The organism is Neisseria sp. GT4A_CT1 (assembly GCF_000227275.1).
GTDB lineage: Bacteria > Pseudomonadota > Gammaproteobacteria > Burkholderiales > Neisseriaceae > Neisseria.
Genome location: NZ_JH164964.1, coordinates 364,611 through 407,479 on the forward strand (window position 1 = coordinate 364,611; position 42,869 = coordinate 407,479).

The 42,869-nt window shown below is 52.3% G+C and carries 39 protein-coding genes and 3 pseudogenes; 20 read left to right on the forward strand and 22 right to left on the reverse strand.

The features are described from left to right. The 4 genes and pseudogenes from HMPREF1028_RS01635 to HMPREF1028_RS01650 form a co-directional block, all read right to left on the reverse strand. Positions 1-207 (reverse strand): annotated as a pseudogene (locus HMPREF1028_RS01635) (1-acyl-sn-glycerol-3-phosphate acyltransferase); the annotation flags it as partial. 83 nt (positions 208-290) lie between these two features. Continuing rightward, a complete protein-coding gene (gmhB, locus tag HMPREF1028_RS01640; protein ID WP_003761702.1) occupies positions 291-869 on the reverse strand; it encodes a D-glycero-beta-D-manno-heptose 1,7-bisphosphate 7-phosphatase in 579 nt (192 codons plus the stop codon). Continuing rightward, positions 866-1,330 carry a hypothetical protein gene (locus HMPREF1028_RS01645; protein WP_009311070.1) on the reverse strand — a complete coding sequence of 155 codons (465 nt, stop codon included), beginning with the start codon at positions 1,328-1,330 and terminating at the stop codon, positions 866-868. Before HMPREF1028_RS01645 ends, gmhB begins: the two co-directional genes overlap by 4 nt. Before the next feature lie 104 nt (positions 1,331-1,434). Then, on the reverse strand, positions 1,435-2,676 hold the full coding sequence (locus HMPREF1028_RS01650) for an aromatic amino acid transporter (protein WP_009311071.1): 1,242 nt from the start codon (positions 2,674-2,676) through the stop codon (positions 1,435-1,437). 380 nt (positions 2,677-3,056) lie between these two features. On the opposite strand from HMPREF1028_RS01650, the gene HMPREF1028_RS01655 reads away from it, so the two are divergent. Together HMPREF1028_RS01655 and HMPREF1028_RS01660 are read left to right on the forward strand one after the other, a co-directional pair. Beyond that, complete coding sequence (locus HMPREF1028_RS01655; protein ID WP_009311072.1) at positions 3,057-3,731, forward strand: carbonic anhydrase; 675 nt, start codon at positions 3,057-3,059, stop codon at positions 3,729-3,731. 118 nt (positions 3,732-3,849) lie between these two features. After that, complete coding sequence (locus HMPREF1028_RS01660; protein ID WP_009311073.1) at positions 3,850-5,415, forward strand: SulP family inorganic anion transporter; 1,566 nt, start codon at positions 3,850-3,852, stop codon at positions 5,413-5,415. Positions 5,416-6,017: 602 nt separating this feature from the next. Here HMPREF1028_RS01660 and HMPREF1028_RS01665 read toward each other — a convergent pair. After that, the gene (locus HMPREF1028_RS01665; RefSeq protein ID WP_036528869.1) at positions 6,018-7,076 is read right to left on the reverse strand and encodes an AI-2E family transporter; all 1,059 of its coding nucleotides are present in this window, start codon (positions 7,074-7,076) and stop codon (positions 6,018-6,020) included. A gap of 255 nt (positions 7,077-7,331) precedes the next feature. Between HMPREF1028_RS01665 and HMPREF1028_RS01670 the strand changes: the two genes are divergently transcribed. After that, on the forward strand, positions 7,332-7,616 hold the full coding sequence (locus HMPREF1028_RS01670) for a hypothetical protein (RefSeq protein ID WP_009311075.1): 285 nt from the start codon (positions 7,332-7,334) through the stop codon (positions 7,614-7,616). Between the two features lie 273 nt (positions 7,617-7,889). On the opposite strand, the gene ribF is transcribed toward HMPREF1028_RS01670, so the two are convergent. Continuing rightward, positions 7,890-8,843, reverse strand: a complete 954-nt coding sequence (gene ribF / locus HMPREF1028_RS01675) for a bifunctional riboflavin kinase/FAD synthetase (RefSeq protein WP_009311076.1) — start codon at positions 8,841-8,843, stop codon at positions 7,890-7,892. An 88-nt stretch (positions 8,844-8,931) separates the two neighbouring features. Continuing rightward, complete coding sequence (locus tag HMPREF1028_RS01680) at positions 8,932-9,912, reverse strand: hypothetical protein (protein ID WP_009311077.1); 981 nt, start codon at positions 9,910-9,912, stop codon at positions 8,932-8,934. Between the two features lie 354 nt (positions 9,913-10,266). On the opposite strand from HMPREF1028_RS01680, the gene HMPREF1028_RS01685 reads away from it, so the two are divergent. The 4 genes and pseudogenes from HMPREF1028_RS01685 to HMPREF1028_RS15275 form a co-directional block, all read left to right on the forward strand. Further along, positions 10,267-11,589 carry a peptidoglycan DD-metalloendopeptidase family protein gene (locus tag HMPREF1028_RS01685; RefSeq protein WP_036528877.1) on the forward strand — a complete coding sequence of 441 codons (1,323 nt, stop codon included), beginning with the start codon at positions 10,267-10,269 and terminating at the stop codon, positions 11,587-11,589. 347 nt (positions 11,590-11,936) lie between these two features. Then, the gene (gene rpmB, locus HMPREF1028_RS01690) at positions 11,937-12,170 is read left to right on the forward strand and encodes a 50S ribosomal protein L28 (RefSeq protein WP_002216391.1); all 234 of its coding nucleotides are present in this window, start codon (positions 11,937-11,939) and stop codon (positions 12,168-12,170) included. Positions 12,171-12,198: 28 nt separating this feature from the next. Then, the gene (gene rpmG, locus HMPREF1028_RS01695) at positions 12,199-12,354 is read left to right on the forward strand and encodes a 50S ribosomal protein L33 (RefSeq protein ID WP_003684373.1); all 156 of its coding nucleotides are present in this window, start codon (positions 12,199-12,201) and stop codon (positions 12,352-12,354) included. 68 nt (positions 12,355-12,422) lie between these two features. After that, a pseudogene (locus HMPREF1028_RS15275) lies at positions 12,423-12,488 on the forward strand (transposase); the annotation flags it as partial. Between the two features lie 158 nt (positions 12,489-12,646). Here the strand turns inward: HMPREF1028_RS15275 and HMPREF1028_RS13140 are convergent. Both HMPREF1028_RS13140 and HMPREF1028_RS01705 read right to left on the reverse strand, forming a co-directional pair. Next, complete coding sequence (locus HMPREF1028_RS13140) at positions 12,647-13,165, reverse strand: DUF4189 domain-containing protein (RefSeq protein WP_009311079.1); 519 nt, start codon at positions 13,163-13,165, stop codon at positions 12,647-12,649. A 78-nt stretch (positions 13,166-13,243) separates the two neighbouring features. Beyond that, positions 13,244-14,344 carry a histone deacetylase family protein gene (locus HMPREF1028_RS01705; RefSeq protein ID WP_009311080.1) on the reverse strand — a complete coding sequence of 367 codons (1,101 nt, stop codon included), beginning with the start codon at positions 14,342-14,344 and terminating at the stop codon, positions 13,244-13,246. Positions 14,345-14,575: 231 nt separating this feature from the next. On the opposite strand from HMPREF1028_RS01705, the gene yajC reads away from it, so the two are divergent. The 4 genes from yajC to HMPREF1028_RS01725 all read left to right on the forward strand — a co-directional run bounded on the left by yajC (position 14,576) and on the right by HMPREF1028_RS01725 (position 18,578). Beyond that, positions 14,576-14,845: a preprotein translocase subunit YajC gene (gene yajC / locus HMPREF1028_RS01710; protein WP_009311081.1), complete on the forward strand. Its 270-nt coding sequence runs from the start codon at positions 14,576-14,578 to the stop codon at positions 14,843-14,845. Positions 14,846-14,920: 75 nt separating this feature from the next. Next, positions 14,921-16,774: a protein translocase subunit SecD gene (gene secD / locus HMPREF1028_RS01715; RefSeq protein WP_003765737.1), complete on the forward strand. Its 1,854-nt coding sequence runs from the start codon at positions 14,921-14,923 to the stop codon at positions 16,772-16,774. Between the two features lie 3 nt (positions 16,775-16,777). After that, positions 16,778-17,713 (forward strand): protein translocase subunit SecF, encoded by a 936-nt coding sequence (gene secF / locus HMPREF1028_RS01720; protein ID WP_003765733.1) that lies wholly within the window; start codon positions 16,778-16,780, stop codon positions 17,711-17,713. Between the two features lie 307 nt (positions 17,714-18,020). Then, a complete protein-coding gene (locus HMPREF1028_RS01725) occupies positions 18,021-18,578 on the forward strand; it encodes a nitroreductase family protein (protein ID WP_003760879.1) in 558 nt (185 codons plus the stop codon). Positions 18,579-18,707: 129 nt separating this feature from the next. On the opposite strand, the gene HMPREF1028_RS01730 is transcribed toward HMPREF1028_RS01725, so the two are convergent. The 4 genes from HMPREF1028_RS01730 to yjgA form a co-directional block, all read right to left on the reverse strand. Continuing rightward, positions 18,708-19,589 (reverse strand): carbohydrate kinase, encoded by an 882-nt coding sequence (locus tag HMPREF1028_RS01730; RefSeq protein WP_009311082.1) that lies wholly within the window; start codon positions 19,587-19,589, stop codon positions 18,708-18,710. Between the two features lie 409 nt (positions 19,590-19,998). Continuing rightward, the gene (recJ, locus tag HMPREF1028_RS01735; RefSeq protein ID WP_009311083.1) at positions 19,999-21,699 is read right to left on the reverse strand and encodes a single-stranded-DNA-specific exonuclease RecJ; all 1,701 of its coding nucleotides are present in this window, start codon (positions 21,697-21,699) and stop codon (positions 19,999-20,001) included. A gap of 69 nt (positions 21,700-21,768) precedes the next feature. Then, the gene (locus HMPREF1028_RS01740) at positions 21,769-22,479 is read right to left on the reverse strand and encodes a hypothetical protein (protein ID WP_009311084.1); all 711 of its coding nucleotides are present in this window, start codon (positions 22,477-22,479) and stop codon (positions 21,769-21,771) included. Positions 22,480-22,642: 163 nt separating this feature from the next. Continuing rightward, on the reverse strand, positions 22,643-23,173 hold the full coding sequence (gene yjgA / locus HMPREF1028_RS01745; RefSeq protein ID WP_009311085.1) for a ribosome biogenesis factor YjgA: 531 nt from the start codon (positions 23,171-23,173) through the stop codon (positions 22,643-22,645). 173 nt (positions 23,174-23,346) lie between these two features. Here yjgA and pmbA point away from each other — a divergent pair, with 173 nt between their 5' ends. From pmbA to accD, 7 genes are all read left to right on the forward strand, one after another. Next, positions 23,347-24,678 (forward strand): metalloprotease PmbA, encoded by a 1,332-nt coding sequence (pmbA, locus tag HMPREF1028_RS01750; protein ID WP_009311086.1) that lies wholly within the window; start codon positions 23,347-23,349, stop codon positions 24,676-24,678. Between the two features lie 203 nt (positions 24,679-24,881). Next, the gene (rpsO, locus tag HMPREF1028_RS01755) at positions 24,882-25,151 is read left to right on the forward strand and encodes a 30S ribosomal protein S15 (protein WP_003760895.1); all 270 of its coding nucleotides are present in this window, start codon (positions 24,882-24,884) and stop codon (positions 25,149-25,151) included. 147 nt (positions 25,152-25,298) lie between these two features. After that, positions 25,299-25,700 (forward strand): ankyrin repeat domain-containing protein, encoded by a 402-nt coding sequence (locus HMPREF1028_RS01760; RefSeq protein ID WP_009311087.1) that lies wholly within the window; start codon positions 25,299-25,301, stop codon positions 25,698-25,700. A gap of 74 nt (positions 25,701-25,774) precedes the next feature. Beyond that, positions 25,775-26,308 carry a glutathione peroxidase gene (locus HMPREF1028_RS01765; RefSeq protein ID WP_009311088.1) on the forward strand — a complete coding sequence of 178 codons (534 nt, stop codon included), beginning with the start codon at positions 25,775-25,777 and terminating at the stop codon, positions 26,306-26,308. Positions 26,309-26,548: 240 nt separating this feature from the next. Continuing rightward, entirely contained in the window at positions 26,549-27,019 is a 471-nt protein-coding gene (locus tag HMPREF1028_RS01770; RefSeq protein WP_009311089.1) for an FxsA family protein, read from the forward strand. A 211-nt stretch (positions 27,020-27,230) separates the two neighbouring features. Beyond that, positions 27,231-28,016, forward strand: coding sequence for a tryptophan synthase subunit alpha (trpA, locus tag HMPREF1028_RS01775; protein WP_036528880.1), 786 nt, complete (start codon positions 27,231-27,233; stop codon positions 28,014-28,016). Between the two features lie 59 nt (positions 28,017-28,075). Then, entirely contained in the window at positions 28,076-28,951 is an 876-nt protein-coding gene (gene accD, locus HMPREF1028_RS01780; RefSeq protein WP_009311091.1) for an acetyl-CoA carboxylase, carboxyltransferase subunit beta, read from the forward strand. 582 nt (positions 28,952-29,533) lie between these two features. Here accD and HMPREF1028_RS01785 read toward each other — a convergent pair. The 4 genes from HMPREF1028_RS01785 to HMPREF1028_RS01800 form a co-directional block, all read right to left on the reverse strand. Then, positions 29,534-31,378 carry a lytic transglycosylase domain-containing protein gene (locus HMPREF1028_RS01785; protein ID WP_009311092.1) on the reverse strand — a complete coding sequence of 615 codons (1,845 nt, stop codon included), beginning with the start codon at positions 31,376-31,378 and terminating at the stop codon, positions 29,534-29,536. 170 nt (positions 31,379-31,548) lie between these two features. Beyond that, positions 31,549-32,109: an adenine phosphoribosyltransferase gene (locus tag HMPREF1028_RS01790; protein WP_009311093.1), complete on the reverse strand. Its 561-nt coding sequence runs from the start codon at positions 32,107-32,109 to the stop codon at positions 31,549-31,551. Positions 32,110-32,486: 377 nt separating this feature from the next. Beyond that, the gene (rbsK, locus tag HMPREF1028_RS01795) at positions 32,487-33,389 is read right to left on the reverse strand and encodes a ribokinase (RefSeq protein WP_009311094.1); all 903 of its coding nucleotides are present in this window, start codon (positions 33,387-33,389) and stop codon (positions 32,487-32,489) included. 231 nt (positions 33,390-33,620) lie between these two features. Continuing rightward, positions 33,621-34,451: a carbon-nitrogen hydrolase family protein gene (locus HMPREF1028_RS01800; protein ID WP_009311095.1), complete on the reverse strand. Its 831-nt coding sequence runs from the start codon at positions 34,449-34,451 to the stop codon at positions 33,621-33,623. Positions 34,452-34,970: 519 nt separating this feature from the next. Between HMPREF1028_RS01800 and HMPREF1028_RS13150 the strand changes: the two genes are divergently transcribed. Then, positions 34,971-35,129, forward strand: a complete 159-nt coding sequence (locus tag HMPREF1028_RS13150) for a DUF1328 domain-containing protein (RefSeq protein ID WP_003744611.1) — start codon at positions 34,971-34,973, stop codon at positions 35,127-35,129. Positions 35,130-35,233: 104 nt separating this feature from the next. Here HMPREF1028_RS13150 and gcvP read toward each other — a convergent pair whose 3' ends face one another. Then, positions 35,234-38,086: an aminomethyl-transferring glycine dehydrogenase gene (gcvP, locus tag HMPREF1028_RS01810; RefSeq protein ID WP_009311096.1), complete on the reverse strand. Its 2,853-nt coding sequence runs from the start codon at positions 38,084-38,086 to the stop codon at positions 35,234-35,236. 124 nt (positions 38,087-38,210) lie between these two features. Next, a complete protein-coding gene (locus HMPREF1028_RS01815) occupies positions 38,211-38,990 on the reverse strand; it encodes a FadR/GntR family transcriptional regulator (RefSeq protein ID WP_009311097.1) in 780 nt (259 codons plus the stop codon). Positions 38,991-39,372: 382 nt separating this feature from the next. Between HMPREF1028_RS01815 and HMPREF1028_RS01820 the strand changes: the two genes are divergently transcribed. After that, positions 39,373-41,016, forward strand: a complete 1,644-nt coding sequence (locus HMPREF1028_RS01820; protein WP_009311098.1) for a lactate permease LctP family transporter — start codon at positions 39,373-39,375, stop codon at positions 41,014-41,016. A gap of 259 nt (positions 41,017-41,275) precedes the next feature. Here the strand turns inward: HMPREF1028_RS01820 and HMPREF1028_RS01825 are convergent, their stop codons facing one another. The 3 genes and pseudogenes from HMPREF1028_RS01825 to HMPREF1028_RS01835 form a co-directional block, all read right to left on the reverse strand. Then, positions 41,276-41,800, reverse strand: coding sequence for an RDD family protein (locus HMPREF1028_RS01825; protein WP_009311099.1), 525 nt, complete (start codon positions 41,798-41,800; stop codon positions 41,276-41,278). Positions 41,801-41,897: 97 nt separating this feature from the next. Further along, positions 41,898-42,317, reverse strand: coding sequence for a hypothetical protein (locus HMPREF1028_RS01830; RefSeq protein ID WP_009311100.1), 420 nt, complete (start codon positions 42,315-42,317; stop codon positions 41,898-41,900). A gap of 222 nt (positions 42,318-42,539) precedes the next feature. Next, a pseudogene (locus tag HMPREF1028_RS01835) lies at positions 42,540-42,869 on the reverse strand (DNA polymerase III subunit delta); the annotation flags it as partial.

Sequence of the window (42,869 nt, forward strand, 5' to 3'; positions counted from 1 at the left end):
GGGGCGGTCGGGGATGTTTTCGGCACCGATGAGGCGGTATTTGAGTCCGATGATGTGTTTGAGCGACCAGTTGAGGATGCGTACCCAGATTTGCGCCATTTTGTGCGCGCCGCCTTGGACGGGCAGGGCGAGGAGCATGAAGGGGAAAAGTAAAATCAGGCTGGTGCTGAGGATGAACCAGTAGGTCAGGTTGCGGATGAGGAGCATGTTTTTACCTGTCGGATGGGTCGTCTGAAATCTTGTTTGTGCTTGAAACGGGGCGAAACAGAGTTTCAGACGACCTCGTGTATTTACGGGTTTGCCTGTCCGTCTGCACGGTCTTGTGCGGCTTCGTGCATGATGTATTGGGAGAAGGCGAGCAGGCTGTCGAAGATTTGGGTGTTTTCGGGTAATTCTTTTTCCTGTTGCGACAGGGTTTTCTTGCCTTTGCCGGTCATGACGAGCGCGGTTTTGCCTCCGGCTTCGTGCATGGCTTGCAGGTCGCGCAGGCTGTCGCCGACCAGCCAGGTTTCGGCGGGGTCGGCTTTGAAGCGTTCGAGGATGTCGTAAATCATGCCGGGTTTGGGTTTGCGGCAGTCGCAGTTGTCGGCGGCGGTGTGCGGGCAAAACCAGATGCCGTCGATTTCGCCGCCCGCCTGACGGACGAGGCGGTGCATTTTGGCGTGCATTTCGGTCAGGTCTTGGACGGTGAAGTATTTGCGGCCGATGCCGGATTGGTTGGTGGCGACGGCGATGTTGTAGCCTGCCTGCGTCAGGAAGGCGATGGCGTCCATGCTGCCTTCGATGGGTATCCATTCGTCTACGGATTTGACGAAGTCGTCGCGGTCTTGGTTGATGACGCCGTCGCGGTCGAGGATGATGAGTTTCACGGTTGCTCTCCGACTGTGGATGCCAAATTGTTTTTCCATTGTTCAAACGCTGCTTGGAAGACGGGTTTGAGGCGTTTGTAGATTTCGGGGGTGTTGGGGACGTGGTAGAAGCTGCCGAGCGACGGGGTGTCGAGGGTGCGAACGTAGTCTTCTAAAAATGCGCCGTAGCCGTCTTCTTCATTGTCGTAGTAATAGGAGGTGAATTTCTGCCCTTGTTCGGTGAAGTCGTCGGGCGTGAGCGCGCCGTCCATGTGTTTGAGCAGGAAGCGGCGGCCGCTGGTTCTGCCTTTGAGCATATTGGCGAAATCTTCCGCGCTTTCGGGGGCGGTTTGCCAAACGGGATTCGCCAGCCCTGCCTGCGCCGCCCATATCCAGTACATGCCGATATGCGTGGCGGCGTTTTCGGACGGCAGGCCTTCGGGATATTCTTCGTCTAGGTGGAAGCGGATGTTGTCGTACATGGACGGTCGTGTGCTGTGATTCGGAGGGTGTTTATTGTAACGGAAAACGGGAGAGGTCGTCTGAAATCTGTTTTCAGACGACCTCCGGGGTGTCGATTTGCTTGTCAGCCTTTGAACACGGGGACGAGTTCGAGCTGGCTCAATACCTGCGCGGCGATGTTGATGACGCCGAAGAGGAAAACCCAAACCATCAGTCCGAATCCGCCGTAAATCTTGTAGTTTTTGCCTGCGCCGAATTTTTTGCGCGAACGGTAGAGTAGCATGGCGGGGATGATGCCGGTCCAAATGGTTGCCGCCAGACCGACGTAGCCTATGGCGGTAACGAAGCCTGTTGGATACAACAGACAGAAAATCAGGGGCGGCAGGAAGGTGAGGGCGGCGGTTTTGGTGCGGCCGGACACGCTGTCGTTCCATTTGAAGATGTCGGCGATGTAGTCAAAGAGGCCGAGCGTTACGCCGAGGAAGGAGGTGGCAATCGCCATGTAGGAGAAGAGGGTCAACACTTTGTCCATGCTGCCGGTTTGGGCGAACTTGGACAGGGTTTCGATGAGGACGGAGACTTGCCCTTCGGCGGCAATCACGGGGGCGAACTCGCTGCGCGGCAAGTTGCCTTGGATGGCGATTTGCCACAGGACGTAAATCACAAGCGCAATCAGCGTTCCTGCCCAGAGGGATTTGGCCACTTTGGGCGCGTCGCCTTTGAAGTATTTGAGCAGGCTGGAAACGTTGCCGTGGAAGCCGAAGGAGGCGAGGCAGACGGGCAGGGCGGTGGCGACGTAAATCCAATAGCTCGTGCCTGCGGGGGCTTGGGTGTCGAAGAGGACGGGCAGTTTGGCATCGGCAATCAGCCCGCCGGTTGCCCAGATGAAAGTCAGCACCATGCCGCCGATGAGAACGCTGGTGAAGCGGTCGACCAATCGTGCCGATGCCCACACGCAAAAGGCGAGGATGCCGAAGAAGACAAGTTGTCCGACGGTCAGAGGGATTTTTACACCGAACGCGCTGCCCAGCCCTTTGGCAGTTAAGTCGCCGCCGACGAAGATGTAGGCGTAGGTGAGCAGGTATAAAACGAAGGCGACAGCGATGCCGTTGATGGCGTTCCAAGTCGGGCCGAGCAGGTCTTTGACCATGGTGTCGAAGCTGGCGCCGTGTGGATAGTGGGTGTTGACTTCAAGGATCATCAGGCCGCTGGAGAGCATGGAAAACCAAGTGTAAAGCAACACAATCAGCGAGCCTGTGAACCAGACGCCGGAGGTGGCGGTCGGGTTGGCAAGCATGCCTGCACCGATGACCGTACCGGCGATAATCATGGCGCCGCCGAAAAGCGACGGGGTTTTGACGGACATGGAATTCTCCTCGGAAAAACAGTCCGCCATTATGCCGTAAAGTGTAAGGATTGGTAAGGAGGTCGTCTGAAAATTGCAGGGGCATGATAGGCAGTAGGGAACTTTTCGGGCAGGGCGGCGGCGTGTGGATGAGGACGATTTAATTTTTTGAAAGATAGGGAGAAACGGCGGTTTCTCCTTTTTTGTTTGGTTGGGTTGAAAAAGGGTTTTCAGACGACCTTTTGCTTGAAAATGCCGAATTTACATATTTATACGGCATTTTATGGCTAATTTTTCTCTAATTTTGCCTTCCTAGAATGCGCAACCCTTACAGAGGCCGCATCCGAAACAGGGTGCGGTAACAAAAAAACAGACGACACATCAAGCAGAAAGGAAGCCGCATGAGCCAATCATATGAAGTCATTTTTGAAAATAACCGCAAATGGCAGGAAACGAAGAGGCAGCAATGCCCCGATTACTTCAAAGACCTCGCCGACGGACAAAATCCCGAATACCTCTACATCGGCTGCTCCGACAGCCGCGTCGCGGCGGAAGAACTGATGGGATTTGAGCCGGGCGATGTGTTCGTGCACCGCAACGTCGCCAACCTTGTGCACGGTTTGGACATGAATGCCGCTTCCGCTATCGAATACGCCGTCTCGCATTTGAAAGTCAAACACATCATCATCTGCGGCCACTACAACTGCGGCGGCATCAAAGCGGCGATGCTGCCCGAAGATTTCGGCACGATGAATCCGTGGTTGAGCAATATCCGCGACGTGTACCGCCTGCATCAGGAAGAACTGGACGCGATTGAGGACGGACACCTGCGCTACGACCGCCTGGTCGAATTGAACGTGCAGGAGCAGTGCCTCAACGTCATCAAAATGGCATGCGTGCAGGAACGTTACCTGCTCGACGGCTATCCGATCGTGCACGGCTGGGTCTTCGACCTGCGCACTGGCCGCCTCATCGATTTGAACATCGACTTCAAAAACATCCTCGCCGACATCCAGAAAATCTACGACCTTACCGATTCCGAATGGGTGGTCAACGCGCGCAAGAAAGCGGGTTGATGGCTTGGAGGTCGTCTGAAAAGCAGTTTGAACAAGCGTCCTGATTTTTCAGACGACCTTGATTTGCCCCAAACCTCTCAAATACAAAAACATACACACATCAGGAGTACCCCTCACCATGAAACCCCATCAGAAAAAACAACCTTTGGGCAGCCTGTTTAAGTCCAATTTCGCTTCCGGACTGGTCGTCTTCCTCGTCGCCCTGCCGTTGTGCCTCGGCATCGCGCTTGCTTCCGGCGCGCCGCCGTTGTCCGGCGTATTGGCGGGCATCGTCGGCGGCATCGTCATCGGTTCACTCAGCACCTCGCATATCAGCGTTTCCGGCCCTGCCGCAGGCTTGGCGGCGATTATCCTTGCCGCGATTACCGAACTCGGTTCGTTCGAGCTGTTTCTGTGCGCGGGCTTAATCGCCGGTGCCATCCAGCTTTTGCTCGGCTTCATCCGCGCCGGCAGCCTTGCCGAATACATCCCCGTGTCCGTTATCGAAGGCATGTTGGCGGGCATCGGCGTGATTATCATCATGAAACAGATTCCGTTTGCCTTGGGCAGCAGCGGCAGCCTCGCCGACCCCGCCGCCCTGTTCGCCGACATTCATGCTGGCTCCCTTTTGGTAGCGGGCGTGTCGATGGCGATCCTAATCGTATGGGACAAAATTCCCGCGCTGAAAAACATCAAAGCCCTGCCCGCCGCGCTGGTTGCCGTGGGCGCGGGGATACTGATGAACCAATGGTTCGTTGCAAGCGGTAGCAGCCTTGCCATTCCCGCCGGACAACTCGTCCAACTGCCCGTCCCCGACACATGGCGCGAAGCCGCAGCTATGCTCACGCTGCCCAACTTTTCAGGTTTCGGCAACAGCTACGTCTGGATGACCGGCATCACCATCGCCATCGTCGCCTCGATTGAAACCCTGCTCTGCATCGAAGCCGCCGACCGCCTCGACACCCGCCGCCGCATTACCGACACCAACCGCGAATTGCGCGCGCAGGGCGCAGGCAACATCGTCAGCTCGCTCATCGGCGGCCTGCCCATCACCTCCGTCGTCGTGCGTTCGTCCGCCAACGCCAATGCAGGCGCGACGCACAAACTGTCTGCCGTTATCCACGGCGTCTTGTTGTTGGTGTGCGTTTTGGCGATTCCCTTTATCCTCAACATGATCCCCCTGTCCACCCTCGCCGCCGTTTTGCTGCTGGTGGGCTACAAACTGGCGAAACCCGCCACTCTCCTGCATTTCTGGCATAAAGGGCTGTACCAGTTCATCCCCTTTGCCGCCACCCTCGTCACCGTCGTCGCGCTCGACCTGCTCAAAGGCGTCGGCATCGGGCTCGCCATCAGCATTATCTTCATCCTTCAGGGCAACATGAAACGCGCCTACTACCTCAGCCGCGAAGAACTCGCCGAAGCCGACGAAATCAGCTTGGAACTGGCGGAAGAAGTCTCGTTCCTGAACAAAGCCGCCATCAAGAAAACCCTGAAAAACATCCGTCCGGGTTCGAAAGTAACCATCAACGCCGAACGCTCGTCCTACATCGCCGGCGACGTATTGGAACTGATTGAAGACTTCGCCAACGTCTTCGCTAAAGAAAACGACATAGACGTCGTGCTCAAAGGCTTCAAATCCGACTACGACCACGAAGGCCGTGACCACCACAGCCATGTGCGGGTAGGGCACAGCGCGAGTATTTAGAAGTCGGGTTGGAATGAGTAGGAAAAGAAAGAGGCCGTCTGAAAAAACCTGTTTGGGGATTTTCAGACGACCTCTTTAGCAGATGCAAATGGAAAATACCGGCTTCGTCATTCCCGCGCAGGCGGGAATCTAGGTTTTGGAAGCTATGGAAATCTTTAAAAATTGCAGCGGCCTTTTGGAGTCTGGATTCCCGCCTGCGCGGGAATGACGGAGGCTGATGAATCGGCTGTTTTGTCCGACAGAAAAGAAACATAACGAAATATTTAAGAAACAGCAGGATTCGCGGGCAAAGCCCACGCTACACCGTCGGGCAACGCCTAAAGTTGGAGAAAACCCATAGCGGAATTTTTTGTGTTGATTTGTGGGATAACAATCGTAGCGTGGGCTTTGCCCACGAGAATTCGCCCCTCTCCCGTTCGGCGGGAGAGGGTTGGGGAGAGGATGGTTCTTGCCCTTTATGCTGTATATCCGCAAACCACCTCCATCCTAACCTTCCCCCGCCGGACGGGGGAAGGGATCAGGTTGCTGTAACTGAAAAAGGTCGTCTGAAAAACCTATTTCGAGCTTTTCAGACGACCTTTCATCTATATTTCAAACACTATCTAAATCAGCTTTTGCTGCTTCAACTCATTCTTCAGATACGCATAATAAACCGGTGCGACGATGATGCCGCCGACGCCGAAAATCCGTTCGAACACGACCATCGCCACCAGCAGTTCCCATGCGCTTGATTCGATTTCCGAACCGATGATTTTCGCGTTCAGGAAGTATTCGAGCTTGTGGATGACGACCAGAAACACCAGCGAGGCGACCGCTACATATAAAGACGCGCCGAGGCTCAAGATGATAATGATGGTGTTGGAAATCAGGTTGCCCGCGACGGGAATCAGCCCGACGATGAAGGCGATCACCAACACGGTTATTTTAAACGGCAACTCGACGCCGAAAAGCGGCAGGATCAGATAGAGGTACACGCCCGTCAGCGCGGTATCGATCAGCGAGATTTTGACCTGCGCCAGAAACACGCGCTCGAAGCTGGTTTCGAAGTTCACAATCCGCCACACCAGTTCTGCCTTGAAGGGCGGCATTTTGCGGCGGTTTTTGCGCATGTTGAGGCGGTGGAAACTGAGCATCGCGCCGATGATGATGCCGATAAGGATATACACGAACGAGGTGAAGCTGTTTTTGCTGATGCGCGTCAGCGCGGCGCTGTATTCTTCAATCAATTTGACCGCATAGGCTTTGATTTCGGCGGTATTGTTGGGCAGCATGTTCAAAACCGACTGCGGCAGGCTGCTGCTGTTTTTCGTGTCTTCCAGAATCGCCGCCAGCTTGGTCAGCATCACGGTGATGTGCCCGCCGTGAATCAGGTGGTAAATCCCCAGCGACATCAATAGGATAACCGTCAATACGATGCCTATGGTCAGCGTGGTCGAAATCAAGTTGATATTGTGCGCGTTGAGCGATTTGTGCAGAAACGTATTACGCGCGAGCGTACGGCGGCGCAGCCAGAGAATCAGGCCGTTGGTCTTGGTGATGAAGACGTAGGTCAGTATCACGGCGAGCAAAAGCGGCAAAAAGTGGAAATACAGCACCGCAAGCAGGGCAAGCCCCATCAGGATGTAGGATGCATTGCGGAATCGGGGGTGTTCGAAAATCATCGGATGTAATGCCATGAAATATATAAATTTAAACAATCAAGCTATGAGGTGCGATTAATAAAGCAGGACAAGGGGGTTAACCCTCCTTTTGAAACTTTATTTCAATTTCGCTCGAGCTGACTTCGGTTTACAAACAAACCGTTACAATAAAAACTCAATCGCACCAAGTGGTTATGCGGTTGTCTTTACGCAAATTGCCATTTGGCATTTGACGGAATGATTTTATCAGACAAATTTCCCGAAAGGATATTACACATGAAAACATTGTCTAAATTGACCTCTCTCGTTCTTGTTTCTGCCGGTTTGATCGCTGCTCCTGTGGCTATGGCCCAACCTGCTTCCGGCAAAGCCGCTAAAGCAGAACACGTTCACAAAAAAGCCAACAAAGCTAAAAAACAAGCCAACGACCTGAAAACCGACAAAGCTGCTGAAACTGCTGCACCGGAAGCCGAAGCTGCCAGCCCGCTGACCGGTCAAGGTAAAACTACTACCGAAACTGCACCTGCTGCCGCCCAAGAACAGGCTCCTGCTGCTAAATAAGTAGGATATAGTGGACTGAATTAAAAGAGGGATTCTGTTCCCCGCGCACCGTTTTGATGGTTGTCGTCCTTTTTGAATTTAGGCCATTAGAAATCTCGCAGGCTGATGTCTGCATATTGTGAAAAAGGTCGTCTGAAAAGATTTCAGACGACCTTTTTCATTTTTATCCGACAATGGCCGCAGATGCTTTTATAGTGGATTAAAATAAAAATGAGACAAGGCGGCAACGCCCGCCGTGTACGGGTAGTACATAAGGGCGTTGGCAACGCCGTATCATTGCAATTTTAATCCACTATAATCCGTTTCCTGCCATTGTTTCGCCTCTTTTATATCTTGTTCGATTTGCCGTTTCAATGCTTCGATATTGCTGAATTTTTGTTCGTCACGCAGTTTGTGCAGGAAACGTACTTTCAAACGTTGTCCATAAAGATTGCCTTCAAAATCAAACAAATGGACTTCAAGTTTTTGCGAATTGTTGCTGCTGACGGTCGGGTTGAGTCCGAAGCTGGCAACGCCGCGCCGTGTGCCGAATGTACCGTCCGCTTCGATGACGAATACGCCGCGCAGGGGATAGCGGTGGGGCGGAAGTTGGATGTTGGCGGTAGGGGCGTTGATGGTTCTGCCGAGTTTTTTGCCGTGTTTGACTTTGCCGCTCAAAACGTAATCGTGGCCCAAAAGTTTTTTGGCGTACGCCAAATTGCCGTCTGTCAAGGCTTCGCGCACGGCTGTGCTGCTGGTGCGGATGTCTTCGACGATGACGGAAGGCGTGCGTTCGGTTTGTATATCGCTTTGCTGCTTCAATAAGTCGAAACAGCCTTCGCGTCCGGCGCCGAAGCGGAAATCGTCGCCGATAAGCAGGTAGCGTGTGTGGAGTGTTTGGCGCAACAGTTTGTCGATGAAATCCTGTGCGCTCATATCGGCAAATTCTTGGTTGAAACGCAGCACCCATACGGCGTCGATACAGCCGGTATCGCTCAACAAATCCAGCTTGGTACGCAAAGGGGCGATGCGGCATGGGGGCGTAAAGCCTGCTTTTAGGGAGAAGAATTCTTTGGGTTGCGGCTCGAAAATGACGACGATAACGGGAAGGTTGCGCGAATCGGCTTCGTTTTTGAGTTTTTGCAGGATGTGTTTGTGACCGAGGTGTACGCCGTCGAAATTACCGATCGTGACGGCCGCTCCTTGCGGAAAATCAGGTGCATTGTGCTGACCGAGTCGGATTTTCATGGGCGGTGTGTGCAAATAGTGGAATGGTCGCGTATTGTAAACGTTATTGGTGTTTCTATAAACAGGGCGGCGAGGCGGGGCGGGCGCATTACCATCTGCCGGTAAATGTTTTTTTCGGGTGCCAGAATTTCCATTTTGAAAACGGCGTGATGCGTAAAGTTCCGCCGTTTTCACCGTCGGTGCTGATAGACAGATTTTTCAGACGACCTTGCGAGACTGCCTGCCAAAGCGGGGCAAACCAGCGGGTTTCCCAGCTTTCTAAAATTTCTTGGTATGTCTGAATATCGCCTGTTTGCTCCGTAACAGCCAAGTCGTCCAGAAAAATGACAGGGTTGGCGGGATGAATGCTCGATTCAGCAACCGCATCCAGCCAAGCCTGAAAATCATAAGGTGCATCCAAGCGGGGGTCGTCTGAAAATTGCGCCCAAATGCTGTCGGAAGCGACGAAGTCCGCAGATCGCAGCCCCGTTAAATCCTGCCACAGCCAAAGACCGTTGATTGTAGGGGTGTCGTTTTGAGTGCGGACGGCGTTGAGCGGGTGTTGGTGCAGCCACATTTGAATTTCAGTCTGCATTCCCAACCATTGTAAGGCGTCTTTTCCATCAGCTTGGTCCGCCGAACCGATTTGTCCGTAGATATCCAATACCGGCGCAATCCCCCAATCGCTTTCCGATGGCAAAGTAATCAGCCACAAATCGGGACGGACAGGCAGAAAATGCCAACCCTCTTTGCTGTAAAACTCAGACAGTTCCAAACATAATCGAGCGGCTTCTTCTTTTGTGATTTGCAGATGTTCGCCGCTGACTACGCTGACTTGGTGCAACCCCATTTGCTGCCATATCGGGCTGGCAAACGCTGCCGCCTGATGCGGTGGAATCCCCGCCATCTCTTTGACTTGGGCCAACAAGCTTCCCTTCCATAAATGCCGGCGATAAAAATCAGACGGCTTCATTTCTTGTTTATGTAATAACCCATATCGCAAGATTTGGTTAAAAGCAGGAAGCTGGAGAGGAGGGAGTGTCTCATCTTTTTGACGGTTGAGAGAGGGGAGAGCAAGCGTCAGATTCATGGCGGTGGTCAGAACGGAAAAAGCTTATTTTACGCGAGAAAATACAACATACTCAAAATAACCAATGTCATTATCAGGTCGGATGATGGATGACGTTTTTGAGTTGGAAGTGTGCATATGTTATAATCAAGTTCTCGTAAATTTCAGAAAAAAGGGGTGTAAATCAAAAGAATAGCCCCGATAATCATGCTCGGTTCTGAGTAAATTTGATTGTTTATTTTATTCACTTGGTATATATATTGTCTGGGAGAGACCGTAAACACGGTTGATAAGATAAACAATTAAACTCAATAATTTCAAATGACATAAGAAATGCGGTGGTAGAGTGATTATTACCGCATTGAAGGATAATGCGTGACTAAAACAACTCGATTTTCATTCATGCGCCGTTTCTGGCACAACAAACCCGTACGTTGGTCGTTGTTGGGCATCCTGCTGCCTGTGTCAGGAGTAATGACTGCCTATGCGGTCACTGAGCCGGTTTCCAATCCTCAAGGCATTGCGTTGGAGCGGATTTCTGAGGAATTGCCCGCCGTTTATGTTGAAACCAACAATTTCCAGTCCAGCTATTGGGCGCAGGAAGTTGTCCAACAGGGCGACTCCCTTGCCGACGTTTTGGCGCGTATGGGTGTGGCGCAGACCGACATCAAACAGATCATGGCGAAAAACAGCGCAGATCAAAATATGCAGCATTTGCGCGCCAACCAATCCGTCAACATCCGTGTCGATTCATCAGGTCAGGTAACGGACGTACAATTCTTTACCGATGAAGAATTGGAACGAAACCTTGTCGCGTTGGAAAAAGTCAAAGGCAAATGGCAGCTGTCTACTTCTGAAGTAGATATGAAAGTCATGCCCACTTTGCGCTCTATCGTTGTACGGACTTCCGCACGCGGCGCGATGGCGCAGGCCGAAATACCTGTCGAAATCCGCGAGTCACTCAGCGAAATTTTCTCTGACGTGCTGAGCTTGGAGGATTTGCAGGAAGGCGATGTCGTGCGTCTTCTGTACAACAATATGTATTTCCGCGGCCAGCAAATGGGTACCGGCGATATTCTGGCGGCTGAAATCGTCAAAGGCGGGAAAACTTATCAGGCTTATTATTACAGCCAAGGCAAAGGCGACGAAGAGAGCGGCAGCTATTATGACCAAAACGGTAAATCCCTCCAGCAAAAAGAGGGATTCAATATCGAGCCGGTCGTCTATACCCGTATTTCCTCGCCGTTTGGCTACCGGGTTCACCCCGTCTTGCATACCGTCCGTATGCATACCGGTATTGACTATGCCGCACCATCAGGTACGCCGATTAAAGCATCTGCCGACGGTGTGATTACCTTCAAAGGCTGGAAAGGCGGTTATGGCAATACCGTCATGATCCGACACTCTAATGGCGTTGAGACGCTTTATGGTCACATGAGTGCATTTACGCCGGCGGAAGGTAATGTCCGGGCAGGTGAAGTGATTGGTTTCGTCGGTACAAGCGGACGCTCAACCGGCCCCCACCTTCACTATGAAGCGCGCGTGAACGGTCAGCCGGTTAATCCGACGACTGTTGCATTGCCGACTCCAAAACTGACGCCTACCAATATGGCAGCATTCCGCCAACAGCAGAAAACTGCCAATACCATGCTTGCCGCAGTGCGCGGTTTGCCGGTATCGGTTGCACAGTTGGACTGATAGGATTGTCTGAACAAAGGTCGTCTGAAAAATTTCAGACGACCTTTTTGTTGATGTTCGGTGCGGTTGATACGGACTATTCGCATCAATATTTTTAGCTTAATTTTTAGCTTACTTTTACCCCGTTCTTGATATTGCGGGCTGAGGATTGGGATAAACAAATGTATTCGATAACAAAATCCGCTATAATTCGTCCCCGTCACGTTTTAAGAAACAGCGTTCCCTGAAAACAACATTGAAGGGGCTCATTCTCGAAAACAATCGTTTTTTCATCAAACAGCTTGAATGAATGCTGCTTTTTATGGTATAAATCACGTTTTACTATTTTAGAAGTTTGGAGACTAACCATGGCACGAGTTTGCAAAGTGACCGGTAAGCGCCCGATGTCTGGCAACAACGTATCACACGCCAACAACAAAACCAAACGTCGTTTTTTGCCTAACTTGCAATCACGTCGTTTCTGGGTAGAGAGTGAAAACCGCTGGGTTCGCCTGCGCGTTTCTAACGCTGCATTGCGTACCATTGATAAAGTAGGCATTGACGTCGTATTGGCTGATTTGCGTGCTCGCGGCGAAGCTTAATTTAAACTGTTAATTAAGGATTACTGCAATGCGCGATAAAATCAAACTGGAGTCAAGTGCAGGTACTGGTCACTTCTACACCACTACCAAAAACAAACGCACTATGCCCGGCAAACTGGAAATCAAAAAATTTGACCCTGTTGCCCGCAAACACGTTATCTACAAAGAAACCAAATTGAAATAATCCGGTTTCTGAATACTAAAAACCTCTGTCTGACAGAGGTTTTTTTCTTGGTTTCTTGTATTTGATTCAAGTATAGTGGATTAAATTTAAATCAGGACAAGGCGACGAAGCCGCAGGCAGTACAGATAGTACGGAACTGATTCACTTGGTGCTTCAGCACCTTAGAGAATCGTTCTCTTTGAGCTAAGGCGAGGCAACGCCGTACTGGTTTAAAGTTAATCCACTATAAAAGCCGAAATCGGAACCTTGCGGCTGAAAGAGGTTCAGACGACCTTGAATCATACTGATGATGTCAGTATTTCGGCATTGAGCAGCCTTCGTTCGCAACGATAGAACATTGAGAGCTGCCAGACGCTCGACATTGTCGTAGTGCATCAGCCTCCGCAAGACCGGGTTCTTTTGCGCTGGGAAAGGCAGTCCATTTTTTACCAGACTTGCCTTGAGCAACGGCAATGCAACCATTCCGAACCCAAACAGCCACTTTACATGGTGCATTACGACCACCTTGTTCACAGTTTTTGATGGCTGCTTTTTCTGCTGCCGCACGGGAATCCATATCAATCGCACCGCCTGAAACTCCAGTTTTGTTGTTGGTAGCCCATGCACCATATTTTGAAGGGACATCGATATTAACAATTTCCGTAGGCTGTTTTCGTTGGTGCTGACGAGATGACGCACAGTTGGGATTGTAGCCATACTGACATAATGCCGAATTATTTTGTAATGCGCCTCTGGTTGCATCATAGGTTGGGTCAGCAGCATAAACATTAAGGCTAGTCAGTCCCAACAATATAAAAAGCAATTTTTTCATTACCAGTCCAATCTTTTATAGTGGTTTAAAGTTAATCCACTATATTTTTTGAAAATATTTTAATGCGGAAATAGCAAGTTAAAACCTGTTTTCTGTTTTCAGACGACCCATTTGGCTTGCAGGGGCAGTATTTTCTTTCTTCTGTCCACCGTGTTTCAAATGCTTTTGATAAGCGGCGACATAGCCTGCTTTGGGTAGTCCTGCTAAGACGCCGATATGGGCTGCGGCGGATTTTGCCAAAGGTTCGAGTGTGTAGCCGCCTTCCAGTACGGAAACGATTTTGCCGGGGCAGCTTGATGCAGCTTGGATGATTTTGTGGGTCAACCAGGCGAAATCGGCTTCGTGCAGGTTCAGACGACCTGTTTCGTCTTGTTTGTGTCCGTCGAAACCTGCGGACAGTAAGACCAGTTCGGGTTTGAATGCGGTCAGTTTGTGCAGCCATTGCTCGCGTACGGTAGTGCGGAAGACGCGGCTGCCGGTGTTGGACGCGAAAGGCAGGTGCAACATATTGGCGCCGTTGGCGGAATGGTTGGTTTCGGGAAATGGGAAGAGGTCGGTTTCAAAAAGGTTCATAAACAGGACGCGCGGGTCGTCTTTGAAGATTTCCGCTGTGCCGTCGCCGTAATGGATGTCAAAGTCGATGATAGCGATGCGTTGGAGTCGATATTCGGCGATGGCGTGCATGACGCCTGTTGCGACATTGTTTAATAGGCAGAAACCGCCGGCTTTATCGCTGTGTGCATGGTGTCCGGGTGGGCGGATGGCGCAAAAGGCGTGCCATGCTTTCTTATTCATCACCATATCTACCGCCTGAACGACAGCCCCTGCGGCGTAACGGGCGGCTTTGAGCGAACCATGGCTCATGACGGTATCGTCGTCGATGCGGTAGATTTTGTCCGGTTGGGGCTGGCAGGCTTCGAGCGAGCGCAGATATTTGCGCGGGTGAACCAAGGCGAGGCGGGTATCGCTGATTTCTTCGGCTTCGGCAGTTTGAAGATGCCGCCAAATATCCTGACGTTTGAGCTCCGCCTCGATAACGGCAGTGCGTTCGGACGAGTCGGGGTGACCTGTGCCGGGTTGGTGTTGCGCAAAAACGGGATGAGAAATCCAGACCGTACGCGCATTTTTACCCAAGAGGCGGCGTAGGCGCGTACGCAGTCGTCGAATGAGTTTTTTCATGAGGAAAAGGGCGCGGGGCTTGTCGTTGGTAGGAAGGAATCAGGTTTTAAATGTCGTTGAAACTTCATTTTCAGACGACCTGACATGATAAATATGGTTAATAAATAGGGAAAGGCTTGGAAATTTTTCAGACGACCTTTAGAATAGCTTAATTTTGCGGCTGTACCAATGCTTTTTTCTGTCGCAAGCAGTGTTTTACTTAATTTTAATCTCTTAGAAAACGGATAAATTATGGAACAATCAGTTGTGGCCCAATTTGCCCCTTTAGTGCTGATTATGGTGGTGTTCTACTTCCTGATCATGCGTCCTCAACAAAAGAAATTCAAAGCACACCAAGCCATGCTTGCCGCTTTGAAAGTCGGCGATAAGGTTGTTTTGGCAGCAGGTTTCAAAGGCCGTGTTACCAAAGTTGGCGAACAGTTTTTCACTGTGGACATCGGTCAAGGTGCAAAAATCGAAGTCGAAGTGGAACGTAACGCGATTGCCGCCAAAGCCGAGTAATCCGTATTTTTGCTAAGAGCCGCCTCGGAAAGCTGAGCGCGGCTGTTTGTCTTCATAATAAATCGAAGGTTTACCATGAACCGTTATCCTTTATGGAAATACCTGCTGATTGCGTGCACGATTTTGGTTGCCGTAGTGTATTCGCTGCCCAACCTTTTCGGTGAAACGCCCGCAGTGCAGGTATCAACCAACCGACAAGCCATCATCATTAACGAGCAGACCCAGTCCAAAGTCGATGCCGCGCTGAAACAGGCAGGTATTCAGACCGACGGGATATTTATTGCGAACAACTCGCTGAAAGTGCGTTTCAAAGATACTGAAACCCAGCTTAAAGCCCGCGATGTTATCGAAAACACTTTGGGCGATGGCTATATCACCGCGCTTAACCTGTTGGCGGACAGCCCCGAATGGATGGCCAAAATCGGTGCCAACCCGATGTTTTTGGGCTTGGACTTGCGCGGCGGCGTGCATTTCACCATGCAAGTGGATATGAAAGCCGCGATGCAGAAAACGTTTGAACGTTATTCGGGCGACATCCGCCGCGAGATGCGCCGCGAAAAAATCCGTACCGGAACCATCCGTCAGATTGGAAACGGTTTGGTTGTCCCGATGCAGGACGCTGCCGACGTACAGAAAGCCATGCCTAAGCTGCGTCAGCTTTTCCCTGAGGCAAATTTGAATGCCGACGGCAATAACATCACGCTGACATTGTCCGAAGAAGCGATTAACAAAGTACGTTCCGATGCGGTGAAACAAAACATCACTACTTTGCATAATCGCGTCAATGAGTTGGGCGTGGCTGAGCCTGTCATCCAGCAATCCGGCCTCGACCGCATCGTCGTACAGTTGCCGGGTGTACAAGATACTGCCAAAGCAAAAGATATCATTGGCCGTACCGCGACTTTGGAAGTACGCATGGTGGAAGACGACCCTGTCAAAGTGCGCGAAGCTTTGGAAGGTAATGTTCCGAGCGGTTTCGAGCTATTGTCCAGTGGTGGCGATCATCCTGAAACCTTGCTGATTAACAAACAGGTTGAATTGACCGGCGACAACATCAACGATGCGCAGCCGGGTTTTGACCAAATGGAAAAAGCAGTTGTCAATCTGAGTTTGGACAGTGCAGGCTCCAATATTTTTGGTGAATTGACTGCTGCTAATATCAGAAAACGTATGGCAATGGTGTTAATCGATCAAGGTAAATCTGAGATCATTACTGCGCCTGTTATCAACTCTGCCATTACTGGTGGACGTGTACAAATTTCCGGCAGTATGACGACTGCGGAAGCCAATGACATTTCTCTGTTGATGCGTGCCGGTTCTCTCGCCGCACCGATGCAAATCGTGGAAGAGCGCACCATCGGTCCGTCTTTGGGTAAAGAAAACATTGAAAAAGGTTTCCATTCGACCTTATGGGGCTTTACCGCCGTTGCTTTGTTCATGGTGGTTTACTACCGCCTGATGGGTTTCTTCTCGACCATCGCCCTGAGTACCAACATCTTGTTCTTGGTCGGTATTTTGTCTGCCATGCAGGCAACGCTGACGCTGCCCGGTATTGCCGCATTGGCGTTGACGCTGGGTATGGCGATTGACTCCAACGTATTGATTAACGAACGTATCCGCGAAGAGTTGCGCGAAGGCGTGCCGCCGCAACAGGCAATCAACCTCGGTTTCCAACACGCATGGGCAACCATTGTCGACTCCAACCTGACCTCGCTGATTGCCGGTATCGCCCTCTTGGTATTCGGTTCCGGCCCGGTTCGCGGTTTTGCCGTCGTACATTGTCTGGGTATCCTGACTTCGATGTACTCATCCGTCGTCGTTTTCCGTGCCTTGGTTAACTTATGGTACGGACGCCGCCGCAAATTGCAGAACATTTCCATCGGCGCAGTATGGAAACCCAAAGCCGAAACAGCGGCTGGCAAGGAGTAAGACATGGAACTCTTTAAAATCAAACGCGACATCCCGTTTATGAGCTACGGCAAACTGACGACCTTTATTTCGTTGGTAACCTTCATTGCCGCCGTATTCTTCCTCGTTACCAAAGGTTTGAACTTCTCCGTCGAATTTACCGGTGGTACCGTGATGGAAGTGCAATATCAGCAGGGCGTGGACGTCAACAAAACCCGTGAAAAACTCGATACCCTGAAAATGGGCGATGTCCAAGTTCAGGCGTTAGGTACGAATAAACACATCATGATCCGCCTGCCCAACAAAGAAGGCGTAACTTCCGCACAGCTTTCCAATCAGGTTATGGAATTGCTGAAAAAAGAGCAGCCTGACGTTACCCTGCGCCAAGTCGAATTTATCGGCCCGCAGGTCGGCGAAGAGCTGGTGACCAACGGTCTGATGGCATTAGGCTTCGTCGTGGCCGGTATCATCGTTTACCTGTCGATGCGCTTTGAATGGCGTTTCGCCGTATCCGCCATCATCGCGAATATGCACGACATCGTGATTATTTTGGGCTGCTTCGCCTTCTTCCAATGGGAATTTTCACTGACCGTGTTGGCGGGTATCCTTGCCGTATTGGGTTATTCCGTAAACGAATCCGTCGTCGTCTTCGACCGTATCCGTGAGAACTTCCGCAAACCGAGCATGCGCGGACATACCGTTCCGCAAGTCATCGACAATGCGATTACCGCCACCATGAGCCGTACCATCATCACCCACGGCTCGACCGAGGCAATGGTCGTTTCCATGCTGGTGTTCGGCGGCGCAGCGTTGCACGGTTTCTCAATGGCATTGACCATCGGCATTGTGTTCGGTATTTACTCTTCGGTATTGGTCGCCAGCCCGCTCTTGCTGATGTTCGGTCTGAGCCGCGAAAATATCGCGAAGGAAGTGAAGAAAAAAGAAGAAGTCGTGGTCTGATGGCTATGATTGCGATTTGAAGGGGTCGTCTGAAAACTTGGCAACAGGTTTTCAGACGACCTTTTTGTTGCGCCATCAAACATGGCATTCAAACCGGCTTTGTGCTATATAGAGGGTTCGTTTTGAACGGATAGGCTTGCTCCTGCCAAACTGAAGAGAATCGCTTATCAAGACTTTAAGCGTTAGTCAATCAGTTTGCACCATCTGTCCAGTATTTTCCGAATATAGCCTGTATCGTTTTGATGGTTCCACAAGGAATCCCGTCTAAGATGGATTCCGTTGTTTCAAATGAATTGAAAGATAAAATATGGATGCTTTACAACTTTTGACCACACGTCGTTCATCTAAAAAACTTACCGCTCCCGCGCCGAATGCGGAACAGCTCGAATATATGCTGCAAGCGGCTACGCAGGTTCCCGACCATGGCAATATGCGTCCGTTTCGTTTTACCGTCATTCAAAGCGAGGCAGGCTTGCAACGTTTCCGCGAATTGTTGCGCCAAACGGTTACCGAGTTGAATTTTGGCGATGATGCGATGAAAAAAGCCGAGAAAGTCGGCAATATGGCACCTATGGTAATCGGCGTGACTTTTGCGCCCAACCGCGAAGTGGCGAAACCCAAGCCCGAGTGGGAACAAATGCTGAGTGCGGGCTGCGCTGCTTACGGGCTGCAGCTTGCCGCGTCCGCGCAAGGTTTTGACAATGTGTGGATTACCGGAATGTGGGTCAACAGCCCGCTCTTGCGCGAAGCGTTTGGTTGTGAAGACAAAGATAAAATCATCGGGCTGATGATGGTTGGTTCGCCGACTGAGGCGGGCAGTGGCGCAAAAAATACCGATTTGGAGCAGTTTGTGACGGTTTGGTAAACAGCCTGAAGAATCGGCTTAACACGAGTCTGTATTCTGAAAAGTGAATCGGCGATATAAAAGGTCGTCTGAAAACAGAAAATCCGTTTTCAGACGACCTTTTGTTGTGACATCCTTTGATGGCAAACATCAAGCCGGATTCATGAAGCTTTCGATTTCTTGCAAGGAAATGTCGGGCGTCGCGCCGTGTCTAGAAGCGACTAGGGCGCCGAGTGCGCAGGCGAAGGTAATGGCTTCTTGCGGCTCGGCATTGTTGAGCAGTTTGTAGGTCAGCCCTGCCAAGAAGCTGTCGCCGGAGCCGACCGTATCGGCAACTTTGATGCGGAAGCCGCAGTGGCGGTAGAGTTCGCCGTCTTTGTATAAAATTGCGCCGTGTCCGCCTAAGGTGACGCAGATGGTTTGTGCGCCGGTCAACCGGTTGAGGTAGGCGATGTTTTGTTCGATACTGTGGTAGGGCGAGCCGTAAATTGCGGACAGTTCGTACAATTCGTCGTCATTGAGTTTGAGCATATCTGCACGCTTCATGGTGGTGAGCAGGCGGTCGGTGTCGTAGTGGGGTTTGCGCAGGTTGACGTCGAAGATTTTGAATTTGGCTTTTTCCATCAGTTTGTCTAAAGCCGCACGGGAAATCTCGTCGCGGGTGGCAAGGCTGCCGAACACGAAGGCATCGGATTCAGCGACACGCTGCAAGGCGGCATCTTCGACGACGATGCGGTCCCACGCGCAGGGATATACGATTTCGTATGACGCGCTGCCGCATTTGTCCAGGATGACTTTGACAAGGCTGGTATCGCATTCTTTGCACACTTGCAGCAGGTCGGTATTGACGTTTTTCGCTTGGATTTGGCGCAGCAGCTCTTCGCCGTCGGCATCATCGCCTCGACGGCTGATGATGGCAGTATCGACCCCGAAAGATTGCAAACGGACCAAAACGTTCAGCGGCGCACCGCCCAACACTTTGCCGCTTGGAAAATCGTCCCACAACACTTCGCCGAAACTGGTTACTTTCATTTTAGACCTTCCTTGCTTTGAGTTGATCGGTTGGAACTGCTGCGCTGCGTACGGCTTACCCATCATGTATTTGTAGTAAAACTCCAATACTTAGGCGCGTAAGCATTATGTTTTAAAATCTACCGACTGACAAGCAATCGCGGGTTTATCTGTCAGGAAGTTTGATTCATCACAATATTGCGTTGAAAGTGTTTGAGTAGAAGGGGGATTTTCGGTTTTGTTTTCTTTCGGATTGCCGGTTTTTATCATTCGGATAAGGTGGTTTTTTGAAATTTAAATACAAGTTGTGCGGGCATGTTTTCTTGATTGCCGATGGTATTGAAATTTGGCGCACAATAATCTTCTAGAAAACAAAGGTCGTCTGAAACTTGTTTTTTGGTTTCAGACGACCTTTTATCTTTCGCAAGCCTTAAGCGGCTTCCCAGTAATCGATGTAAAGCTGCAATTCCATCTGATTGCGCCACTCGTTTGCCACGGGGCGGTAAACCGTGCGGATGTATTCGGGGATGTCTTCGCTGCACCGCCAAAACATGGCTTCAAATTCGTAGCCGTCTTTTTGCAGCCAGACTTTTTTATGTTTGCCCTCCGCGCCCAAAGGCTGCTGGCGGATGACGTGAAATTCGTCGGTAAAGCTCGGCGGCGCGAAGCCTTGTCCCCAAACGTGGCGGGCGAGGTTTTGTGCCTGTTCCAACGTGATGTCGCAGGCTTTCAGGCTGCCGTCGGTGATGAAGGTTTGCGACAAATCGTCTTCGCACACCATTTCGCGCACGGCTTCTTCAAAGGCCGTCTGAAACGCGGGAATGTTGTGTTCGAGTATGCTCAAGCCCGCCGCCATCGCGTGTCCGCCGAATTTCAAAATCAAATCGGGATGGCGTTTGGACACCAAATCCAAAGCGTCGCGCAGGTGCAGGTTGGGAATGGAGCGGCCCGAACCGCGCACTTCGCCGTTGTCCGCCGGGGCGAATACGATGGTCGGGCGGTAGAAGCGGTCTTTGAGGCGGCTGGCGACGATGCCGACCACGCCTTGATGAAAGTCGTCGCGGTAGGCGACCAGGGTCGTCTGACCTGAAGGCAGGGTTTCGGGAAAGGCGTTCAGTGCGTCTTGCAGCATGGATTGCTCGATTTCGCGGCGTTCGATATTAAGGTCGTTCAACTGCGCCGCCAATGCCTGCGCTTCTGCGTCGTCGCGCGCCAACAGGCAGGCAATGCCGACCGACATATCGTCCAGCCGTCCGGCGGCGTTGATGCGCGGACCTAGTGCAAAACCCATATCGAAAGGCTGCGCTTTGCGCCAGTCGCGCCGCGCCACTTCAAACAAGGCGCGGATGCCGGGACGCATTTTGCCGGAACGCATCCTTTTCAAACCTTGCGACACGAGGATACGGTTGTTGTGGTCGAGGGGGACGACATCGGCGACGGTGCCGAGTGCGACCAAATCCAAAAGTTCGCCCAGATTCGGTTCTCTAAGGTCGTCTGAAAAATAATCGCGGCGGCGCAATTCGGCACGCAACGCCATCAATACATAAAAAATCACGCCTACGCCTGCCAGACTTTTGCTGGGAAAGCCGCAGCCTTTTTGGTTCGGATTGACGATGATGCAGTCGGGTACGGTTTCAGCGGGCAGGTGGTGGTCGGTAACGATCACGTCCAAACCCAATTCCTGCGCCCGCGCCACGCCTGCGATGCTGGCGATGCCGTTATCGACCGTAATCAGCAAATCCACGCCTTGCGCGGCGGCGATTTCGGCAAGCTCGGGCGTTAAGCCGTAGCCGTGTTCGAAGCGGTTGGGTACGAGGAAATCCACCGCCGCGCCCATCGCTGCCAAGCCGCTCATACCGACGGAACACGCCGTCGCGCCGTCGGCATCGTAGTCGGCGACAATCAGGATTTTTTCCTTGCGCTCGATGGCATCCGCCAGACGGCGGGCGGCGGCTTCGCAATTCGTCAGCGATTGATAAGGCAGAAGGCCGGCGAGTTTGTCGTCCAATTCGGCGGGACTCTGCACGTCGCGCGAGGCGCACAGCCGGGCGATTAAAGGATCGGCACCGGCGGTGAGCAAATCATCGAGGACGTTTTGGTTGACGGGGCGGGTTTGGATTTTGACGGGCATGGTGTGTGGAAATATGTTTGATGTATTCAAGGACGGAAAGGTCGTCTGAAAACAGGCGTAACGAGTTTATTAAAAGCTTGGGGTAAAGCCGTCGCTACCGCCTATCATCATGGCAGGAATGAACAGTATTGGGGTAAGGGCATCAAAAGTGAGCGTCAGCGGCGTCATCAAAATAGTGCCTATTACTTTCCCCGGACTGGTGTATACGCGAGAAGTGGTATAGCCGATGGAGACAGGAATGCTTTGTTCAAATTTGTAGTCGGCGGGCAGGTTTTTCGGGGTGGCGTAGTATTTGCCTTTGGCGTGAACACAGCGGTGGTAGACAGTGTTATTTCTACCTTTGCCGGTTTCAAATGACAGGTTTTTCAGTTTGGCGATTTCATCAGCTTTTTGAGTGTCGTAGCGTAGGCAGAAATCGGTGGTGAAATCGGCTTCTTTTTCATTGTTCACCACAACAGGCAAGGCTTTGAGGTCTTTTTTGTATTTTTTGGCATCGGCAATTTGGAATTTTTTGTCGAGTTTGACATTGAGGATGGGCGTCAGGTCTTTTGAATCTTTGGCATTAATGACGAACCAGTATTTTTCGCCCATCATGACGATGCTGCCTTTTTCAAGTTGGTCATTGTCTTTGTTGACGATACCGAAAGAATGTACTTGGTCGGAAGTAATCGGATGAAAAGTGATTTTTTCTACTTTTTTATCCTCTTCCCACATTTCTTGAGTCATACAGCCGTTTAATGATAAGGCGAGGAGGGCAGTGAGGGCAAGGCGAAGTTTCATAAGTGTAGTCCTTGAAAAGGTCGGTTTGTTTTATTGTTAATAGGGATGTCTGAAAAATGACGGTATATTTTAATAAGATTATATGAAATTTGAAAAGGTCGTCTGAAAACGGGGCGGTGGGATTTACAGAACCCTCAACCCCGTTTTCAGACGACCCCGATATTTATTCTGCCCAATCCTGCGTTTCTTCCGAATCGCTCTGACCGCCTTCCATGACGGATTTGATTTCTTGGAAGAGGGCGCGGAAGTTTTTCGGCGGTTTGTTTTGTTCCTGCTCTTTTTTCGTGTTGCGGATTAAGGTGCGCAATTTGCCTGCGTCGGCATGGGGAAAGTCCGCCATGAATTGGGTGATTGCGTTGTCGTCCGCCAAGAGGCGCGTGCGGGCTTGTTCGATGCGTTGCAAGAAGGCGTTGTGGGCGGTATTTTCGCCGCGCAGTTTGGCGAGGAAGGCTTCGATGGGCGCGGGGTCGGTGTCTCGCATGAGCCTGCCGATGAATTGGCTTTGGCGTTTGAGCGCGCCGTTGGACGTGATTTTTTTGTAGGTAACGACGGCTTCGTACAAGTCTTCGTCCAAGCCGATTTTTTTCAGCGTATCGGTCGAGAGTTTGGTCAACTCCATGCCCAAAGCCTGCAAATCGTTCATCTGCTTTTTCATTTGGGTTTTGCTGACCCATTCGTCTTCGTTTTCAAACATTTTGATAAACCTTTAATTTTGTTTTGGGTATTTTAGCACGTTCGGGCAGTTTCCACGTCAACGCCCTGTCGAAACGGCGTTTTCAGACGACCTTTTGCCTTTGGCGGCGGTATTTTTGCCGAGGTCGTCTGAAAACGGTTAAAATGCCGCAAACCTCTGTCAGGAAACCTTTTATGCTGTTCAACCACACCGCCTCCGAGCTGACCGGCTTATGCGGGCACGCCTTGGATTTGGCAAAAAACATGGGCGCGGCGGCTGCCGAAGCCGACTTTAGCGAATCCATCGGACAAAGCGTCAGCGTACGGCTGGGCGAAATCGAACAAATCGAGTTCCAGCAGGATAAATCGCTGGATATTACCGTGTACGTCGGCAAACGCAAAGGCCGCGCCAGCACCGCCGACTTCTCCGAAAAAGCCCTGCAAGACACCGTCAAAGCCGCTATCGACATCGCCCGCTACACCGCCGAAGACGATTGCGCAGGTCTGGCAGATGCTTCATTGATGGCGCGACACGTCGGCGACCTCGACCGTTATCACGAATGGGATTTAAGCACGGAAGCCGCCATTGAGTTGGCAAAACAATGTGAACAAGCCGCCCTGAGCGCGGATGAACGCATCGAAAACTCCGAAGGCGCAGGCGTTCAGACCGGACATTACCAATACGTTTACGGCAACACCCACGGCTTCACCGCCCACCAACAAGGCACGCGCCACAGCATTTCGTGCAGCATCGTCGCCGCCGACGAAAACGGCATGCAGCGCGACTACTGGTACGATGCCGCCTGCCGCCATCAAGACATGGACAGTCCCGAGCAAATCGGCAAAACCGCCGCCGAGCGTACCTTACGTCGTCTGAACAGCCGCAGCATCCCGACAGGCAGCTATCCCGTCCTCTTCGATACCACCGTCGCAGGCGGCCTTATCGGACACCTCGTCGGCGCACTCAGCGGCGGCGCGCTCTACCGCCAAAGCAGCTTCCTGATCGACAGCATAGGCAGAAAAGTCCTGCCCGATTTCCTCAGCCTGCGCGAAGAACCGCACATCCCCCGCGCCTTCGGCAGCACCTATTTCGATTCCGAAGGCGTCGCCACGCGGCCGCGTTTCGTCATCCGCGACGGCATTGTCGAAGGCTATTTCCTCAGCAGTTACAGCGCGAGAAAGCTCGGTATGCAGACCACGGGCAACGCCGGCGGCGCACACAACCTTTATTTGAACCATACGCACGAAACGCAGTCCGACTTACTGAAAGAAATGGGTACGGGATTGTTGGTTACCGAACTGATGGGGCAGGGCGTGAACACCATCACGGGCGACTACTCGCGCGGCGCGGCAGGTTTTTGGGTGGAAAACGGCATCATCAGCCACCCCGTCCAAGAAATTACCATCGCCGGCCGCTTGCAGGATATGTACCTCGGCATCGTCGGTACCGCCAACGACGCGCTGCGCCGCTCTTCCAACAAAATCGGTTCTGTGCTGATCGAGAGCATGACCGTGGCGGGGGAGTAGGTTTCAGGGCGGGCGGGTCGTCTGAAAGCCACAGTCTCGGCGAAACACTGCCTGAAGACAGGATTTAGTCGTGCAAAACCGTACAAACTGTGGCATAATCCGCCCGTCTTTACAAAAAGACTTCAGGAGTTTGAACGGGTTTCCTGCTCGTCAAACTTGTCCGAACCGAATGACGGTTCTTTTATTTTTCGGAGTTATCCATCATGGCATTGACCGTAGAACAAAAAGCACAAATTGTTAAAGATTTCCAACGTAAAGAAGGCGATACCGGTTCTTCTGAAGTACAAGTCGCTCTGTTGACTTTCCGTATCAACGACCTGACTCCCCACTTCAAAACCAACCCTAAAGACCACCACAGCCGTCGCGGCCTGTTGAAAATGGTCAGTCAACGTCGCCGTCTGTTGTCTTACTTGCGCCGTACTCAACCTGATACATACCGCAACCTGATCACCCGCTTGGGTCTGCGCAAATAATTGCTGCTTTACCGGACACCGCTTGCGAAAGCGGTGTTTTTTCATATGGGCTGACGATAAACAATAGGGCAGGTTTGCCGGGGTCGTCTGAAAAAGGTCGTCTGAAAACATATCCGTCTCTTAAGCCTCATCGTTCCAGGATAAATCATGGATCAAAAACTGACCAATCTGTTCGCCAAATATCAAAATAACTTGGCTTTCGCCTCGCGCCCCCGTATCGCCTCCGTACATGATTTGGGTTTGATGGATGAAACCTTGCTGAATTTGGCGGTCATCAACCAAGACTGCGAAGATGTTTTATTGCTGATTCAAAATGGCGCGGACGTCAACAAACAGGGAGAAATGGGTTTTACGCCTGTCCAAAATGCCTGTTTCAACGGCAATGTGGCAATACTTGAAATACTTTTGGCAAACGGTGCCAACCCGGACATCAAAAATGAATTGGGCAATAAGGCAGCGGATTATGTCACTGACGAGCGGCATGGCAAAAAGAAGGCAAAAGAAATGATGGCATTGTTGAAATACTATAAAAATCATCAATCAAAATGAAACATACGGCTCGAAATCCCAGCCGGCGTTTGTCTGACTCGATTTGTTTTCCCTGACCTTTTTGAATGGACAACATGAATATTTACGACTTCACCTTAAACGATGCGCAAGGCGATCCGGTTTCCCTGAGTGTTTACCGCGGTAAGGTGCTGCTGATTGTCAACACCGCGACGCGCTGCGGATTGACGCCGCAATATACGGCGTTGCAGCAGCTTTATGAACGTTACAACGGGCAAGGTTTGAAGATATTGGATTTTCCGTGCAACCAATTTCGCGGACAGGCGCCGGAGAGCAGTCGGGAAATTGCTTCCGTCTGTCAGACGAAGTTTGGTACTGCATTCAAAATTTTTGACAAAATCGATGTCAACGGCGCATCCGCATCGCCGCTTTATGTTTATTTGAAGGCACAACAGCCGAAGGATAGGGGCGGGCATATGTTGAAAGAAGCGGTGTTGCGGCTGGCGGCATGGGGCAGTAAGCATCAGGCGGGCGATATCCGCTGGAACTTCACCAAATTCCTGATTAATCGGCAAGGCGAAGTGGTGGCACGGTTTGCGCCCAGCGTAACGCCGGAAGAAATAGAAAACGATATCAAGAAGTTGCTGTAAGAGCGCATGCTGTTTCAGACGACCTCGTCTGAAGAAACGTGCCGAAACCTTACGGTTTTTCACATTCGCGCGCCTTGAAAGTAGGGCGCATTATCTTTATGTTAAGGGAAACCGGTTATTCGGGAAGTGTAAAATGTCGGTTTATGATATCTAATAAGATTCAATAAGATAGATTGAAATTGCGGCTAAACGCGCCGACTTGCGCAGCATGAAGCGGGTTCGGAATTTAAAGGAGCAAAGATGCAGTATTTCGGTGTGGGTTTTTTAGTATTATTGTTTTTGGAAATTATGTCCATCGTTTGGGTGGCGGATTGGCTGGGCGGCGGATTCACTTTCCTGCTGATGATAGTCAGCTTTATCGGCGGCACGATGATGCTGCGCCACACGGGGCTGTCCGGCATTTTGCTGGCGGGTGCGGCCATCCGCAGCGGGGACAATATTTCCATGTATCAGATGTTGTGGCTGATACGTTATACCGTCGCCGGGATTTTGCTGCTCAGTCCGGGTTTTGTGTCCACCATTATCGCCTTGCTGCTGCTTTTGCCGATAAAGGGTCGGCCTGCAGCTCAAATGAATACGCAGTCTTTCCGTCAGCAAACCTTTACGCGCCGTGGTGAAGATGACGGCGATATCATCGAAGGCGAATACACGGTGACCCGCGCCGATCCGCAAACCAAACACCAAGACTATATCGAGCACAAACGCGATTAAACGGTGGAAAATCGGCATAGCGGCAGCATTCCGACTGCCCTGTTTTGGAAAGGTCGTCTGAAAAGATTTTCAGACGACCTTTTATCTATATGAAAAAATGACTGAAAATGTCATGCAGTTTCGCCCGAAACAGACAGTCAATGCTATACTTGCCAACTTATTGTCGATGAAAACCGGCTGGAAACAGCCGTTACGGAAACGAGAAATCAAGATGAGCAGAATCCAGCAAACCTTTGCCGCGCTTGACGGCGCAAAAGCCCTGATTCCCTATATCACCGTAGGCGATCCCAATCTCGATACCACGCTTGCGCTGATGCACAGTTTGGTTGAAAACGGCGCCGACATCCTGGAATTGGGCGTTCCCTTTTCCGACCCGATGGCGGACGGTCCGACCATCCAGCGCGCCGCCGAGCGTGCGTTGGCAAACAAAGTTTCCCTCAACGACGTATTGAACATCGTACGCCGCTTCCGCGAAACAAACGGCAACACGCCCGTCGTCCTGATGGGTTATCTGAACCCGATCCATAAAATGGGTTATCAGGCATTTGCCCAAGCGGCATCCGAAGCCGGCGTGGACGGCGTGCTGACCGTCGATTCCCCTGTCGAAACCATCACCCCGCTGCACGACGAACTCAAAGCGCGCGGCATCGACTGCATCTTTCTGATTGCCCCGACCACGACCGAAGAGCGTATCCAAACCATCGCCCGCGTTGCAGGCGGCTTTGTCTATTACGTTTCGCTCAAAGGCGTTACCGGCGCAGCAAGTTTGGATACCGAAGAAGTTTCGCGTAAAATAGAGCTTTTGCGCAAGTATATCGACATCCCGATCGGCGTCGGCTTCGGCATCAGCAACGCCGAAAGCGCGCGCAAAATCGGCGCCGTTGCCGATGCCGTCATCGTCGGCAGCCGCATCGTCAAAGAAATTGAAAATAACGCAGGCCGCGAAGCAGAAGCCGTCGGCGCGTTGGTAAAAGAATTAAAAGACGCAATCCGTTAAGACCTTTTCCGAAAACACACGCAAAGGTCGTCTGAATCCCGAATTCCAAGGAGTCATCCATGAGTTGGTTAGACAAAATCCTACCGCCCAAAATCAAAAACCGCAGCAAAAGCGAAGGCTCGTCCAACGTTCCCGAAGGCCTGTGGCACAAATGCCCTTCCTGCTCGGCAACCATCTACTCGACCGAACTTCAGCAAAACGACCAAGTTTGCCCGAAATGTAACCACCACAACCCCCTTTCCGCGCGCGAACGCCTCAGTTTGCTTTTGGACGAGGAAGGCCGCGAAGAAATCGCCGCCAATATCAAACCGACCGACCCGCTGAAATTCAAAGACAGCAAAAAATACCCCGAACGCTTGGCCGCAGCGCGCAAAGCCACCGGCGAAGATGATGCGTTGGTCGTGATGAAAGGCTTTATGAACGGCCTGCCCGTCGTGATTGCCGCCTTCGAATTCCGCTTTATCGGAGGCTCTATGGGTTCCGTCGTCGGCGAACGCTTCGTTCAAGGCGTGCGCCGCGCCGTAGCCGACAACTGCTCTTTCATCTGCGTTGCCGCATCGGGCGGTGCGCGTATGCAAGAAGGAGTCAACTCATTGATGCAGATGACCAAAACCAGCGCGGCATTGCATCTTCTGACTGAAAAACACCTGCCGTTCATCTCCGTCCTGACCGACCCGACCATGGGCGGCGTATCCGCCAGTTTCGCCTTCCTCGGCGATGTCGTGCTTGCCGAACCCAATGCCCTTATCGGCTTTGCCGGTCCGCGCGTTATCGAACAAACCGTCCGCGAAACCTTGCCCGAAGGCTTCCAACGCGCAGAATTCCTGCTGGAAAAAGGCGCTATCGACCAAATCGTCGACCGCCGCAGCATGAAACAGCGCATCAGCGACCTGATTACCCTGCTGCGCCGCGAAGACAAAGTCAACGCCGCTTAAACCGGGAAGGTTTGAGCTAAACAAAGGTCGTCTGAAAACTGATTTTTCGGTTTTCAGACGACCTTTTTGTAAAGTGTTCCCACTCAGTGGCTGAACGTTGGATAAACGGCAGCAAGTAACAGATATAGTGGATTAACTTTAAACCAGTACGGCGTTGCCTCGCCTTAGCTCAAAGAGAACGATTCTCTAAGGTGCTGAAGCACCAAGTGAATCGGTTCCGTACTATAGTGGATTAAAATAAAAATGAGACAAGGCGGCAACGCCCGCCGTATACGGGTAGTACATAAGGGCGTTGGCAACGCCGTATCGTTGCAATTTTAATCCACTATATCTGTACTGTCTGCGGCTTCGTCGCCTTGTCCTGATTTAAATTTGATCCACTATACAAAGGATTGGGGCAGGTAGCGCAACCAGTTTATTGAAAAGAGCGCGGGATGGCGATGGGGATTAAAGCAGTTGATTCGTTGTTTTTTTGCCATCATCCACACTAAAAAAGGTCGTCTGAAAACATACTTTCAGACGACCTTTTCAAGTTTGGCTTCCGTATCTGTCAATCAATACAATCGGATGCAGCCGCGTCAATCAGTAACGACCCGGAACGGTTCCCATACGCTGTTTCAGCGAGGTTTGCGGCTCATTGAACAGGGATGCGTAGAAGGTCGCGTTGGTCATAACTTTTTTGACGTAGTCGCGGGTTTCGGTGAAAGGGATGGTCTCGGCGTAAATCGCGCCTTCCAGAGGCGTAGAAGCCTGCCAGTTGCGGGCGCGGCCGGGGCCGGCGTTGTAGCCTGCGGTTGCCATCACTTCGTTGTTTTGCAGGCGGCGTTTGGCATCTGCCATGTACCATGTGCCCATGCGGATGTTGCCGTCCATGGTGTAGAGTTCGCTGCTGCTCATGCCGATTTTGCCGGCGATTTCTCGGGCGGTGGCGGGCATAACCTGCATCAGGCCTTGCGCGCCGACGCTGGATTGCGCGCCCATGACGAAGCGGCTTTCTTGGCGGATCAGGCCGTAAACCCAAGCAGGATCGATGCCTGCTTGCGAGGCGTAGCGGACGGTGGTCTCTTTAAACGGAGAGAGGTAGCGCAGGTTGTAGTTGAGTTTGCGCTCGGTCCGGTCGGCGCTGTTGATCGCCATGTCGTAGAACTGGTTTTCAAAGGCAACTTGCGCGGCAGTCAGGAGGTTGTCTTCGTTGAAGTCGCGGGTGGCGAAACGCCATTCTGCCTGCGCCTGACGGCGCATTTTGGCATCGTTGCTGCTTTGGCTGTTTTTAAACAGAACCAGCGCGCGTTTGATGGCGCCGTCGTCTGCCATGCGGCGGACGTCTTTTTTATCGGCGTCGGAAACGTTGTTTTTGGTATTGACGCGGCGGCCGAGCTCTTCACCTGCTAAGACGGCGTAGAAATTGCGTCCGCTTGCGGCGGCTTTTTCATACATTTCTTTAGCACGGCTTTGGTTGCCTTGTGCGGCGTAGCTGCGGCCCAGCCAGTATTGCCAAGTCGGGTCTTTTTGCAGGTTGTCGGGCATTTGTTGGATGATGCCGGACAATTCGTTCCAGCGTTGCAGGCGCAGGGCGGCGCGGGCGTACCATTCAAACTGCTCGTCGGTCAGTTGTTTGCGGTCGGAAACGCGGTTGTAGTAGCTCAACGCGGTTTGCATGTTTTGATTTTGCGCTTGGTAGAGTCCCAATACGCCCCATGCGAAGCTGCTTTGTTCGCGGCTTAAGCCGGATTCCATGCCGGACAGCGTGGAGGCTGCGGAGGAGGATTTGCGCGCGTCTTTGCCGATGACGTTCAAAAGGCTGTATTCGCGCGCACCTTGCGAGCCGCCCTCAAACGGGCTGCCTAAGGCGGCTGCCAAGCTGCGTGCGTCGCTGGTTTGGCTGTTGCTCAACAATCCGCGTACGCGGCGCCATGCGTCGTTGTTGTTCAGACGACCTGCCGATGCCGCGCTTTCGACCAAGCGGGTACAGCCTGCGGGCAGCTTGTTCGTAACGCGCACAAGCTCTGCCGCCATGTTGTAGCTGCCGCTGCTCAGTTCGGCATAACATTGCACTTCTTGCACCCGACCTGCCGCATTCAGCTTTTTGTTTTCTTGGCGGAACACATCCCATTGTCCGCGCGCGCCGAGGCTTTTGAGCCATTCGTTGCGGACGGTTTCAGCCATCGCGCTGTCGCCCGCCTGCGCCAAGAATTGTTGCACCCACATATCGTCGCCGCGTTTGGCAGCGTCCAGCGCGCCTTGATATTGACCGTAATCGGACAATACTTTGGATTCGCCTTCGGCGCGGCGGGCGGGGATGGAGGCGGGTTCGGTCAGAGAAGAGGCAGGCTCTTTGGATGAGGTGTCGTTTTCAGAGACGCACGCCGACAAGACGGCTGCGGCAATCAGGCTGAGCGAGAGGGAAAATATGCGTTGTGCGTTCATTACTTGCCGTATCTTTATTAGAATCAATTAGAACCGTATTTTAAACGATTTGGCGGCATTATCCGAATCTGAAACCGATATTTACATTAACCGCGTAATCAGGGACAACAAAAAGGTCGTCTGAAAAGCGGAATGGCTGTTTCAGACGACCTTTGAGGCATGGGCAAAGTTTACATGCAGCCTTCGTTTTGCAGCAGGGTAAACAGGGGAACGCCGTTTTCGCGGATTTTGCTGCCGCCGATCAAGTCCGTAAATTCCAAAATCGCCGCCGCTTCAACGACTTCGCCGCCGAGTTTTCGGATTAATTCCACGCCTGCGAGCATGGTGCCGCCGGTTGCGACCAGGTCATCGACCAGCAGCACGCGCGCGCCGGGTTTGACCGCGTCTTTGTGGATTTCGACCGTCGCTTCGCCGTATTCCAGCGCGTAGCTTTGCGAAATCGTATCAAAAGGCAGCTTGCCCTTTTTGCGGATGGGGACGAAGCCGACGTTCAACTGATACGCCAACGCCGCGCCGATGATGAAGCCGCGTGCGTCCAAGCCAGCCACGACATCGATTTTCTGACCCATATAGCGATAGACCAGCAAATCCACTAAAAGGCGGAAATATTCCGCGCTTTGAAGTACCGGTGTAATGTCGTGAAATAAAATGCCTTTTTGCGGCCAGTTTTCGATTTTGCGGATTTTGTCCGCCAATGCGGCGACGCCCATCGCCTCAGGATGAACCAACATTTTGCGTGTTCCCAAATGAAAAGTTTTTAACGCGATATTGTAGCCGTCAGACCATCGGTTGCCAAATCCATCGGGGCGGTTTAACCATTCCCCGAAGCATTCATGACATGGCGTACGACACGGTATAGTGGATTAACTTTAAATCAGGACAAGGCGACGAAGCCGCAGACAGTACAGATAGTACGGAACCGATTCACTTGGTGCTTCAGCACCTTAGAGAATCGTTCTCTTTGAGCCAAGGCGAGGTAACGCCGTACTGGTTTAAAGTTAATCCACTATAATGCGGCTCAATCATCTTTAAGATTAATAAAGGTCGTCTGAAACGCCGGAAGATGGGTTTCAGACGACCTTTTGTGTTTCATAACGTGAATATGGATTTATTGATGCGCGGCGAGGAATTGTTCCAATTCTTCTTTGAAAGGCATTCCGTTTTGCGCGCCGTCTTGGGTAATGGAAAGCGCGGCGGCGGCACATGCCTTACGGACGGCAGTTTCGATGCCTTGATTCCAGAAGACGGACAACGCGCCGTTGAATGCGTCGCTGGTGCCGGTAGTGTCGGCAGTGTCCACTTTAAAGCTGGAAACATAACGCAAACCGTCTTTTCCGTCTTTATAGACTGCGCCTTTGTCGCCCATGGTCATCAGGACGGGGCAGGGGGCTTTTAGAATCAGCTCTTCGGGATTCAAATCTTGCGACAGGCCGAGGCAGTCGGCAAGTTCGTAGCGGTTGGGGGTCAGAAGAGTGACCAATTCCCATAATTCCGAAGGCAGGAATTGTGCGGGAGCCGGGTTGAGGATAAAGGGCTTGCCGTATTTCTTCGCCAATTTTGCGGCGGTGATGACGCAGTCCATCGGAATTTCGAGCTGGCTCAAAACCACATCGGCGGAGGCGATTTGCTGCTCGGCGTTTTCGATGTCGGCAACCGTCAGCCCCATGTTGGCTCCGGCGATAACGATAATGGCGTTTTCATCGTCGGCAACGGTAATGTTTGCCATGCCGCTGGGCAGGCCGGTGAGGGTTTGGATGTGTTCGGTAAAGATGCCTTCGCGGCAGAGGTTGGTGGTCATTTCATAGCCGAAATCGTCATCGCCGACCGCGCCGACTATACAGACGTCTGCCCCCAAACGCGCTGCTGCAATCGCTTGGTTTGCGCCCTTGCCGCCCATGAAGCGGTGAAATGAATTGCCCAGCAATGTTTCACCCGCTCTGGGAAATTTTGAAGCGCGGGTGACTAAATCCATATTGATACTGCCGATAACGACGATTTTAGCTTGGAGCATCCTTGATATCCCTTTTATAAAATGCACTAGACTGTTGAACAGCCTTATTTTTGTCTGCAGTTGTGCAATGTATGACTAGCCCAAATAAATAGTCTGAAATTGTACCTGCTAATATTATAAATGCAAAATTAATTGTCAATTTCATATTACTTTGGATTAATTTTGTTGCGATAAAATCAACATATCATAGAATTTAAGGCGGAAATGGCGACGTTTGGGGATGAATTGTTTTTATTTTAACAACCTGTGTTGCAACGCGGGCAGCCTGGTGCGCACGCTTTGCAGCCTCGCAGCGTCCAAATCGGCGATGACGATGCCTTCGCCTTCGGGCAATACGTCCAAAATTTCGCCCCACGGATCGATAATCATGCTATGACCGAACGTGCGCCTGCCGCTTTCGTGCTCGCCGCCTTGCGCCGAAGCGATGACGTAGCATTGGTTTTCCACTGCGCGGGCGCGCAGCAACAATTCCCAATGCGCTTTGCCTGTCGTGTAAGTGAAGGCGGCGGGCAGCAGCAAAACGTCAAACGGCTGCTGGGCGCGGAAAAACTCGGGAAAGCGCAAGTCGTAGCACACGCCCGCGGCAAGCGGGACGCCGTCGGCAGCCAATTTCGGCACATCGCCGCCTGCGCTGATGGTGTCCGCTTCGGCATAGCGTTCGCCCAAACCTGAAAAACCGAACAGGTGCATTTTGTGATATAGCCCGATTTGCGTGCCGTCGCGGTCGTACACCAACATCGTGTTCATCACTTTGCCCGCTTCGGGGCTTCGCAGCGGAATCGTGCCGCCAAAAAGCACCACGCCGCATTCCGCTGCCGTTTCGCTCAAGGTCGTCTGAAAACGAGCGTAGCGAGTTTCGCTAAAATTGCCGCCGACTAAAGGTTCGGCGAAAGCCAGTTTGTCGGTATCCTTACGCCCCATCAGCGGCCAATATTCGGGCAGCAGCACCCAGTCCGCGCCTTGCTTTGCGGCTTTGCGCACGAGGCGTTTCATGGTGTTAATGTTGGCATCGGGGTCGGTGGACGAAATCATTTGCACGGCGGCGGCGCGGATGTTTTGCATGGCGGTTTTCCTGTTAGGTCGTCTGAAAAGGGCAAGGGATGGTTAGTTTTATAACGAAATCGTTCCAAAAAAACAATCAATAAGGGAAATGGCATTTCAGACGACCTTTTATTTTTCTGAGCCGTTTCATGATGATTCAAACAGCAGATTTAGTATTACTTTTTATGTAAATATTATTTTTTATTTTTTGTTGATTTTAAAAAAGAATTTTATTGAGTGCATCTTAATCGATAAAATGTGAATGTTTTCAAAACTTAACGTCTGTATGTAAGTTGTTGATTTATGGTTTGGTTATTTTATAAATGGGCTGATTTCTTGAAAATTTGTATTACTACGGTTTGCTAAGTAAGAAGTTATCAGATAAGGTGTACTACAAGCGGTTACATCCGTGAGTATGAAATTAATCAACAATATAGTTGATTAAGTAATTAAAACTGTTAAATCCCACAAAAACGGACAGGTTATCCTCAACCGTTTGCACATCAAACCGTTTGCACACCAAACAGAAAGGAAAAAACCATGCTTCATTATGCAGTTGTTTTCTTTGTCATCGCCATTATTGCAGCCGTACTGGGCTTTGGTGGTATTGCAGGCAGCGCGGCAGGTATCGCTAAAATCCTGTTTGTCGGTTTCCTGATTTTGTCAGTGTTATCCCTGATTTTTGGCAAGAAAAAATAAAACTGACAAACAGATTAGGTTGCAAACATGCTACCTTCTGAATGAACGTTTTTTAAAACAAAGGCCGTCTGGAATTTTCAGACGACCTTTCTTCATATTAAACCTTAATCTTCATACGCTTCCGTCGGCGGGCAGGTGCAGACCAGATTCCGGTCGCCGTACACGTCGTCCACGCGGTTGACGCTCGGCCAGAATTTGTTTTCACGCACGAAGGGCAGCGGGAAGACGGCTTCTTCGCGGGAGTACGGATGCGCCCATTCGCCGGTTACGTCGGCGGCGGTGTGCGGGGCGTTGACCAGCGGGTTGTCGTCTTTCGGCCATTCGCCGCGTTCGACTTTCAACACTTCCTGTTTGATTTGTTTCAGGGCGGCGATGAAGCGGTCGAGTTCGGCTTTGCTCTCGCTCTCGGTCGGCTCGATCATCAGCGTGCCGGCAACGGGGAAGGAGACGGTCGGGGCGTGGAAGCCGTAGTCCATCAGGCGTTTGGCGATGTCGGTTTCGGTGATGCCGCTTTCGGCTTTGAGCGGACGCAAATCGACGATGCATTCATGTGCGACGCGGCCGTTTTTGCCTGTGTAGAGAACGGGATAGTCTTCGCCCAGGCGTTTGGCGACGTAGTTGGCGTTGAGCAATGCCCAGCGCGTTGCCTGCTCCATGCCTTGTTTGCCCATCATGGTCAGGTACATCCAGGTAATCGGCAGGATGGACGCGGAGCCGAAGGCGGCGGCGGCAACGGCGGTTTGCCCGGCACTTGCGCTGTGCGTGTCGGTCAAGGTATGGCCTGGGGCAAACGGGGCGAGGTGGGCTTTCAGACCGATGGGGCCCATGCCCGGGCCGCCGCCGCCGTGGGGGATGCAGAAGGTTTTGTGCAGGTTCATGTGCAATACGTCCGCGCCGACTTCGGCGGGCTGCATGATGCCGATTTGGGCGTTGAGGTTGGCGCCGTCCATGTAAACTTGTCCGCCGTTTTCATGGATGATGCGGCAGATGTCGCGGATGCCTTCTTCGTACACGCCGTGAGTGGACGGGTAGGTAATCATGATGGCGGACAAGGCGTCGCGGTGTTGCTCGGCTTTGGCTTTCAAGTCGTCGATGTTGACGTTGCCGTGTTCGTCGGTATCGACGACGACGACTTTCAAACCGAGCATGGCGGCGGTGGCGGGGTTGGTGCCGTGGGCGGATTTGGGAATCAGGCAGATGTTGCGCTGCGCTTCGCCTTGCGCTTCCTGATAGCGGCGGATGGCGAGCATACCGCTGTATTCGCCCTGCGCGCCGGAGTTGGGCTGGAAGGAAATCGCGTCAAAGCCGGTGATGGCTTTCAGGCTGTTTTCCATGTCGGTCAGGAGTTCGCGGTAGCCGGCGGTTTGGGTTTCGGGGGCGTAGGGGTGGATGTCGGAGAACTCCGTCCAGGTAATCGGCAGCATTTCGGCGGTGGCGTTGAGCTTCATGGTGCAGCTGCCCAGCGAAATCATGCTGCGGTTCATCGCCAAATCGCGGTCTTCGAGTTTTTTCAGGTAGCGCAGCATTTCGTGTTCGGTGTGGTAACGGTTGAACACGGGATGTTGCAAGATATTGTCTTGGCGCAGGAATTCGGTTTTCAGACGGCCTTTGACGTCGTCTGAAAGCGTGAAGGTGTTGTTGCCGGTGAAGGCGTAGTACAACACGGCAAGGTCTTCGCGCACGGATGTTTCGTGGAAGGCGGCGGCGATTTGCGTGTCGCTGACGCGGCGCAGGTTGTAGCCCAGTTCCAAAGCGGTTTGGAACGCTTTGTCCGCTTTTTCTTTGCCGCCGAAATCGACGGTAACGGTATCGAAGAAGACTTCGTGAACCACTTTGAGGCCGTCTGAAACCAGCGCATCGGCAAAGACGGAAGCCAGCGCGTGAATGCGGTTGGCGATGCGTTTCACGCCTTCGGGGCCGTGATAGACGGCATACATGCCCGCCAAGTTTGCCAGCAATGCCTGCGCGGTACAAATATTGGATGTCGCTTTTTCGCGGCGGATGTGTTGCTCGCGGGTGGACAACGCCATGCGCAAGGCAGGTTTGCCCGATGCGTCTTTGGATACGCCGATGATGCGGCCGGGGGCGGAGCGTTTGAACTCGTCTTTAAAGGCGAAATAAGCAGCGTGCGGCCCGCCGAAGCCCATCGGTACGCCGAAGCGTTGCGTGTTGCCCAACGCAATATCCGCACCCAACTCGGCGGGCGATTTCAGCAAGACCAAGCTCATGATGTCGGCGGCAACGGCAACAATCGTGCCTTTGGTTTTCAGACGACCTATGACGCTTTGCAAGTCTTGCACATCGCCGTCTTTGCCGACGTATTGGAACAGCGCGCCGAAGTATTCGCCTTCATCCGCTTTGGCAAAATCACCGACCACCAGCTCGAAGCCGAAATATTTGGCGCGGGTTTTCATCACGTCCAAAGTCTGCGGATAGACGCGCTCGTCCACGAAGAAACGCTCGGATTTCACTTTGCCCACGCGGTGCGCCATCGCCATCGCTTCGGCGGCGGCGGTCGCTTCGTCCAACAAAGACGCGCCCGCCACGGGGAAACCGGTCAAATCAATACACACCTGCTGGAAGTTCAACAAGGCTTCCAAACGCCCCTGCGCGATTTCCGCCTGATACGGCGTATAGGCGGTGTACCAGCCCGGATTTTCCAACACGTTGCGCAAAATCACGTTCGGCACGCGGGTCGGGTAATAGCCCAAGCCGATATAGGATTTGTTGATCACGTTTTTCGCCGCAATGGCTTTCAGCTTCGCCAAAGCATCCGCCTCGGTCAGGGCTTCGGGCAGGTCGAGTTCGGACGGCATACGGATGCTTTGCGGCACGGTGTTGCCGACAAAATCGTCCATGTTCTTCTCGCCGAGCGCTTCCAAAAGCGCAGCCTCGTCGCCGAAACTCAAATGACGCGCGGTAAATTCGTTGGGGTTGAACAGTTCGGATAGTTTCATTTCTACTCCTTTTTTGTTGTAGGAATCTGCCGCGAAGGCAGGTATTTGGGTTTTCAGACGACCTTGCAGTTGCGGGCGGATAATCGGGTTTTGTGTCTGCTTGCTATTTCCGTCAGGCAGGAAGCTACTTCCAGTCCTGCACCCGCTTCAAGTCTTTCTGCGCCAGCGTGTCGGCGTGTTCATTGCGGCTTTGGTATGCCCTGTTTTGCAAGATGCTGTTGGCGACGTAGTTTAAGTGTATTTTGGCGGCTTCGGCGGCATCGGCGGGGCGGCGTTCCAAGATGGCTTCGTAGATGGCGCGGTGTTGCGCGATCAGCTTGGGGCGGGGGTCTTCGGTTTGGTTGGAATAGATGATGCTGCTGCGCGTCTGGCGGTAGAGCATTTTGAGCAGGCCGCCGGAGAGGTGGCTGAAGAGGATGTTGTGTGCGGCATCGGCGATGGTTTGGTGAAAGCTTACGTCGGCTTCGCTTTGATGTTCCAGATGGCCGCTTTCGCAGGCGGATTCGAATTTTTGCCGCCAAAAATTAATCCGTTTCAAATCGGCATCGGTGCGCCGCTCGGCCGCCAGCGATGCCATGCAGCCTTCGATATGGCAGCTGAAATCGAAAACGTCGGTTTCCCAGTTGGTATGTTTGCCGAGCAATTCCTGCCAGCTTTGGAGGAAATCTTGTTGCGGTTTGACGGAAACGTAATAGCCGTCGCCCTGACGCGCTTCCAAAACCTGCCGCGCAATCAGGATGTTCAGCGCGACCCTGACCGAAGGGCGCGATACGCCGAATTCTTCCGCGAGCGTGCGTTCGGGCGGGATTTTGCCGCCTTCTTCGTAAACGCCCGTCGCAATCCTCTCTTCTAATATCGACAATATTTGGTCGCTGATTTTTTGTGGCCGAACCAGTTTTGTCATTGTAATTCCCTCTTTTCCCTCATATTTTCTCTATGAAGAAGACTCAAATCCGATAATGTGATGCGGCAGGTCGTCTGAAATGGCAACCTGCGTCAAAATTGGCATGACCAATGTCGCCGTATTCTAATTACCGCCCCGTATCCCGTCAATATGGCTTGTCCTACCCGTATGTGTTTTAAAACTACATCAGGCTACATTTTTACACTTCGTATAATGATTTGTTTTATTTAAAATTAAACAACGATTTTGCGCCGACGCAGTAAGGTCGTCTGAAAAAATAATTGACCGCCATATTAAAGTTTCGTAAAGTGTCCTCCGTTCTCAAAATTGGTTTTACCAATTTAAGAAAATATATTAGAAAAATATTCGGAGATTTTTCCCTATGGAAACTTGGATTCAAAACTATACCGCAGTGGGCGGCAGCCTGTATTTGACGGCAGCCGTCGCCCTCCTGCCCATTATCTTTTTCTTTGTCGCACTGACCATCCTGAAGCTCAAGGGTTATCAGGCGGGGCTTTATACGCTGCTGATTGCGCTTGGCGTTGCCATATTAGGCTTCGGAATGCCTGCGGGCATGGCGGTTTCTTCCGCACTGTACGGCTTTGCTTACGGTTTGTGGCCGATTGCATGGATTATCGTTACTGCCGTGTTCCTGTATAAAATTACCGTGAAAACAGGGCAGTTCGACATCATCCGCGCTTCTGTGATTTCGATTACCGAAGACCAACGCCTGCAAATGTTGCTGGTCGGCTTCTCCTTCGGCGCCTTCCTCGAAGGCGCGGCAGGCTTCGGCGCGCCGGTGGCGATTACTGCCTCTTTGTTGGTGGGCTTGGGCTTTAATCCGCTCTACGCCGCCGGTTTGTGTTTGATTGCCAACACCGCGCCCGTGGCTTTCGGTGCGATGGGTATTCCAATCTTGGTTGCCGGTCAAGTGTCCAACCTCGACCCTTACCATATCGGTCAGGTCGCCGGCCGCCAACTGCCGATCCTGTCGATTATCGTTCCTTTCTGGTTGGTTGCCATGATGGACGGTATGCGCGGCATACGCCAAACTTGGCCTGCCGTATTGGTGGCGGGCGTGTCTTTCGCCACTACTCAGTTCATTACCGCCAACTTCATCGGCCCGGAATTACCCGACGTGACCTCCGCATTGGTCAGCCTGGTCTGCCTGTCTGCCTTCCTGAAAAAATGGCAGCCTAAAGAAATCTTCACCTTTAACGGCATGAAAAAACCGGCCGAGCGTAAAGCGGGCGAATACACTGCCGGACAAATCATCAAAGCCTGGTCGCCTTTCGCCATCCTGACCGTTTTCGTCAGCGTGTGGACGATTAAGGGCGTGAAAGAGGCTTTGGGCGTTGCCACCATCAAATTCGACTGGCCGATGCTGCACAACTTGGTACAAAAAGCCGCACCCATCGTCAGCGAACCGACACCATACGCCGCCGTATTCAAAATCGACCTCCTCGGCGCAGTCGGTACGGCAATCCTGTTTGCTTCCATCGTTTCCGCCGCCTTGCTGAAAATGAAACCTTCCGAAGCCGTCAGCACTTTCTTTGAAACGCTCAAAGAACTGCGCCTGTCCATCCTGTCCATCGGCTTGGTACTTGGCTTCGCATTCGTGGCAAACTATTCAGGCCTGTCGTCCACATTGGCACTCGTCCTCGCCGCTACCGGTACCGTATTCCCGTTCTTCTCGCCGTTCCTCGGCTGGCTGGGCGTATTCCTGACCGGTTCGGACACTTCCGCCAACGCGCTCTTCGGTTCGCTGCAAGCCAGCACTGCGCATCAAATCAACGTCGTACCCGAACTGACCGTCGCGGCCAATACCACCGGCGGCGTGACCGGCAAAATGATTTCGCCGCAATCCATCGCCATCGCCTGCGCGGCAGTCGGTCTGGAAGGCAAAGAATCCAACCTGTTCCGCTTCACCGTGAAACACAGCTTGATTTTCTGTACCTTCGTCGGCCTGCTGACTCTGCTGCAAGCTTATGTCTTGCCGTGGACGCTGGTTTTCTTCAATAAATAAGCCAATCGGCTCGAAATAAAAAAGGTCGTCTGAAATCCAATTTGGGTTTCAGACGACCTTTTTGTCGTTGTGGGCGTGATCAGGTTTACCGTCATTTCCGTTTCGTGTAAACAGTAGGGGAATGCGTGAATCGAAGATGGTTTAAGTTGGGTTGGGTTTCAAACAAGAACGACGGCGGATAAAAAGGTCGTCTGAAAACGGCAAGGGCTTGCCTCGTTTTCAGACGACCTTTTATCTGTGTGGCGAAACAGTAGAACAATTAGCTTTCGGATGTTTCCTGTTTCAAATCGACCAATCGCGTTCCAGCCAAGAAATCGTATAAAAACTGCCGATCCGGATTCAGCAGGGCGAAGCCCCACGGCAGGATGAGCCAGATAAGGGCGGCGCCGAAGGCGGGCATGGGTGGGATGGCGAGCAGGTGGCGCAAAACCGCGTAAGCGAGCAGGGGGATGAAAACGACGAAGATACACGCCCAAATAAAGCGGATGCGCAGTTGCGACAATGGCGGCAGCGTGCCGTTGCGGCCGTACAGCCCGATTTTCCAAGTCTGCATGGCGAGGGTACGGCCGGTTTTCGTCCAGTTGGTTTTGAAGTAGAGCCACCAGCTGCCTACGAAGATAACGCAGGTAACCAAGCTGGAAAGGAGCTGGGAGACGGGGTTGAGGAAAATCGCGGCGATGCCGGCAAGGAGGGCGGCGATGGCGGTTACGGCGCCGGTCAGCAGCAATTCGTACATCAGGGCGGCAAGGCGGCGTTTGACGGGGGCGGGGGGAAGGGCGGTCATGGCGGTCTGCTCGGTAAAAAGGTCGTCTGAAAAACGGAATGCTTGGTTCGGGCGAAACCGCCGCATCCGTTTTCAGACGACCTTTGTGTGGGAGGAATCAGCGGTGGGGACGTTTTTGTCCGCGCGCCTGCTGGGCTGCCATTTGGTTCATTTCCTGACGGGTCGGGCGTTTTTTGAACATGGCGTGCGCTTCGTCGGCTGAACATTTTTGCGACAGACAGACCAACGTTATCGCGTCTTTTTGGTGTTGGCCGCCGCTGTGGTACATACGGCGCAGGTTGGCTTCGTTGATGCGGCCTTTTTCGGGGTCGATGTCGAATTTTTTCAGACGTTCGAGAAACTGGCGCTGCTGGCGGCGCGAAGTCCAGACAAAGCCGCCGGCGGCTGCGGCGACGATGATGACGGCGAGCAGGATGGCGAGCGGCCACGAATCGACGATTAAGACGATGAGCAGGCTTAAAACGGCGGTGGTCAGCACGAGCAGGCCGCCGATGCGGAGTTTGGTTTGGTTGTCCATGAAGTTGCAGTTCCTTGTAAGGGTGGGAGGTCGTCTGAAAAGGGTTTGCAGCAGATAGGCAGGATTTCAGACGACCTCAAATATCATAACTTTATGTTTAACGGTATTTTACAGTATTTTTGCCGTTTGGGTGCGTACAGAAGCGATGCGGCATACAAACTTCCACGCTTTTTGAACAGGCGCGTCCTTGCCGCGAAAAGCGCCTATCCATGCCCGATGAAATTACACCGCCAACCCCGTCACCAACTGCTTGAATTCCGTCCACGCGTCGCCGTCTTCCGCGCCTTTGATGATGCGGTCGATTTTGGCGCAGGTTTTGAGCGCTTCGATCAGGCGGACGGCGGGAATGCGTTTGACGGCAATCGGCGCGAGGGTTTGTTTGTCGCCCCACAGTCGCAGGCTGTTGCGGACGGATTGTACGCTTTGTCCTTGTTTGAGCGCGGCGGTCAGGCGGATGAGGGTGCGGATGTCTTCGGCAACCGCCCACAGCAGCAAGACGGGTTCTTCGCCTTCTTCTTCGAGTCCGTCCAAAAGGCGGGCGACGCGCAGGGC

Coding starts and splice junctions, on each gene's coding strand:
- HMPREF1028_RS01645 (WP_009311070.1), bottom strand. CDS start 1,330: ATGTACGACAACATCCGCTTCCACCTAGACGAAGAATATCCCGAAGGC.
- HMPREF1028_RS01650 (WP_009311071.1), bottom strand. CDS start 2,676: ATGTCCGTCAAAACCCCGTCGCTTTTCGGCGGCGCCATGATTATCGCC.
- HMPREF1028_RS01655 (WP_009311072.1), top strand. CDS start 3,057: ATGAGCCAATCATATGAAGTCATTTTTGAAAATAACCGCAAATGGCAG.
- HMPREF1028_RS01660 (WP_009311073.1), top strand. CDS start 3,850: ATGAAACCCCATCAGAAAAAACAACCTTTGGGCAGCCTGTTTAAGTCC.
- HMPREF1028_RS01665 (WP_036528869.1), bottom strand. CDS start 7,076: ATGATTTTCGAACACCCCCGATTCCGCAATGCATCCTACATCCTGATG.
- HMPREF1028_RS01670 (WP_009311075.1), top strand. CDS start 7,332: ATGAAAACATTGTCTAAATTGACCTCTCTCGTTCTTGTTTCTGCCGGT.
- ribF (WP_009311076.1), bottom strand. CDS start 8,843: ATGAAAATCCGACTCGGTCAGCACAATGCACCTGATTTTCCGCAAGGA.
- HMPREF1028_RS01680 (WP_009311077.1), bottom strand. CDS start 9,912: ATGAATCTGACGCTTGCTCTCCCCTCTCTCAACCGTCAAAAAGATGAG.
- rpmB (WP_002216391.1), top strand. CDS start 11,937: ATGGCACGAGTTTGCAAAGTGACCGGTAAGCGCCCGATGTCTGGCAAC.
- rpmG (WP_003684373.1), top strand. CDS start 12,199: ATGCGCGATAAAATCAAACTGGAGTCAAGTGCAGGTACTGGTCACTTC.
- HMPREF1028_RS13140 (WP_009311079.1), bottom strand. CDS start 13,165: ATGAAAAAATTGCTTTTTATATTGTTGGGACTGACTAGCCTTAATGTT.
- HMPREF1028_RS01705 (WP_009311080.1), bottom strand. CDS start 14,344: ATGAAAAAACTCATTCGACGACTGCGTACGCGCCTACGCCGCCTCTTG.
- yajC (WP_009311081.1), top strand. CDS start 14,576: ATGGAACAATCAGTTGTGGCCCAATTTGCCCCTTTAGTGCTGATTATG.
- secD (WP_003765737.1), top strand. CDS start 14,921: ATGAACCGTTATCCTTTATGGAAATACCTGCTGATTGCGTGCACGATT.
- secF (WP_003765733.1), top strand. CDS start 16,778: ATGGAACTCTTTAAAATCAAACGCGACATCCCGTTTATGAGCTACGGC.
- HMPREF1028_RS01725 (WP_003760879.1), top strand. CDS start 18,021: ATGGATGCTTTACAACTTTTGACCACACGTCGTTCATCTAAAAAACTT.
- HMPREF1028_RS01730 (WP_009311082.1), bottom strand. CDS start 19,589: ATGAAAGTAACCAGTTTCGGCGAAGTGTTGTGGGACGATTTTCCAAGC.
- recJ (WP_009311083.1), bottom strand. CDS start 21,699: ATGCCCGTCAAAATCCAAACCCGCCCCGTCAACCAAAACGTCCTCGAT.
- HMPREF1028_RS01740 (WP_009311084.1), bottom strand. CDS start 22,479: ATGAAACTTCGCCTTGCCCTCACTGCCCTCCTCGCCTTATCATTAAAC.
- yjgA (WP_009311085.1), bottom strand. CDS start 23,173: ATGTTTGAAAACGAAGACGAATGGGTCAGCAAAACCCAAATGAAAAAG.
- pmbA (WP_009311086.1), top strand. CDS start 23,347: ATGCTGTTCAACCACACCGCCTCCGAGCTGACCGGCTTATGCGGGCAC.
- rpsO (WP_003760895.1), top strand. CDS start 24,882: ATGGCATTGACCGTAGAACAAAAAGCACAAATTGTTAAAGATTTCCAA.
- HMPREF1028_RS01760 (WP_009311087.1), top strand. CDS start 25,299: ATGGATCAAAAACTGACCAATCTGTTCGCCAAATATCAAAATAACTTG.
- HMPREF1028_RS01765 (WP_009311088.1), top strand. CDS start 25,775: ATGAATATTTACGACTTCACCTTAAACGATGCGCAAGGCGATCCGGTT.
- HMPREF1028_RS01770 (WP_009311089.1), top strand. CDS start 26,549: ATGCAGTATTTCGGTGTGGGTTTTTTAGTATTATTGTTTTTGGAAATT.
- trpA (WP_036528880.1), top strand. CDS start 27,231: ATGAGCAGAATCCAGCAAACCTTTGCCGCGCTTGACGGCGCAAAAGCC.
- accD (WP_009311091.1), top strand. CDS start 28,076: ATGAGTTGGTTAGACAAAATCCTACCGCCCAAAATCAAAAACCGCAGC.
- HMPREF1028_RS01785 (WP_009311092.1), bottom strand. CDS start 31,378: ATGAACGCACAACGCATATTTTCCCTCTCGCTCAGCCTGATTGCCGCA.
- HMPREF1028_RS01790 (WP_009311093.1), bottom strand. CDS start 32,109: ATGTTGGTTCATCCTGAGGCGATGGGCGTCGCCGCATTGGCGGACAAA.
- rbsK (WP_009311094.1), bottom strand. CDS start 33,389: ATGCTCCAAGCTAAAATCGTCGTTATCGGCAGTATCAATATGGATTTA.
- HMPREF1028_RS01800 (WP_009311095.1), bottom strand. CDS start 34,451: ATGCAAAACATCCGCGCCGCCGCCGTGCAAATGATTTCGTCCACCGAC.
- HMPREF1028_RS13150 (WP_003744611.1), top strand. CDS start 34,971: ATGCTTCATTATGCAGTTGTTTTCTTTGTCATCGCCATTATTGCAGCC.
- gcvP (WP_009311096.1), bottom strand. CDS start 38,086: ATGAAACTATCCGAACTGTTCAACCCCAACGAATTTACCGCGCGTCAT.
- HMPREF1028_RS01815 (WP_009311097.1), bottom strand. CDS start 38,990: ATGACAAAACTGGTTCGGCCACAAAAAATCAGCGACCAAATATTGTCG.
- HMPREF1028_RS01820 (WP_009311098.1), top strand. CDS start 39,373: ATGGAAACTTGGATTCAAAACTATACCGCAGTGGGCGGCAGCCTGTAT.
- HMPREF1028_RS01825 (WP_009311099.1), bottom strand. CDS start 41,800: ATGACCGCCCTTCCCCCCGCCCCCGTCAAACGCCGCCTTGCCGCCCTG.
- HMPREF1028_RS01830 (WP_009311100.1), bottom strand. CDS start 42,317: ATGGACAACCAAACCAAACTCCGCATCGGCGGCCTGCTCGTGCTGACC.